General features: G+C 45.2%; 55 protein-coding genes, 14 tRNA genes, 2 rRNA genes and 1 other RNA gene (1 of these 72 only partly in view). 43 read left to right on the top strand and 29 right to left on the bottom strand.

The window, feature by feature from the left end; translation table 11 throughout:
* The 6 genes from lepB to rpoE all read right to left on the bottom strand — a co-directional run.
* A protein-coding gene (gene lepB / locus L3V27_RS17520) for a signal peptidase I (protein WP_005380933.1) crosses the window boundary here: on the bottom strand, nt 1-149 show its start. Its footprint begins 751 nt before the window's first position; the window shows 149 of its 900 coding nt (coding positions 1-149); the start codon lies at nt 147-149; the stop codon falls past the left edge of the window.
* 104 nt (nt 150-253) lie between these two features.
* A complete protein-coding gene (gene lepA, locus L3V27_RS17515; RefSeq protein WP_005393909.1) occupies nt 254-2,047 on the bottom strand; it encodes a translation elongation factor 4 in 1,794 nt (597 codons plus the stop codon).
* Nucleotides 2,048-2,205: 158 nt separating this feature from the next.
* A complete protein-coding gene (locus L3V27_RS17510; protein ID WP_237312404.1) occupies nt 2,206-2,676 on the bottom strand; it encodes a SoxR reducing system RseC family protein in 471 nt (156 codons plus the stop codon).
* Nucleotides 2,673-3,638 carry a sigma-E factor regulatory protein RseB gene (gene rseB, locus L3V27_RS17505; RefSeq protein ID WP_005393918.1) on the bottom strand — a complete coding sequence of 322 codons (966 nt, stop codon included), beginning with the start codon at nt 3,636-3,638 and terminating at the stop codon, nt 2,673-2,675. The genes L3V27_RS17510 and rseB overlap by 4 nt, the downstream gene beginning before the upstream one ends.
* The gene (locus tag L3V27_RS17500) at nt 3,635-4,261 is read right to left on the bottom strand and encodes a sigma-E factor negative regulatory protein (RefSeq protein WP_046875100.1); all 627 of its coding nucleotides are present in this window, start codon (nt 4,259-4,261) and stop codon (nt 3,635-3,637) included. Before L3V27_RS17500 ends, rseB begins: the two co-directional genes overlap by 4 nt.
* A gap of 26 nt (nt 4,262-4,287) precedes the next feature.
* Complete coding sequence (rpoE, locus tag L3V27_RS17495) at nt 4,288-4,866, bottom strand: RNA polymerase sigma factor RpoE (protein WP_005380946.1); 579 nt, start codon at nt 4,864-4,866, stop codon at nt 4,288-4,290.
* A gap of 553 nt (nt 4,867-5,419) precedes the next feature.
* On the opposite strand from rpoE, the gene nadB reads away from it, so the two are divergent.
* Nucleotides 5,420-7,033, top strand: coding sequence for an L-aspartate oxidase (gene nadB, locus L3V27_RS17490; RefSeq protein ID WP_041853018.1), 1,614 nt, complete (start codon nt 5,420-5,422; stop codon nt 7,031-7,033).
* A 22-nt stretch (nt 7,034-7,055) separates the two neighbouring features.
* Here nadB and L3V27_RS23435 read toward each other — a convergent pair whose 3' ends face one another.
* Both L3V27_RS23435 and L3V27_RS17485 read right to left on the bottom strand, forming a co-directional pair.
* A complete protein-coding gene (locus tag L3V27_RS23435) occupies nt 7,056-7,538 on the bottom strand; it encodes a protein YgfX (protein ID WP_317411432.1) in 483 nt (160 codons plus the stop codon).
* A complete protein-coding gene (locus L3V27_RS17485; RefSeq protein WP_005393925.1) occupies nt 7,486-7,746 on the bottom strand; it encodes a succinate dehydrogenase assembly factor 2 in 261 nt (86 codons plus the stop codon). Before L3V27_RS17485 ends, L3V27_RS23435 begins: the two co-directional genes overlap by 53 nt.
* Nucleotides 7,747-7,935: 189 nt before the next feature.
* On the opposite strand from L3V27_RS17485, the gene ygfZ reads away from it, so the two are divergent.
* From ygfZ to L3V27_RS17470, 3 genes are all read left to right on the top strand, one after another.
* A complete protein-coding gene (ygfZ, locus tag L3V27_RS17480) occupies nt 7,936-8,904 on the top strand; it encodes a tRNA-modifying protein YgfZ (RefSeq protein WP_237312402.1) in 969 nt (322 codons plus the stop codon).
* The gene (locus L3V27_RS17475; protein WP_031780369.1) at nt 8,897-9,370 is read left to right on the top strand and encodes a YbaK/EbsC family protein; all 474 of its coding nucleotides are present in this window, start codon (nt 8,897-8,899) and stop codon (nt 9,368-9,370) included. Before ygfZ ends, L3V27_RS17475 begins: the two co-directional genes overlap by 8 nt.
* Before the next feature lie 639 nt (nt 9,371-10,009).
* Nucleotides 10,010-10,216 (top strand): DUF1107 domain-containing protein, encoded by a 207-nt coding sequence (locus tag L3V27_RS17470; protein WP_005380970.1) that lies wholly within the window; start codon nt 10,010-10,012, stop codon nt 10,214-10,216.
* A 65-nt stretch (nt 10,217-10,281) separates the two neighbouring features.
* Here the strand turns inward: L3V27_RS17470 and L3V27_RS17465 are convergent, their stop codons facing one another.
* The 3 genes from L3V27_RS17465 to L3V27_RS17455 are packed head-to-tail and all read right to left on the bottom strand — an operon-like array spanning nt 10,282 to nt 13,302.
* Complete coding sequence (locus L3V27_RS17465; RefSeq protein WP_005393929.1) at nt 10,282-11,490, bottom strand: FAD-dependent 2-octaprenylphenol hydroxylase; 1,209 nt, start codon at nt 11,488-11,490, stop codon at nt 10,282-10,284.
* A 31-nt stretch (nt 11,491-11,521) separates the two neighbouring features.
* Complete coding sequence (ubiH, locus tag L3V27_RS17460; RefSeq protein ID WP_109169432.1) at nt 11,522-12,700, bottom strand: 2-octaprenyl-6-methoxyphenyl hydroxylase; 1,179 nt, start codon at nt 12,698-12,700, stop codon at nt 11,522-11,524.
* A gap of 23 nt (nt 12,701-12,723) precedes the next feature.
* On the bottom strand, nt 12,724-13,302 hold the full coding sequence (locus L3V27_RS17455; protein ID WP_005393931.1) for a YecA family protein: 579 nt from the start codon (nt 13,300-13,302) through the stop codon (nt 12,724-12,726).
* 249 nt (nt 13,303-13,551) lie between these two features.
* Between L3V27_RS17455 and L3V27_RS17450 the strand changes: the two genes are divergently transcribed.
* The 5 genes from L3V27_RS17450 to serA all read left to right on the top strand — a co-directional run bounded on the left by L3V27_RS17450 (nt 13,552) and on the right by serA (nt 16,874).
* Nucleotides 13,552-13,860, top strand: a complete 309-nt coding sequence (locus tag L3V27_RS17450; RefSeq protein WP_005393932.1) for a cell division protein ZapA — start codon at nt 13,552-13,554, stop codon at nt 13,858-13,860.
* A gap of 8 nt (nt 13,861-13,868) precedes the next feature.
* A non-coding RNA gene (gene ssrS, locus L3V27_RS17445) (6S RNA) lies at nt 13,869-14,053 on the top strand.
* 5 nt (nt 14,054-14,058) lie between these two features.
* Complete coding sequence (locus L3V27_RS17440) at nt 14,059-14,658, top strand: 5-formyltetrahydrofolate cyclo-ligase (protein WP_237312401.1); 600 nt, start codon at nt 14,059-14,061, stop codon at nt 14,656-14,658.
* A gap of 53 nt (nt 14,659-14,711) precedes the next feature.
* The gene (gene rpiA / locus L3V27_RS17435) at nt 14,712-15,368 is read left to right on the top strand and encodes a ribose-5-phosphate isomerase RpiA (RefSeq protein ID WP_005380982.1); all 657 of its coding nucleotides are present in this window, start codon (nt 14,712-14,714) and stop codon (nt 15,366-15,368) included.
* Nucleotides 15,369-15,641: 273 nt separating this feature from the next.
* Entirely contained in the window at nt 15,642-16,874 is a 1,233-nt protein-coding gene (gene serA / locus L3V27_RS17430; protein ID WP_005393937.1) for a phosphoglycerate dehydrogenase, read from the top strand.
* Nucleotides 16,875-16,934: 60 nt separating this feature from the next.
* Here serA and L3V27_RS17425 read toward each other — a convergent pair whose 3' ends face one another.
* The gene (locus L3V27_RS17425) at nt 16,935-17,627 is read right to left on the bottom strand and encodes an oxidative stress defense protein (protein ID WP_005393939.1); all 693 of its coding nucleotides are present in this window, start codon (nt 17,625-17,627) and stop codon (nt 16,935-16,937) included.
* 227 nt (nt 17,628-17,854) lie between these two features.
* Nucleotides 17,855-18,751 (bottom strand): LysR family transcriptional regulator ArgP, encoded by an 897-nt coding sequence (locus L3V27_RS17420; protein WP_046875104.1) that lies wholly within the window; start codon nt 18,749-18,751, stop codon nt 17,855-17,857.
* A gap of 146 nt (nt 18,752-18,897) precedes the next feature.
* On the opposite strand from L3V27_RS17420, the gene L3V27_RS17415 reads away from it, so the two are divergent.
* A complete protein-coding gene (locus tag L3V27_RS17415; RefSeq protein ID WP_065646102.1) occupies nt 18,898-19,527 on the top strand; it encodes a LysE/ArgO family amino acid transporter in 630 nt (209 codons plus the stop codon).
* A 19-nt stretch (nt 19,528-19,546) separates the two neighbouring features.
* Nucleotides 19,547-20,029 carry a YbaK/EbsC family protein gene (locus L3V27_RS17410; RefSeq protein ID WP_046875105.1) on the top strand — a complete coding sequence of 161 codons (483 nt, stop codon included), beginning with the start codon at nt 19,547-19,549 and terminating at the stop codon, nt 20,027-20,029.
* 46 nt (nt 20,030-20,075) lie between these two features.
* Here L3V27_RS17410 and mscS read toward each other — a convergent pair whose 3' ends face one another.
* The 5 genes from mscS to L3V27_RS17385 all read right to left on the bottom strand — a co-directional run bounded on the left by mscS (nt 20,076) and on the right by L3V27_RS17385 (nt 27,049).
* On the bottom strand, nt 20,076-20,942 hold the full coding sequence (gene mscS, locus L3V27_RS17405) for a small-conductance mechanosensitive channel MscS (protein WP_005393946.1): 867 nt from the start codon (nt 20,940-20,942) through the stop codon (nt 20,076-20,078).
* 434 nt (nt 20,943-21,376) lie between these two features.
* Nucleotides 21,377-22,453: a class II fructose-bisphosphate aldolase gene (gene fbaA / locus L3V27_RS17400; RefSeq protein WP_005393947.1), complete on the bottom strand. Its 1,077-nt coding sequence runs from the start codon at nt 22,451-22,453 to the stop codon at nt 21,377-21,379.
* 154 nt (nt 22,454-22,607) lie between these two features.
* The gene (locus L3V27_RS17395; RefSeq protein ID WP_005393948.1) at nt 22,608-23,768 is read right to left on the bottom strand and encodes a phosphoglycerate kinase; all 1,161 of its coding nucleotides are present in this window, start codon (nt 23,766-23,768) and stop codon (nt 22,608-22,610) included.
* Nucleotides 23,769-23,921: 153 nt separating this feature from the next.
* Nucleotides 23,922-24,959, bottom strand: a complete 1,038-nt coding sequence (gene epd / locus L3V27_RS17390; protein ID WP_104970964.1) for an erythrose-4-phosphate dehydrogenase — start codon at nt 24,957-24,959, stop codon at nt 23,922-23,924.
* Nucleotides 24,960-25,090: 131 nt separating this feature from the next.
* A complete protein-coding gene (locus L3V27_RS17385; RefSeq protein WP_237312400.1) occupies nt 25,091-27,049 on the bottom strand; it encodes a ligand-gated channel protein in 1,959 nt (652 codons plus the stop codon).
* A gap of 140 nt (nt 27,050-27,189) precedes the next feature.
* On the opposite strand from L3V27_RS17385, the gene L3V27_RS17380 reads away from it, so the two are divergent.
* The gene (locus tag L3V27_RS17380) at nt 27,190-28,083 is read left to right on the top strand and encodes a LysR family transcriptional regulator (RefSeq protein WP_006743086.1); all 894 of its coding nucleotides are present in this window, start codon (nt 27,190-27,192) and stop codon (nt 28,081-28,083) included.
* 93 nt (nt 28,084-28,176) lie between these two features.
* Here L3V27_RS17380 and tkt read toward each other — a convergent pair whose 3' ends face one another.
* Entirely contained in the window at nt 28,177-30,171 is a 1,995-nt protein-coding gene (gene tkt / locus L3V27_RS17375; RefSeq protein WP_005393956.1) for a transketolase, read from the bottom strand.
* A gap of 315 nt (nt 30,172-30,486) precedes the next feature.
* On the opposite strand from tkt, the gene metK reads away from it, so the two are divergent.
* From metK to ruvX, 8 genes are all read left to right on the top strand, one after another.
* Entirely contained in the window at nt 30,487-31,641 is a 1,155-nt protein-coding gene (gene metK, locus L3V27_RS17370; RefSeq protein ID WP_005381027.1) for a methionine adenosyltransferase, read from the top strand.
* A gap of 400 nt (nt 31,642-32,041) precedes the next feature.
* Complete coding sequence (locus tag L3V27_RS17365) at nt 32,042-32,839, top strand: DUF2189 domain-containing protein (RefSeq protein ID WP_005393959.1); 798 nt, start codon at nt 32,042-32,044, stop codon at nt 32,837-32,839.
* Nucleotides 32,840-32,907: 68 nt separating this feature from the next.
* Nucleotides 32,908-33,405, top strand: coding sequence for a SprT family zinc-dependent metalloprotease (locus tag L3V27_RS17360; RefSeq protein ID WP_237312399.1), 498 nt, complete (start codon nt 32,908-32,910; stop codon nt 33,403-33,405).
* 150 nt (nt 33,406-33,555) lie between these two features.
* Nucleotides 33,556-34,251 carry a deoxyribonuclease I gene (gene endA, locus L3V27_RS17355; RefSeq protein WP_047008832.1) on the top strand — a complete coding sequence of 232 codons (696 nt, stop codon included), beginning with the start codon at nt 33,556-33,558 and terminating at the stop codon, nt 34,249-34,251.
* Nucleotides 34,252-34,367: 116 nt separating this feature from the next.
* Nucleotides 34,368-35,099, top strand: a complete 732-nt coding sequence (gene rsmE, locus L3V27_RS17350) for a 16S rRNA (uracil(1498)-N(3))-methyltransferase (RefSeq protein ID WP_005393970.1) — start codon at nt 34,368-34,370, stop codon at nt 35,097-35,099.
* A 13-nt stretch (nt 35,100-35,112) separates the two neighbouring features.
* Complete coding sequence (gene gshB, locus L3V27_RS17345) at nt 35,113-36,063, top strand: glutathione synthase (protein WP_006743090.1); 951 nt, start codon at nt 35,113-35,115, stop codon at nt 36,061-36,063.
* A gap of 128 nt (nt 36,064-36,191) precedes the next feature.
* Nucleotides 36,192-36,755 carry a YqgE/AlgH family protein gene (locus L3V27_RS17340; protein ID WP_005393973.1) on the top strand — a complete coding sequence of 188 codons (564 nt, stop codon included), beginning with the start codon at nt 36,192-36,194 and terminating at the stop codon, nt 36,753-36,755.
* A gap of 34 nt (nt 36,756-36,789) precedes the next feature.
* Nucleotides 36,790-37,215 (top strand): Holliday junction resolvase RuvX, encoded by a 426-nt coding sequence (gene ruvX / locus L3V27_RS17335; protein ID WP_237312398.1) that lies wholly within the window; start codon nt 36,790-36,792, stop codon nt 37,213-37,215.
* A 61-nt stretch (nt 37,216-37,276) separates the two neighbouring features.
* Here the strand turns inward: ruvX and L3V27_RS17330 are convergent, their stop codons facing one another.
* Together L3V27_RS17330 and L3V27_RS17325 are read right to left on the bottom strand one after the other, a co-directional pair.
* Nucleotides 37,277-38,383, bottom strand: a complete 1,107-nt coding sequence (locus L3V27_RS17330; RefSeq protein WP_006743091.1) for a PilT/PilU family type 4a pilus ATPase — start codon at nt 38,381-38,383, stop codon at nt 37,277-37,279.
* A 20-nt stretch (nt 38,384-38,403) separates the two neighbouring features.
* Entirely contained in the window at nt 38,404-39,444 is a 1,041-nt protein-coding gene (locus tag L3V27_RS17325) for a type IV pilus twitching motility protein PilT (RefSeq protein ID WP_005381015.1), read from the bottom strand.
* A 28-nt stretch (nt 39,445-39,472) separates the two neighbouring features.
* On the opposite strand from L3V27_RS17325, the gene L3V27_RS17320 reads away from it, so the two are divergent.
* The 7 genes from L3V27_RS17320 to hemW all read left to right on the top strand — a co-directional run bounded on the left by L3V27_RS17320 (nt 39,473) and on the right by hemW (nt 44,527).
* Complete coding sequence (locus L3V27_RS17320) at nt 39,473-40,174, top strand: YggS family pyridoxal phosphate-dependent enzyme (RefSeq protein ID WP_237312397.1); 702 nt, start codon at nt 39,473-39,475, stop codon at nt 40,172-40,174.
* A 157-nt stretch (nt 40,175-40,331) separates the two neighbouring features.
* A complete protein-coding gene (gene proC, locus L3V27_RS17315; RefSeq protein ID WP_046875111.1) occupies nt 40,332-41,150 on the top strand; it encodes a pyrroline-5-carboxylate reductase in 819 nt (272 codons plus the stop codon).
* Nucleotides 41,151-41,202: 52 nt separating this feature from the next.
* Complete coding sequence (locus tag L3V27_RS17310; RefSeq protein ID WP_012841393.1) at nt 41,203-41,760, top strand: YggT family protein; 558 nt, start codon at nt 41,203-41,205, stop codon at nt 41,758-41,760.
* The gene (gene yggU / locus L3V27_RS17305) at nt 41,760-42,050 is read left to right on the top strand and encodes a DUF167 family protein YggU (protein ID WP_005393980.1); all 291 of its coding nucleotides are present in this window, start codon (nt 41,760-41,762) and stop codon (nt 42,048-42,050) included. Before L3V27_RS17310 ends, yggU begins: the two co-directional genes overlap by 1 nt.
* Nucleotides 42,051-42,177: 127 nt before the next feature.
* Entirely contained in the window at nt 42,178-42,609 is a 432-nt protein-coding gene (locus L3V27_RS17300; RefSeq protein ID WP_005393982.1) for a DUF4426 domain-containing protein, read from the top strand.
* 118 nt (nt 42,610-42,727) lie between these two features.
* Nucleotides 42,728-43,330 (top strand): XTP/dITP diphosphatase, encoded by a 603-nt coding sequence (locus L3V27_RS17295; protein WP_237312396.1) that lies wholly within the window; start codon nt 42,728-42,730, stop codon nt 43,328-43,330.
* An 18-nt stretch (nt 43,331-43,348) separates the two neighbouring features.
* Nucleotides 43,349-44,527, top strand: coding sequence for a radical SAM family heme chaperone HemW (hemW, locus tag L3V27_RS17290; RefSeq protein ID WP_104974791.1), 1,179 nt, complete (start codon nt 43,349-43,351; stop codon nt 44,525-44,527).
* 60 nt (nt 44,528-44,587) lie between these two features.
* Here hemW and glsB read toward each other — a convergent pair whose 3' ends face one another.
* The 3 genes from glsB to trmB form a co-directional block, all read right to left on the bottom strand.
* Entirely contained in the window at nt 44,588-45,508 is a 921-nt protein-coding gene (gene glsB / locus L3V27_RS17285) for a glutaminase B (RefSeq protein WP_005393987.1), read from the bottom strand.
* A gap of 99 nt (nt 45,509-45,607) precedes the next feature.
* Nucleotides 45,608-46,636: a DNA methylase gene (locus L3V27_RS17280; RefSeq protein WP_074191811.1), complete on the bottom strand. Its 1,029-nt coding sequence runs from the start codon at nt 46,634-46,636 to the stop codon at nt 45,608-45,610.
* A 17-nt stretch (nt 46,637-46,653) separates the two neighbouring features.
* Complete coding sequence (gene trmB, locus L3V27_RS17275; RefSeq protein WP_006743099.1) at nt 46,654-47,373, bottom strand: tRNA (guanosine(46)-N7)-methyltransferase TrmB; 720 nt, start codon at nt 47,371-47,373, stop codon at nt 46,654-46,656.
* Nucleotides 47,374-47,576: 203 nt separating this feature from the next.
* Between trmB and mutY the strand changes: the two genes are divergently transcribed.
* The 16 genes from mutY to L3V27_RS17195 all read left to right on the top strand — a co-directional run bounded on the left by mutY (nt 47,577) and on the right by L3V27_RS17195 (nt 53,754).
* A complete protein-coding gene (mutY, locus tag L3V27_RS17270) occupies nt 47,577-48,653 on the top strand; it encodes an A/G-specific adenine glycosylase (RefSeq protein WP_046875115.1) in 1,077 nt (358 codons plus the stop codon).
* 19 nt (nt 48,654-48,672) lie between these two features.
* Entirely contained in the window at nt 48,673-48,945 is a 273-nt protein-coding gene (locus L3V27_RS17265; protein WP_005381002.1) for an oxidative damage protection protein, read from the top strand.
* Nucleotides 48,946-49,023: 78 nt separating this feature from the next.
* Nucleotides 49,024-50,163, top strand: a complete 1,140-nt coding sequence (gene mltC, locus L3V27_RS17260) for a membrane-bound lytic murein transglycosylase MltC (protein ID WP_237312394.1) — start codon at nt 49,024-49,026, stop codon at nt 50,161-50,163.
* A 100-nt stretch (nt 50,164-50,263) separates the two neighbouring features.
* Nucleotides 50,264-50,339 (top strand) — tRNA-Phe (locus tag L3V27_RS17255).
* Nucleotides 50,340-50,405: 66 nt separating this feature from the next.
* Nucleotides 50,406-50,481: transfer RNA gene (locus L3V27_RS17250), tRNA-Thr, on the top strand.
* A 7-nt stretch (nt 50,482-50,488) separates the two neighbouring features.
* Nucleotides 50,489-50,564 (top strand) — tRNA-Phe (locus L3V27_RS17245).
* 54 nt (nt 50,565-50,618) lie between these two features.
* A tRNA-Asn gene (locus tag L3V27_RS17240) sits at nt 50,619-50,694 on the top strand.
* A gap of 70 nt (nt 50,695-50,764) precedes the next feature.
* Nucleotides 50,765-50,840 (top strand) — tRNA-Thr (locus L3V27_RS17235).
* A gap of 7 nt (nt 50,841-50,847) precedes the next feature.
* Nucleotides 50,848-50,923: transfer RNA gene (locus tag L3V27_RS17230), tRNA-Phe, on the top strand.
* Nucleotides 50,924-50,961: 38 nt separating this feature from the next.
* Nucleotides 50,962-51,037, top strand: a tRNA-Asn gene (locus L3V27_RS17225).
* Between the two features lie 348 nt (nt 51,038-51,385).
* A complete protein-coding gene (locus L3V27_RS17220) occupies nt 51,386-53,011 on the top strand; it encodes a methyl-accepting chemotaxis protein (protein WP_237312392.1) in 1,626 nt (541 codons plus the stop codon).
* Between the two features lie 233 nt (nt 53,012-53,244).
* Nucleotides 53,245-53,320: transfer RNA gene (locus tag L3V27_RS17215), tRNA-Phe, on the top strand.
* Between the two features lie 53 nt (nt 53,321-53,373).
* A tRNA-Thr gene (locus L3V27_RS17210) sits at nt 53,374-53,449 on the top strand.
* A gap of 22 nt (nt 53,450-53,471) precedes the next feature.
* Nucleotides 53,472-53,547: transfer RNA gene (locus L3V27_RS17205), tRNA-Asn, on the top strand.
* A gap of 40 nt (nt 53,548-53,587) precedes the next feature.
* Nucleotides 53,588-53,663: transfer RNA gene (locus L3V27_RS17200), tRNA-Thr, on the top strand.
* Nucleotides 53,664-53,678: 15 nt separating this feature from the next.
* A tRNA-Asn gene (locus tag L3V27_RS17195) sits at nt 53,679-53,754 on the top strand.
* Between the two features lie 283 nt (nt 53,755-54,037).
* Here the strand turns inward: L3V27_RS17195 and L3V27_RS17190 are convergent.
* The 5 genes from L3V27_RS17190 to rrf (L3V27_RS17170) all read right to left on the bottom strand — a co-directional run bounded on the left by L3V27_RS17190 (nt 54,038) and on the right by rrf (L3V27_RS17170) (nt 56,622).
* Nucleotides 54,038-55,474, bottom strand: coding sequence for an NAD-dependent succinate-semialdehyde dehydrogenase (locus tag L3V27_RS17190; RefSeq protein WP_237312390.1), 1,437 nt, complete (start codon nt 55,472-55,474; stop codon nt 54,038-54,040).
* 558 nt (nt 55,475-56,032) lie between these two features.
* Nucleotides 56,033-56,109: transfer RNA gene (locus L3V27_RS17185), tRNA-Asp, on the bottom strand.
* Nucleotides 56,110-56,155: 46 nt separating this feature from the next.
* A 5S ribosomal RNA gene (rrf, locus tag L3V27_RS17180) occupies nt 56,156-56,272 on the bottom strand.
* 56 nt (nt 56,273-56,328) lie between these two features.
* Nucleotides 56,329-56,404 (bottom strand) — tRNA-Thr (locus L3V27_RS17175).
* A 101-nt stretch (nt 56,405-56,505) separates the two neighbouring features.
* Nucleotides 56,506-56,622, bottom strand: a 5S ribosomal RNA gene (gene rrf / locus L3V27_RS17170).
* Nucleotides 56,623-56,625 lie beyond the last annotated feature (3 nt).

Here is a 56,625-nt window from a genome sequence, read left to right as displayed (position 1 = left end):
GTCACTGCATCCAAACCATTAGACGTCTGAGCTTGAATCTCAGCCAGTTTTTCCTGACGCTTTTTCGCGAAAACCAGCTTTTCCAGTAGCCAAACTACGCCAGTTACCAAAGTCGCAATAACCAACATCAGTGAGAATGTATTCGCCATTAAATTCCCTTATCTAAAAATACGAAAGTGAAAGAGCCGAAACCCTTTCACTTATTTTAATATCTAACGTCTTAAGACCGACAAGTGTGAGACAAAGTTCAACTTTAGTCTTTACCTACGTGAAGGATGGCTAGGAACGCTTCTTGAGGCAGCTCAACGTTACCGATCTGCTTCATGCGCTTCTTACCTTCTTTCTGTTTCTTCAGAAGTTTCTTCTTACGACTTACGTCACCGCCGTAACATTTCGCGATTACGTTCTTACGCAGCTGTTTTACAGTTGAACGTGCGATAATGTGGTTACCAATCGCTGCTTGGATTGCGATATCAAACATTTGGCGAGGGATAAATTCTTTCATCTTCTCTACCAGCTGACGACCGCGAGTCTGAGACTGGTCTTTGTGTGTGATCATCGCCAATGCATCAACGGTGTCACCGTTCAGAAGAACGTCTACACGCACCATGTTCGACGCTTCAAAGCGCTGGAAGTTGTAATCCAAAGACGCATAACCACGAGAGGTCGATTTCAGACGGTCGAAGAAATCCAGCACCACTTCGGCCATTGGAATATCGTAAGTCACGGCGACTTGGTTACCGTGGTAAACCATATCGACCTGAGTACCACGCTTTTCAACACACAGCGTGATGACGTTACCTAGATACTCTGAAGGTACCAGGATATTACAACGAGCGATCGGTTCACGAATTTCTTCAATATCATTGATCGCTGGTAGTTTGGCAGGACTATCAACGTACAGCAGTTCACCATCCGTTTTTTCAACTTCGTAAACTACGGTTGGCGCCGTGGTGATGAGATCTAAGTCGTATTCACGCTCTAGACGCTCTTGGATGATTTCCATGTGCAGCATGCCAAGGAAACCACAACGGAAACCAAAGCCAAGTGCCGCGGAGTTTTCTGGCTCGTAGAATAGCGATGCGTCGTTTAGGCTTAATTTGCCCAGCGCATCACGGAAGTTCTCGTAATCGTCAGAAGATACCGGGAACAGACCTGCGTAAACCTGAGGTTTTACTTTCTTAAAACCTGGTAGCGGTTTTTCACAGCCATTCTTAGCCATAGTCAGCGTATCACCAACTGGTGCACCAAGGATGTCTTTAATACCACAAACCACCCAACCTACTTCACCAGTACGAAGGATGTCGGTATCTACTTGTTTTGGTGTAAAAATACCAAGACGGTCTACACCCCAAACTTGACCCGTGCTCATCACTTTGATCTTGTCGTTCTTCTTCAGTTCGCCGTTTTTAATACGTACTAGAGAAACAACGCCAAGGTAGTTATCAAACCATGAGTCAATGATCAGCGCTTGTAGTGGCGCATCTGGATCACCTTCCGGTGCTGGAATCGCTGACACAATGTTCTCTAGAACGTCATCAACACCGATGCCTGTCTTCGCAGAACAGCGGGTTGCTTCCATTGCATCGATACCAACGATTTCTTCAATTTCTTCTGCCACGCGCTCAGGATCGGCTGCTGGTAGGTCAATCTTGTTCAAGATTGGCACAACCTCTAGATCCATTTCGATCGCGGTGTAACAGTTAGCCAGTGTTTGAGCCTCAACACCTTGACCCGCATCTACAACCAATAACGCACCTTCACAAGCCGCTAGAGAACGTGATACTTCATATGCAAAGTCAACGTGCCCCGGAGTATCGATGAAGTTCAGCTGATACGTTTCACCGTCTTTAGCGGTGTAGTTTAGCGTCACACTCTGAGATTTAATGGTGATACCACGCTCACGTTCAAGATCCATAGAATCCAGAACCTGTGCGGCCATTTCACGATCGGTTAACCCGCCACAAACTTGGATTAGACGGTCTGATAGGGTCGACTTACCATGGTCGATGTGGGCGATAATCGAAAAGTTACGAATGTGCTTCATAGATTTAGGGTGACTAACTCTTTACAAATAGGGACAGTAAGAAACGCCATCTACTGACGGCATTTCAATCAAGTTGGCAGATTCTACCGAATTTCGTTAACGGGCGCACGTAATTTAAAGTACATACCCAAATAACCTTTAGTGGAGGGGGACAACACTTACTGGATTGGCTCTCCAAGTACCCGAACGAGGGTAACTTGGCGCTTGGATTCATCCTCTAACGGACGAGAAACACGTTTTGCGATCCACATTCCACCAGCTGCAAATAGTACTGATGCCAATATGATGATACCTTCCCCGCCCGCGGTCAGCGGCGCTAATAGGAAGTGACCAAACATCGCACCGATAATCAAACCAAACAACGGCAGTAAATAAACCGCCATTGCTGATTTTATCAGGCTCGACTCAGGAAAGCCTATCTCGACGACTTGACCTATCTTCACTGATTTATCCGTGCGCAGGTTCCAAGATAAACTCTTGTTACCAATGGCTTTAGTCACAACGCCCGTTCCACAGCTTTTCTGTGAAGAGCAACTACTGCAACTGGTCTGCTGTTCGCAGCTTAAATCAATTTCGTATTGTTTACCGCGACGATGTACGTCTGTCACAGTAGCCAACGCGGTCATCATTGTTGTTTACTCTTTGTTACATTAAATGTGACAGATTGGGCGATACGTTGTGCTGTGGTCGGCGGAATGTCTCCTACAACGGAGATTTCATGTTGACCGCTCACAAAACTGTGTAGCGTTCTTCTGCCTTGGCGAACCAACTGCCCTTTTAACGAATGCTCATCTTTGTTTGCTACGTAAACAGAGAAGCTAAACAGACCATCAGAATACAGCTGGCTCTCCACCATTTGATTAGTAACGGCCATACGATAGCGGTTGAGCTCGTTCGGCTCGAAACCTTCAGGGATCCAACCTACCTGCCAATTACTGGTCCCAATATCGCCTTTTGGCATGGTGAGAACAGCTGGTAATTGAACATCTTGTAGGCCACTCATTAACTCTGCGATTTTTGGATTCACCGTGTAAGAAATAGTGCGATATTGTTCAAGCATCTCACCATCACGGTCCACAAGGTCAGCACGTAACGGCAATTTACTCTTTTCATCGATCCATAGTACGTATGAATAGCGCAGACCGTCTTTAGGGACGACACGCAGCACTTGTGTTGCTACACCTGCTTCACGAGCTCTACCCACTTTTACATAGTCGTAATACAAGTTTAGCTCATCGATATTGGTATTGAGCATAGGCATGGTCGGAGCGACCATTTTACCTGACTCGATGGTGAATGGTTCTAAACCCGTTTCGATATAGCTTACTTCTGTGCCGCGACGAATCACTTCGCGTACAGGGCCACTTAAATAGACAAGATGAGCATATTGATCGTCACCATGCGTCGCATGACGATACAGCAACGGCTCAATGCTGTTCTTTTTGATAAGGATATAAGAGAGTTCGTAACTTAAATTCTTACTCGCCTCGCTCATTTGATGCAATAAAGCCTCCGCTGGCTTATCACCAGCAAAGGCTTGAGAAGACATCATACTGAACAGAGCGCAAGCGCTGATCAGAAATTTTTTCATTCAATATCCGGATTCAGATTTGCATCTTGTTGAGATGCATCACTGTTAATTCGTAACTGCAATTCGTAGTCTCGCAGCATAGCATGAACACGCTTACGTTGCTCTTGCATATTTGCTTCACCTACAGAACGCTCAACAGACTCACGAGTTAAACTCACAGGCTCTGCGCTGCCAGCAAACGGAACTGTCTGCAACACAGGCAATTGGTCTGTTTGCGGCGACATTGAATCGCTACCACCGTACTGCTGTACACCTAAAATAACGACAAGCGATACACATGCAGCAACAGCAACTTGACCAAACTGTGTCAACCAACCTGGCAACTGACGTTTTGCTTTTTGCGGTTCTGGTTGCGACTCTTTTGGCGTATCAGCAATTGAGATAACATTTGCACCGTGCGAATCAAACGCACGATGTGCAGGTTCATCTTCTAACGCTAACGCCACGCTTTCAGCAATATTCCACTCAGGTTTTGCTGGCGCTTCGCCTCGCATCACATCACCAATCAGGTGATAGTTCTGCCAAGCATCACGGCTCTCTTGATCTTGCTCTAACTCTTGAATTAAAGCCTTATCGACCAATTCTCCATCCATGAGAGCTGAAAGTTTTTCTTTGTCAGCCATTATTTTCACCATAGTTATTACTTGTACTAGCGTTGCAAAAGAGGTCTGATTTTCTTTTCCACCGCCTCACGAGCACGGAAGATACGCGATCGTACCGTTCCTACCGGGCAATCCATCACTTCTGCAATTTCTTCATAACTCAAGCCATCGAGCTCTCGTAAAGTCATTGCGGTTTTTAAATCTTCAGGTAAAGCTTCGATTGCACTGAACACCACCCGTTGCAATTCTTTGGACAACGTTAAGTTCTCAGGGTTCGATATTTCTTTAAGTGCACTACCTGTTTCGTAAAATTCAGCATCTTCAGCATCGACATCTGTCGCTGGAGGTCTACGCCCTTGAGCAACAATGTGATTTTTCGCAGTATTCACTGCAATGCGATACAGCCACGTATAAAACGCACTCTCCCCACGAAAGCTGGGAATAGCTCGGTAAGCTTTAATAAACGCTTCTTGTGCTACATCTGGTACATCGCCAGGATTACTAACGTATCTGGAAATAAGATTACATACCTTGTTCTGGTACTTCGTTACCAGCAGGTTGAATGCTTGCTTATCGCCATTCTGAACTCGCTCAATCAATACTTGATCGGTCAGCTGCTCGTTCATTCGAGCGGATACTCCTATTTGTTATGCCCCTACTCTTCTCAGATATGGGTACTAATTATGCAAAACGTAGTATTGACACCACTGCTTACTTGAGCACTATTGTGACCCTAACGTGAATGAGAAAGTTCCATGGTTTCTCAAGTTTTTTGTCATTGTTTTTTCACAATGTGATGTCTATACCCAAATGACCACCGTTGCCTGACTTTAGTCTAAGTTTGACAAGCGAGCATCTTGAGGGGAATTGGGTATAATGAATGATCTCTGTCCCAGATTGTGCTGGGTCGAGCATGGAAAAGCAATGGCATTGACAAACTATTACTTTTCATTTGCATGGCTAATGGCTATCTGAACACCGCGTTACAAATATAACTTAGGAAGCATGCTCATGCTCTGCATGAAAAAGAAGAGTGGCTCAGTCACCGCAGTAACACGGATGTCGATAGGTCTCCCAACTTAGCCCTTAGCGACAGGTGTCGCGATAATGGAATGCACATGGTGTGCAAATAATACACAAGGTGACTTTGTTACCTTAGCTTGGGATTATAAAAGTTATATGAACACAAATCGTGAACATGAGTGTGATGTGTTAGTGGTAGGGAGTGGCGCGGCTGGTTTGTCGTTGGCTTTGCGCGTTGCTAACCACTGTAAAGTGATGGTGCTGAGTAAAGGGCCACGCAGCGAAGGGGCGACCTATTATGCCCAGGGTGGTATTGCTGCTGTATTTGATGAGTCAGACACCATTGAGTCACACGTTGAAGATACACAAATCGCCGGCGATGGTATTTGTGACGAAGATACTGTGAGGTTCATTGCTGAACATTCAAAAGAGTGCGTGCAGTGGTTGATCGACGGTGGTGTCCCATTTGATCGTGAAGAGGATGACTCTGACGATGAGCCTCGTTACCACTTAACTCGTGAAGGTGGCCATAGCCGTCGTCGTATTCTTCACGCGGCAGATGCAACAGGTATGGCGATGCAAACCTCTCTGCAAGATAACGCTCACAACCATCCAAACATTCATGTTCTCGAACGCCACAATGCGCTGGACTTAATCACCGAAGACAAAATTGGCGGTGATAAAAACAAAGTTATCGGTGCTTATATTTGGAACCGCAACGAAGAGCATGTCGAAACCGTGCGGGCCAAATTTGTGGTTCTCGCTACAGGTGGCGCTTCAAAAGTTTATCAATACACCTCTAACCCAGATGTGTCGTCTGGTGATGGTATTGCGATTGCTTGGCGTGCAGGGTGTCGTGTGGCAAATATGGAGTTTAACCAGTTCCACCCGACGTGTTTATACCACCCCGAGGCGCGTAACTTCTTGTTGACCGAAGCGTTACGTGGTGAAGGTGCTTACCTGCGTCGTCCAGATGGTTCTCGCTTTATGCCAGATTTCGATGAGCGTAAAGAGCTTGCTCCGCGTGACGTCGTGGCTCGTGCTATCGACTTCGAAATGAAGCGTTTGGGTGCCGACTGTATGTACCTCGACATTAGTCACAAACCTGCGGACTTTATTACTAAGCACTTCCCAACCATTTACTCACGTTTGATGGACTTGGGCATTGATATGACCAAAGAGCCAATCCCAATCGTACCTGCTGCGCACTACACTTGTGGCGGTGTCATGGTGGATAGAAATGGCTGCACCGATCTTAAAAACTTGTATGCGATTGGCGAAGTCAGCTATACAGGGCTGCATGGTGCTAACCGCATGGCATCAAATTCACTTCTCGAATGCGTGGTTTATGCTTGGTCTGCGGCGAAAGATATTCTAAAACATCACACTAACGTGGAGCTTCCTTCACAGGTGCCATGTTGGGATGAAAGTAAAGTGACCAACAGTGATGAAGAAGTGATCATTCAGCACAACTGGCACGAGCTTCGTCTGTTTATGTGGGACTACATGGGCATTGTACGAACTGACAAGCGTTTAGAACGCGCCTTGCGCCGTATCCAACTGTTGCAACAAGAAACGCATGAGTACTACAGCAATTTCCGTGTCTCGAACAACTTATTAGAACTGCGTAACCTTTTACAAGTAGCAGAGCTGATGGTTCGTTGTGCGATGCAGCGTAAAGAGAGTCGAGGTTTGCACTACACGCTTGATTATCCGAACCAACTGGAAAACAGCGGACCAACGATTTTGGTTCCAGCTAAACAGCTTTAATTCGACAAAATAAACTATTACATCAACAGGGAGCATTGGCTCCCTGTTTCATTTCCCACTGGCGTAATACCAAAGATAATTGACGGTAATGCTGATCGTCACAGCTATCACGCCAAATCGTGACGCTACGGCCAGACTCCAATCGAAATGTTATCTTGAATGGCAATATCGATGTATCGATTCGTTGTAACTGATCCTTTTCAGACTCAAGAGGCGCCGAACATTCACTATACTCAAGGGCCTCAAACCTAACTGAGCCATCGCAATGCACATACCAATAACCCTGACTTGTCGGTTTAACAAAGCCTTGGCTCAATAGTGCCTTAACAATCATTAATAACAAATAAATCGATAATACGAGAGGGATGCTAGAGAGGGTAACGGCCCAAGTCATCAGTAAGAAAAGTATTACATTGAGAACTCGGGCAGTCAGAGAGGGAGAAGCGGTAAAATTAACGAACTTTGCTGAGGTTATGGGCGACAATTTTATCAACCATTGCAGCATGACCTAAGTTTTCGCTGCGGCCATGCCCCATTATCCAAGTAAACAGATCAGGATCATCGCATTCAAGTAAAGAAACAAAGTCACGCTGCTCTTGTTCACTCAGAGTATCAAAGCACTCTTCAAAAAACGGCATAATTACTACGTCAAGCTCAAGCATGCCTCGACGACAAGCCCATTTAATACGCGCTTTTTCTTCCGGAGTGTACATTCACTATTCCTTCATAGATGTCTTGTTGTTAGTGCGGAGTGTAACAAGGGATGTGCTACGTCACTAGTGTGCGGGTCACAATACGATAGTGAAAGCAGACAAATGTTGATTCGTAAATCGCTCCCCTAGTATCTCAAGGTTATTTGGGTATAACATAGCGGAAAAATATCTTCAAAAGGCATTGTAATTATGGAATGGCAAACTCGTTTTTCAGCACTACCTCTCTCAACTCAAGACGCACTTCCAGAGTTATCTATCTCGCTGCTGGACAATTTCGGCATGATCACCATGGTCGGTGACGATAAAAAATCATACTTACAAGGTCAGGTTACCTGCGATGTCGTTTCTTTAGAACAAGACCAATCAACATTAGGCGCACATTGTGATGCGAAAGGTAAAGTGTGGAGTGTGTTCCGCCTTTTCCATCACCACGATGGCTACGGCATGATCCAACCAAAATCGGCGATTGACATAGAACTTAGCGAAATAAAAAAATACGCCATTTTCTCTAAAGTAACGATTGAAGCTTCTGATGAAGTTATCTTAGGTGTTGCCGGCGTAAAAGCCGACGAGCTTATTTCTTCAATGAGCAAAACGACTGGCAGCGTTCGCCCTGTTGAAGGCGGCACCGCGGTACAAGTTTCACAAAGCCGCTGGCTACTGATATTAAGTGCGTCAGCTGCGCAACAAGTCGTTGAAAATACAGATGCTGCCCTTACGACAAATGAGCTTTGGAATCGTTTCGACATTGAAGCTGGTTTACCATTTGTCTCTGCATCCGCGCAGAATGCTCACATTCCACAAGCACTCAACGTGCAAGCTTTAGGAGGCATTAGCTTCACAAAGGGCTGCTACACAGGACAAGAAACGGTAGCACGAGCTAAGTATCGCGGTACAAATAAACGTGCGATGTACATCGTAAAAGGGGCAACTTCTGCTCCATTTAGTGACGAGCCAATTGAGCTCGAACGCAGCGTGGGTGAAAACTGGCGTTCAGTGGGTGCTTTATTAAACCACTACCAGTTCAGCGACAATCAAGCGATTGGCCTGATCGTACTGCCCAATAATCTCGATGAAGACACTCGTCTTCGTTTGGTTGCTCAACCAGAATGTGAATGGACAATCGAATCACTGCCTTACAGCCTTGATGATGAGTAATACAATCAATACTCCTTTGATGCAATTTCTCACAGACCAACACATTCCGTTTCGTCTGTTACCGCATCAAAGACCAGCAACCACTATTGAGGATGCCGCGCAACAACGCGGCATTCGCCCTTCTCAAATGGTAAAAGCGATCTTGCTACGAGACATGGGTAATCAATATGCTCTCGCCTGTGCTCCTGGTGATCGTAGTGTCGATCCCAAAAAAGTGCGCTCGTTACTGCAATGCCGCCGGATGACTTGCGTTGATCAAGCCGACGTTGAGGCCATCACGGGTTACAAAATTGGTACTGTCACTCCACTATTACTCAAACGACACATGCCGATCGTGTTCGATCCTAGCTTACTAGAAGAACAGGAAGTCACGATCAGCAGTGGCGATCGTATGGCTGGACTGGCGCTTTCTATCCAAGATCTTATCCAATTGTGTCAGCCGACCGTAGCTGAGATCTGTCGTTAGTCGTCTAAAAATAATGTAATAGCACGTAGTTTTTCTATCACCACGTGATCTCGCTCATATCTATAAAAATAGACGATAGAATTTTTAATCACATATAAAACATAAATAGTCACAAAGATAAAACTCGTATATGCTGAATTTGTTGGTTAAGTTTCAAACAAGCACTTAACCAACATAAAGTGAATCAGCTGACTGAATGACAGTATTCATGCCGTCAGCTGTCCACTTTTGTGTAATGCATCTGTGACTATTCGCCCGCTGAAGCGGGCTTTTTTTTGTGCGGAACTTTTTTCTCTTCCTCTTTCTCTAACCGTTAGGACGTAAAGTTTGTTCTGTTGGATACCACCTCAATAGAAACAATTAGCAAACAATCATTTTCGTTCTATTCTTAATTCTGTAACAAAACTATTGCTTAATGCGTCACGTAAAAAGGAGTGTATTGTTGTAAGGGTTCCTTGAACGGTGATTTTTTGGGGTAATCCTCACGCTATTTAAGAGATGACACTGTCAAATTGTCTAAGACAACACAAATCTCTGACGCAACACCCTACATCTGTATTTAATACTATGGCTGTCACAATAATTTTCGCGTCCAAAACGTAGAATACCTAGGCTAGGTTAGATAAAAGGAAAGTAAATATGAGACTGTTTAAGCGCTATACACCAAGTATGATTGCTAAACATATAAGTCGTCTTTTTAAAGGAAGAATTTATATTTACGGGGTCGGTAGATTCGAGTTTGATAACGGCAAGTTAATACTGCCGGAGAAAGCAGAGCAACGCCATTTCCGAGCGGTCAAAGAGATCAACCAAGAAATAATGAAACTCCGATGCGCATATGCTTAGCAAAACGTTGATAAAACAAAGGCTGGATTAACCAGCCTTTTGTGTATTTGAAGTTCGCTTTACACCTACTGACGTGCCAGATCAGGCAGATGACCTTTTAGACCAAGCGCACGCTTCATGATCTCATCTTTCGCTCCCGGCAATTGACCCGCTAAACTCAAACCAATGCCACGAACCAGCTTCTTAGCAGGATTCTCTCCAGAGAACAGGTCTCGGAACCCTTGCATTGCAGCGATCATCTTTGCTGCTTCCGCTTTGCGCCAACGCTCATAACCTCTTAGGTTGCGTTTGCTGCCAATATCTTGGCCTTGCTTCCATAGCGCTAACACCTCTTGAGCGAGGCTGGCTGCATCTAATAGACCTAAATTTACCCCCTGGCCCGCTAGAGGATGAATGGTATGGGCCGCATCACCAACCAATGCGACTCGCTCCACAACAAAATCTCGCGCATAGCGCATTTTCAAAGGAAACGCGGCACGCTCTCCCACGACTTCACATAGACCAAGTCGTGTATCAAATTCGCTCGTCAATGCTTTGTTGAAATCATGCTCACTCATTGCCAATAGCTGCTCTGCACGATTTGGCTCAGTGGACCAAACAATAGAGCACATATCTGGTTGCGACATTGGCAAAAACGCCAATGGCCCTTGAGGAGTAAAAATCTGTCGTGCAATGCTATTGTGCGGAGCAGCGGTTTTAACATTCGCGACCAGAGCATGATGTCCATAATCCCAATGCGTTAACGGAATATCCATTTGATGACGAAGCCACGAGTTTGCCCCATCGGCTCCGACCACTAACTTAGCCGTCATGGCTTGACCATTGTCAAGCGTCAACCAACTTTCTTGTTCGCCCACCGCTAAGGTCGCGCAACGTGCAGGCATGAACATAGTGACGTTATCGAGCTTTTGGACTTGTTCGAGCAGTGCGAGTTGAATCACTCGATTCTCAACAATATGCCCTAAATCAGGTTGTGCCATGCTTTGTGCATTGAACTCAATACTAGCGAAGCTATCTTGCTCCCACACTTCCATACCGTAGTATGGTGAAGCGCGGCGTTGCTCTATCCCCTGCCAAGCGCCAAGCTTACGCAAGATAGTCTCACTAGAACGGCTCAACGCAGACACACGCACATCAGGTAACTCTTTCAACGACTCATCTGGCACCTTGCCTTCTATTACGGCGACACGCAGATCGCTGTCCTTGAACGCGGCAGCAAGTGCCAACCCAACCATCCCTCCGCCGATGATGGCGATATCTACACTTTGCATCATTGCTTTTTATTACCTAATTCAGTGCGGCCGTTCATCGTTTTACCAAACCAAGCGTATGGCGCAGTAGCGGCTGCTTAAAAATAGAAAGGTTATCCATCGCTGCTAAGGCCGTATTTCGCCCAATTCGCATCGCGGGTAAATCATTTGAAAAAATATGCACTAAGGCACTGGTTAGCCAGATCGTTTCGCTTCGGTCTGCCTCTCTACGCTGACTAAAGCGCATCAAGCCTTGATAAAGACCAACATCATCGCTTTGCTGCACGATTTCTTCTGCTAGCGAGACAACGTCGCGAATACCAAGATTAAAACCTTGTCCAGCTATCGGATGCAGCGTTTGCGCCGCATTCCCAACAATCGCAAAACGATGAGAGATATTTTGCTTTCGATGGCGAAGAAGCAATGGGTAACTCGCACGTCGTCCCACTTTTTTCATCGCGCCCAAACGCCAGCCAAAATCTTGTTGTAAACGTTGGAGAAATGCTTGGTCAGATAACTCAAGAACTGCTTGGGCTTCCTCAGGGTGCAGACACCAAACTAAGGACATTCTATTGTCACTCATTGGCAATAAAGCAACAGGGCCATTTTCAGTAAAACGTTCAAAGGCTCTACCTTGATGAGGTTCTTGAGTCACAATATTGGCAATGACAGCCACTTGTTCAAAATCTTGCTCAGAAAGCTCTAAACCAATTTTCTGACAGCAGGTTGAAACAGCACCATCGGCTGCCACCAACAGTTTTGCGTCAAGCTGCTCACCGCTTTTCAACGTAATATGGGTACAGTCTTGCTCGCGCTCGATATCGGTAACAGAGTCAGGGCAAAACAGCGTTATGGATGCGCTGCTATCTAATAATTCTTGATATACGCGACCAACATCGGCTAATTCGACAACATACCCTAGTGCTTCAACGCCAATCTCTTGCTTGGTGATTTCCGTCATCCCAGCATGAGAGCGGTCAGAAACGTGGATATGTTCAATGGGTGTGACAAACGGTTCTAATGAAGTCCAGAGCTGTAGTTGACGCAACAGATTGACAGTACCGTAAGACAATGCGATTGAGCGAGAGTCAAAACCAGGGTGCATATCTGACTGCGCTTTAAAAGGCTCAACGACGGCAATGCGGAGCTTTCCCTGAGACAAATGGTCAATCGCCAATGCTAACGTTGCACCAGCCATGGCACCACCAGCAATGACTACATCATATTGCTTCATGCTAACCTCTGGACCATCTACGATTAATGAATAGTAGGCTTTTTATCGCTACTTTCAGGGCGAACACCAAACTCAGCATGAATCGTTAGTACGCAAGCTTTGATGTGTTCAATCACTTGTTCTAGCAATTGCGCTTGTTCACCGAGGTCGTCATCTTCATCAATGCCTAATTTGGCAATCTCTTCTAGGTCAGCCAATGCTTCTTTAGCGTCATCTGACGCTTTATTTAGCGCAACACCTGCTAGACCTAACCCAGAAATAAAATGGTTTACGAAATCGGACACGCTGTCAGCCAACGTGAATAAGCCTTCTTCTCCCGGCTCATCTGGCAATAATAAAGACAGCTCCATCGACGTGCCCGTGAGTTCATTGACAGTAACGGTGAATACGCTTTGAGCAAACGCTAGCGCGGTAGAAGGCCACCCCATTCCATCATTGGTGTAGTCAAACAGAATAGGCTGCCAAGTTTGATCATTAATCGCCAATCCACCACTTAACATGCCGACAAATAAGCCATGTAATTCCGCAGGTGTTACTGCTAGGCTTGCAGATTGCAGTTCAGCAGCAATAGATTGGTATTCAGGAAGGGTGATTTCACTCATAACTTGGCTCATTCTTGCATAATAATGTATTGGTATATCCTACCATCAAGGTTAGTGGTCTGAAACGGCTATCAAATTCAATTTTGAACAGCATTTGCTCAATTTGCCCAATTCCTGTGTGATCTCGTCATCATTTCTCTTTCTGTGATGGGAAATGCTTGAATCTTAATAGCGGTTTTCCTATAGTTTGCTCCTCGGTAGTTGTATGAAGCAACACCTTAGATAGCGCGAATATAGAGTTTATTCATCATGAGCAATCAAGCGATCGACGTTGAAATATTAGGCAAAGTTACACGAGTGAATTGTCCGACAGGACAAGAAGAGTCTCTTGTTGCAGCGGCAAAAGATCTGGATCGCCGATTGAAAGAAATGAGCGAACGTACTAAGGTAACCAATGAAATCCAACTGCTGACCTTCGCTGCATTGAATATTTGTTATGAGTTGCACACCAAGTCATACGAATCAAACGGTCAACAGCAAGAAATTACTGAGCGAATGGAAAAGCTCACTGCGTCTCTTGAGAACGCACTAAGCAAAGTTACGCAAGGACAGCAGTAAATACAAAATTTACCCTGGGGTGTGCGTCAGCAGGATTTAAGTCCCTGAGCCGATAAGCAATACCTAAGGGTTAGTATTTGGTAACTATTGAGCAAGCTCGGCATGCACCGAGAAGCCTACGGTTGTCATTGCTGATCCGCCTTGAACCAGCTGGTTCAAGGGCCACAATCCTCAACGGCACCCTGGGGTATTCTCTCTATGTCAGACCTCTCTCAACAAGACTTCCGCAAACTGATTCGTGAAAAGCGCAACGCATTGTGTAGCGACACGCAATTCCAAGCGGGGATCGACCTTGTCACTCAGTTCTCTCAACTTCCTGAAATCCAGCAAGCACAGCATATTGCTATTTATCTTTCTGCTGACGGTGAACTTGATACCAAGCCGCTCATTGAGTGGTTGTGGCAACAGGGAAAATCGGTTTATCTACCTGTCATCCATCCGTTTGCCAAAGGTCAGTTACTGTTTCTTCTGTACGTAAGTGATGATCAATTGGTCTACAACAAATACGGCATCTTAGAGCCCAAACTGGACATCCGCCACCTCAAGCCCGTTCGTCAACTTGATATCATTTGTACACCTTTGGTTGGATTCGACAGCATCGGCCACCGCTTAGGCATGGGCGGAGGGTATTATGACCGTACCCTGTCTCATTGGTTTATAACCGGAGAAGGTGCCAAGCCTGTTGGTATCGCTCACGACTGCCAACATGTAGAACGCTTACCAATTGAAAGCTGGGACATTCCATTACCTAAGATCGTGACCCCAAGCCGAATATGGCAATGGGAAAGTGGCAAGTAAGCCGCTATAATCACGCCCGCAAACGTTAACGAACATCTATTCAGGAGATTGGCATGACTCAAGATGAAATGAAAAAAGCGGCTGGTTGGGCAGCACTAAAATATGTTGAGAAAGGCAGCATTGTCGGTGTTGGTACTGGCTCTACCGTGAATCACTTCATCGATGCACTAGGCACTATCAAAGACGATATTAAAGGTGCAGTGTCTAGCTCTGTCGCTTCAACTGAGCGCCTTAAAGAGCTTGGTATTGAAGTATACGAGTGTAACGACGTAATGAAGCTGGATGTGTATGTTGATGGCGCAGACGAAATTAACCCAGCACGTGAAATGATCAAAGGCGGCGGCGCGGCTCTGACTCGTGAGAAAATTGTCGCAGCAATCTCTGATAAGTTTGTATGTATTGTTGACGGCACCAAAGCAGTTGACGTACTAGGTCAGTTTCCACTACCTGTAGAAGTGATCCCAATGGCACGCTCTTACGTTGCGCGCGAGTTAGTAAAACTGGGTGGTGACCCGGCTTACCGTGAAGGCGTTGTGACTGACAACGGCAACGTAATTCTGGATGTACACAACATGCAGATTACTAACCCGAAAGAAATGGAAGACAAGATCAACGGTATCGCGGGTGTGGTGACTGTGGGTCTTTTTGCTCACCGTGGTGCTGACGTCGTAATCACAGGTACACCAGAAGGCGCAAAAATTGAAGAATAAATAACAGCTCAAATCGACCTATCTGGTTCACTTTTCTGTTATTTCATTACATACGGTGCTACAAGGCACCGTTTTTTATTCCTTTCTCTAAGAAAATTATCTCTTATTCCGTAATTTTCTTACCCAAAGCAATTTTTTTTTGTTACTTTATTGAACAGAAGACGCACAAGGAAACGTTTGTCCTCCTACAAAACTATCAATTATCCCCTTTTTAATAGTTTTGCCCAATGTGCGCCACATTAGCCCACCTTTCCATTTTAAGGACGAGAAAAAATGGCCAAAGTTTCACTGGAAAAAGAAAAGATTAAGATCCTCTTGTTAGAGGGACTCCACCCTTCTTCAGTTGAAGTTCTTCAAGCAGCTGGTTATACCAACATTGAGTACCATAAAGGTTCCCTTCCGGAAGAAGAATTGATTGAAGCGGTTAAAGACGTGCACTTCATCGGTATTCGCTCCCGTACGAACCTATCCGAAGAGGTAATCAATGCGGCGAATAAACTGGTTGCAATTGGCTGTTTTTGTATCGGTACTAACCAAGTAAACCTAGACGCAGCAGCAAAACGCGGCATTCCTGTGTTTAATGCACCGTTCTCTAACACACGCAGTGTGGCGGAGCTGGTACTTGGTCAAATCCTACTACTTCTGCGTGGCATTCCTGAAAAGAATGCGCTTGCACATCGCGGTATTTGGAAGAAAAGTGCTGACAACTCTTACGAAGCACGTGGCAAACGTCTTGGCATTATCGGATACGGCCACATTGGTACGCAGCTAGGTATTATTGCCGAAAACTTAGGTATGCGCGTTTACTACTACGACATCGAGAACAAATTGTCCCTTGGTAATGCGACGCAAGTACATACCATGAGTGAACTACTAAACAAGTGTGACGTAATTTCTCTGCACGTTCCTGAAACGCCAGAAACAAAAAATATGATGGGTGAAGCTGAGTTTGCTCGCATGAAGCCAGGCTCAATCTTTATTAATGCAGCACGCGGCACTGTCGTGGATATTCCAGCGCTTTGCCATAGTTTAGAAGCAGGTCATATTGCGGGCGCTGCGATTGATGTATTCCCGACAGAACCGAAAACGAATGCCGACCCGTTCGAATCTCCTTTACAGAAGTTCGATAATGTCATCCTCACTCCACACGTTGGTGGTTCAACGCAAGAAGCACAAGAGAACATCGGTGTTGAGGTCGCAGGAAAACTGGCGAAGTACTCTGACAACGGCTCTACGCTTTCAAGCGTAAACTTCCCAGAGGTGTCACTGCCAGAGCACGGTGGTGAATGCTCTCGCTTGCTTCACATCCATAAAAACCGTCCTGGTATTCTTACTCAGATCAACACCATCTTCGCGGAAGACGGTATTAACATTGCTGCACAGTACCTACAAACAGCCGCTGAAATCGGCTACGTAGTGATCGATGTGGAAACCGAGCGCTCAGAAGAAGCGCTAGCGAAACTGAAAAGTATTGAAGGCACTATCCGTGCTCGTATCCTTCACTAATTTGTGAAGCAGAAATAACAAAGGCAGGGAATACCCTGCCTTTTCTTTTTGCACCCAGTATTACTTCAGCTTGTAAATCACGTCAACTTGATCGCGAATAATCATGGTAGAATCCTGGTAGCTGTTTGCCCCTTCTTTACTGTCCATCGCCATCGAGCGCATTAGAACTGGCTGAACGTGCATCTGTCTGTAATTGATCTGCCAAACATCACCCAATTTTTTCTCAAAGCCAGTAGCCAGTGACGCTGCTTTTTCTCGCGCATCTTGGATAGCCGCCATGCGTGCCTTTTGCTGATACTCAGCCTGGTTGCTTACCTTAAGTTGAATATTATCAACCTGATTAATCCCTGCTTCTAACGCCATATCTAGGTACTGGTTTAGGTTTTTTAGATCCGTAACCGTCACATCAATGCTACGAGAAGCGCGATAACCAACGAGCTCTGCTTTACCAGATTTAGGGTAGTGGTATTGAGGCGCAAGGTATAAATTCGAGCTGGTAACATTGTCTTTTGATAAGCCAGCATCGGACAGATTTTTCAGAAATTGCTCAACGGTTTTGTCAACTGACTGCTTGGCCTGTTCAGCAGTCATTGTCGTGTCTACCACTTTTACAGAAAACGTCGCCATATCTGGTGTAGCAATAACTTCACCATAACCTGTCGTCGTTACGTGAGCAAATTCAGGCGAGTTCGCCAACACTGAAGCACTAGTAAGGCTGAGTGCAGAAGCCAGCAAAAATGAATACAGTCTCATTCAATAAATCCATCCATACAAAAATAAAGTACTTACTCTCAGCAGAAAGGCTCAAGATTCAGACAAAACTATCACTACTGAGAAAGTGTATGGTTTCATAATAGAAACTTCTGTCGATTATCCAAGCACTCAGAATGACTTCTAACACAACTTTGACTATGTAACATTGGCGTGATTTTTCAACGAAACACTCTGTCGACAATGAACCCATCGATGCAACAATGAACTTATTGAGGTAAGTGTCGCTGAGCATACCCGACTATCGCGTGTGAGATTTCTTGTAGAACCCCCGTTTCCAGTTGCCAATGATGCCAATAAATCCGATGGGACATTAAGAAACCGGGAGTAACATCAACCAACGCGCCACGCTCTAGCTCGTCGGTAATTTGCAAACGAGGGATTAAGCAATAGGCTACACCAGCTAACGCCACTTTTAGAAACGCTTCAGAGCTGCTGATGTTATGGTGAATGACGCTATCAGGGCTGACATTGAAATGCTCGGTAAGAAAGGTTTTATGTAGGTCATCATATTGATCATACGAAACGGCCGGCGCCTTGGCCAAAGTCTGGTTATTAACGCCTTGAGCAAAGTAACGCTGATAAAACTCCGGGCTCGCGACACAAACGTAATCAACACGTCCCAAGTAATCCGCTCTACAGCCAGGTATCGGCTGGGATTCTAAGCTGATCGCCCCCGTCACTTCGCCACTTTTTAGCTTTTCGATGGAACGAGATTCACCATAGATAGTGAGTTTGAGTTCAACCTGACGCTGCTTCATGACATCTTGCAGTGCAGGCAGTAGCCAAGTAGCAAGGCTATCAGCATTGGTCGCCAAAGAGAGTTGTACAGGTCGAGTACTGGTATCATTCTTGAGTTCGGGCAGAATTTCATGCTCGAGTAAGCGCACTCGACGATAAAGGCCTAATAACTTTTTACCAATCGGCGTTGGCTTGGGTGGTTGACTACGAACCAAAACGGGTTGTGCGAGAAACTTCTCTAATTGTTTAATACGTTGAGAAATCGCTGATTGCGAGACAAATAAATGTTCGGCTGCACGCTCAAAGCTCCCCTGATAAACCACGGCATCTAATGCCTCAATCCATTTATAGTCCAACCCTCTCATCCTACTCTTCCTCTCCTGATAAAACACCAACCCTTAAATTAGCTTGGCTAATATAATATTAAAATCATTAATTATACTTATTTAGATAAACTCTTTATCTTTCACTCTTCTGAGAATTTATTGGTTATTTTGAAGTGAGGTGAAGTGTGAGCTTGTGGGTTCTATTGCAAGGGTTTGGTTTAGGGGCATCAATGATCATTCCGATCGGCGCACAAAATGCGTATGTCTTAAATCAAGGCATAAAGCGCAATCATCACCTGACGACTGCCACTATTTGTAGCATCCTAGATATGATCTTCATTTCTCTAGGTATCTTTGGTGGTGGTGCGATTTTGTCTCAAAATGAAATCTTGCTAACATCGGTGACGCTTGGTGGTATTGCCTTCCTGAGTTTTTATGGATTACTGTCACTTAAGAGTGCGTTTAAGTCAGACAGTGACTCAGAATCAAAAGGTGAAGTCGTCGCTCGTGGTCGTCGAACGGTCATATTAGGTGCGTTAGCCGTCACAGTACTTAACCCACACTTGTACTTAGATACAGTCGTTATTCTGGGCTCTATTGGTGGGCAGTTTGAAGGCCATGACCGAATTGCTTTTGCACTAGGTACGATGATGGCTTCCTTTGTTTGGTTCTATACCTTGTCGATAGGAGCCGCAAAACTAGGCCCTACCCTATCAAAGCCAAGAGTGAAAAAAGGCATCGACATCGCGGTCGCAGTAATGATGTTCACGATAGCGTATATTTTAGCTAGTGAACTTATTGAAAAGTACTGGTAATCAACAGGACAACAAAGACATGGAGTCACTAAAGCGTATCTATGATATCAATAGAGAGCGACTCAACGCGCTCTCTATTCCTTTTAGGGAATGGCAGCATGAAGCCATCTTAGACTTTGACACGGATATAAGAGTTGCGTCCGAGCTTGGATGGACAGGCACGCACACCAAAAGCCTCTTCTTAAAACTTAAAGGACAAGGCTACGCAATTTATCTAACAGAAAAAGACTCTCGCCTCGATGCCAAACAAATAAAAGCCGTCACAGGTAAACGCCCATCAATTTGTGACGACGATGAAATGGTCGAAGTGTTAGGTTGTTTGCCTGGAGCGGTATGTCCGATTGGCTTACCTGAATATGTCACGCTCATTGTTGATACAACCCTGTATCAACACGAAGAGTTGCTCTACACGCCAGGATTGCCTGAATTCACCTTTGGCTTTGCAGGTAAACATCTAAAACGTCTATTGCTTGCCGGTAATCACATTCTTTATGAGATATAAAAAAGCGAGGCCAATTGGCCTCGCTTTCGAATATCTACCGCTTGTATTAAGCGTCGATTTTGTTCAGATGAACATCCATTTGTGGGAATGGAATTTCGATACCATTTTCATCCAATGCTTCTTTAATACCTTGCATTGCATCAAAGTATACGCCCCAGTAATCTGCAGTTTTCACCCATGGGCGAACCACAAAGTTTACTGAAGAGTCTGCCAGCGTAAGTACGCCGATTGTGATATCAGGATCTTTCAAGATACGCGGATCTTTTTCTAGCGTCTCGCGAATTACTTTCTTCGTTAGTTTAAGATCCGCTTTGTATGACACACCAATCACTAAGTCGACACGTCGTGTTGCATGACGAGAGTAGTTAGTAATTGCACCACCGATTACTGACGAGTTAGGCACAACAACCATCTTGTTGTCTGGTGTTTTTAGAACAGTTTGGAAGATTTGAATTGCTTCAACACTACCCGCTACACCGCCAATTTCTACGTAGTCGCCAGATTTGAATGGACGGAACGCAACAATGAGTACACCAGCTGCAAAGTTTGATAGTGAACCTTGTAGCGCAAGACCAACAGCAAGACCTGCCGCACCGATTACAGCCACAACTGAAGCGGTTTGAACGCCTAATCGACCAAGAGCGGCGATAAGTACGATTACAAATAGCAAGTAACGAACAAGACCGTGAATAAATTCAACGACAGCCTTATCCATGTTTTTCTTTTCTAGTACTTTAGAAACACTACCAGCGACTGCTTTAACGATAATATTACCGATAAACAGAATAAGCAGCGCAGAGATAATGTTCACACCGTACTGAACCAGTAGATCTGAGTTGTTTGTCAGCCAAGTTTCAGCCTGAGTTAGACCATCCGTTAAAGTGGTATCGATACCCACCGATTCACCTGCCATAATTCTTATCCTCAAAAATAAAGATATATAAATCCAATTGCCGTTAATTTATGAACCTTGTTTTTTAAAGGCTCTTTTCTAAAACAACATCCCTATTGCCCCACTGAACAGTGTCAGATTTTTGGCACAATATCCCAACTTTGACTTTTTTCAAAGTCAGAGTTTCGCAAAGATATGCAAAACAAGACTTTATCAGAGTTTTCTGATATTGGCTTGTTACAGGTTACGCAATGCACTCTTATTTCGCCACTCCTATGACTGATATTCCTATGCTTTTATTTAAAAACGTTAAAGGGGGAACATCCCACCAGAAAATACAACCTGACGCATAAAGATATCAATAGGAAAACAGGGAAAGAAACATAGGGGCAAAATGATAGACATAAAAAAACCCGCTCAAAAAGCGGGTTTTTAAGTAACTTAATCAGTAACGATTATAGTACGTCAACTGCGTTTAGGTCAGCAAATGCTTGCTCTAGACGAGCTACCATTGAAGCTTGACCAGCACGTAGCCATACGCGTGGATCGTAGTACTTCTTGTTTGGTGCATCTTCACCAGTTGGGTTACCGATTTGACCTTGTAGGTAATCGTGGTTTTCAGCTTCGAACTTACGGATACCATCCCAAGTTGCCCACTGTGTATCAGTATCGATGTTCATTTTGATAACACCGTAACCGATAGACTCACGGATTTCTTCTAGAGAAGAACCTGAACCACCGTGGAATACGAAGTTTAGAGAGTTCGCTGGAAGACCGAATTTCTCAGAAACGTGCGCTTGAGAATCACGTAGGATAGTTGGAGTTAGAACAACGTTACCTGGCTTGTACACGCCGTGTACGTTACCGAAAGATGCTGCGATAGTGAAACGGTGGCTGATTGCGCTTAGTTTCTCGTATGCGTATGCAACGTCTTCTGGAGAAGTGTATAGCTCAGACGCATCCATATCAGAGTTGTCAACGCCGTCTTCTTCACCACCAGTACAACCTAGTTCGATTTCTAGAGTCATGTTCATTTTAGCCATGCGCTCTAGGTACTTAGCAGAAATCTCGATGTTCTCTTCTAGAGACTCTTCAGAAAGGTCGATCATGTGAGAAGAGAATAGTGGCTTACCAGTTTGCGCGAAGTACTCTTCACCAGCGTCTAGTAGACCGTCGATCCAAGGAAGTAGTTTCTTAGCAGCGTGGTCAGTGTGTAGGATTACTGGTACACCGTAAGCTTCAGCTACAGCGTGAACGTATTTCGCACCAGCAACAGCACCTAGGATTTGAGCTTCTTGACCTTCAAGTTTTAGACCTTTACCAGCAAAGAAAGCAGCGCCACCGTTAGAGAATTGAACGATAACTGGAGCTTTAACTTTTGCAGCTGCTTCAAGTACTGCGTTTACAGAGTCAGTACCCACACAGTTTACTGCTGGAAGTGCAAAGCTGTTTTCTTTTGCAACTTCAAATACTTTCTGAACGTCATCGCCAGAGATAACACCTGGTTTTACGAAGTCGAAGATCTTAGACATGGATGTAATCCTATTTATCTGTCGTTTTTAAACAAAACTTGTTAAGTTGAAAATCTTGCAAACGTTTGCTCACAACTGAGGCTATTCTAGCAGAGTTCCTCACACGTTGCAGCAAACAAGAAAGCGGGAGAATCACTCCCCCGCTTTGCTTTAATTACTTAGCGCGTGCTTCTAGCATTTCTACTGCTGGAAGAACTTTACCTTCTACGAACTCAAGGAAAGCGCCACCACCTGTAGAGATGTAAGAAACGTCAGCTTTGATACCGAACTTGTCGATAGCTGCTAGCGTGTCACCACCACCTGCAACAGAGAAGCCTTCAGATGCTGCGATAGCTTCTGAGATACCTTTAGTACCTGCTTCGAAGTTCTTGAATTCGAATACGCCTACTGGACCGTTCCATAGGATAGTCTTCGCGTTCTTAAGGATTTCTGCTAGTTCAGCTGTTGAATCTGGGCCAAGGTCGAAGATCATGTCGTCGTCTTGTACTTCAGAAACGTGTTTAATTTCTGCTTCTGCGTTTTCGTCGAATGCTTTCGCACATGCAACGTCAGTTGCTACTGGAATTGCACACTCATCCATTAGCTTCTTAGCAGTGTCTACTAGATCCGCTTCGTATAGAGACTTACCAACGTTGTGGCCAGCAGCTGCGATAAATGTGTTAGCAATACCACCACCAACAACTAGTTGGTCAGCGATTTTAGATAGAGACTCAAGTACAGTTAGCTTAGTAGAAACTTTTGAACCACCTACGATAGCAACCATTGGACGAGCTGGGTTGTCCATTGCTTTACCTAGTGCTTCAAGCTCGTTTGCTAGAAGAGGGCCAGCACAAGCGATAGGTGCGTGCATACCAACACCATGAGTTGACGCTTGAGCGCGGTGAGCCGTACCGAATGCATCCATTACGAATACGTCACATAGTGCTGCGTATTTCTTAGATAGCTCTTCGTCGTTTTTCTTTTCACCTTTGTTAAAGCGAACGTTTTCTAGAACAACAAGTTCACCAGCGTTTAGCTCTAGGCCATCTAGGTAGTCTTTTGCTAGCTTAACTTCACAATCTAGTGCGTCGTTTAGGTAGTTAACAACTGGTTGTAGAGAGAACTCTTCAGCGTATTCACCTTCAGTTGGGCGACCTAGGTGAGACGTAACCATTACTTTAGCGCCTGCTTCTAGGCAGTGCTTAATAGTTGGAAGAGATGCGATGATACGTGCATCTGAAGTTACTTTACCGTCTTTTACTGGCACGTTTAGGTCAGCACGGATAAATACACGTTTACCTGCAAGATCCAGGTCAGTCATCTTGATTACAGACATGATGTGTCCTCTCAAATATTGATAATTAAAGTTTTTGAAAACTCGGCAACCCTGCCAAGCCTGTTAATTCTTCAAACTGGTTATAGATGATATGGAGATATCATGGATTTATTTCAAGGCTTGAAATAAAAATTCTCCATCACTTCTTCGTCATTACTGCTCCACTTGAGAAGAAGCTTGCATTGCTAAGGCAGTATCCAGCATCCGGTTAGCAAAGCCCCATTCGTTGTCGCACCAAACGAGCATTTTTACGAGTTGCCCGTTACTCACTCTAGTCTGGCTTCCATCAACAATCGCACTATGGGGGTCGTGGTTAAAGTCGATGGAAACGAGTGGCGATTCAGTATAGTCAACAATGTTACGTAATGTACACTGAGATGCGTTAACAATGGTTTGATTTACGTCATTAACTTTCACATTTGTATTAATTGTGACACTTAAATCCATTGCGGTGACGTTAACGGTTGGGACACGAACAGAAATTGCTTCGAATTTGTTGGAAAATTTCGGGAAGATTCTTTCAATCCCCTTATGCAACTTGGTGTCAACCGGAATAATAGATTGGCTCGCTGCGCGGGTACGGCGTAGATCGTTATGGTACGCATCGATTACTTGCTGATCGTTCATGGAAGAGTGAATCGTGGTTATGGTACCGGACTCAATACCGAAGGCTTCGTCTAACACTTTAATGATGGGAACGATACAGTTGGTGGTGCAAGAGCCATTGGAGACAACACGGTGTTCGTCTTTCAGAGTTCCGTGGTTCACACCATAGATAATCGTATTATCTATGTCGTTTGCGCCCGGGTGTGAAAACAGCACTTTCTTCGCGCCAGCTTCTATATGCGCTTGCCCATCGGCTTGTGAACCAAACACGCCAGTGCAATCCAAGACAATATCGACTTCTAAATCACGCCAAGGAAGTAGTTCGAGTTCAGAGAGGTGAAGAATGCGAATAGAGTCATATTCGCCGCTGTCATGATGAACATGCAAGTGTTCTTGGTCGTGGGAGATTTTTTTACCGAAGCGACCATGACTAGTGTCATATTGCAGTAGGTGCGCCATCGCTTCTGGCTGCGCTAATTCGTTAACCGCCACAACCTTGATCTGCTGATGTTTTCCGCTTTCATATACGGCTCGCAGAACATTACGACCTATACGTCCAAATCCATTGATCGCAACCTTTAGCATTTATCCTTCGCCCTACCAAAAATTTCGTGTCACAGATACTACCTGATCAGGCTCAAAAACGCACCTGTTGAATCATAGTAAAGCAGGATTAAAAAAGGCCGAGACAATGCTCGGCCTTATTACAACAATAATTAAAATGCGACGTCTAAACCTAACCAGTAGCGACGACCATCTTCGACATATCCGTATTCTTCGTAACTGATTTCCTCATCCAGCAAGTTATAGATCGCGCCTTTAATACGAGTATTATCGGTTAACTGGTATGTCACACCAGCGTCCACAAAGGTATAAGCAGGCTCTACGATACTGTTTCTTGATGGGCCAGTAACCTGATCCATTTCTTTACCTCGGTAAGTGACTTTCGCCCAGCTTTCTAGATCTGTTGTTGTTTGCCAAGTTACATCCACATTAAACAAATGCTTTGGTAACTGCTGCAGCGGCATGCCTTTGTATTCACCTGTTTTTTGCTCTGAGTCGGTAAATGTGTAGCTCGAGCTGAGGTAAATGGTTTCCGTTAATGGCGATGCTAAGGTCGCTTCAATACCTTGTGTGACCGCTTCGTCCACGTTAATGCGGTAAGTTGGATCTGCACCCCATTGGTTTGGTCCATCTGTACAGATGGTATCTGGACAAACAACACGTGTGATCTTGTCTTTGAACTCATTATGGAACGCAGTCAAAGAGACATCTAAACCAGAGTCACCTTGATACAAGACACTGATTTCTTTGTTTAGCGACGTTTCAGGATCAAGGTCTGGGTTACCGTAGATATTACCGCCGCCACTGACTTGCGCCCAACCAGGAGTAATTTCACGTAATTGCGGAGAACGGAAACCTGTTGCCACGCCACCTTTCACAGTCCAAGATGGGTCAACTCGCCATACACCATAGACACGCGGACTAAAGTGCGCACCATAGTTTTCGTCATGATCTAGACGACCACCAAGCGTAACGCTAAACGGATCGGCGATTCTCCACTCATCTTCAATGAAAACAGCCCACTGCGTATTCGATGTTTCGGTCTTCGATGACGCTTTGTTGGAGGTAAAATCCTCAAGCTCTGCATGAGTGGCGTCCACACCAGTCGTCAGCGTATGGTTTCCAATTCCAGTCACTAAGCTCGACTTGAATGTGGTGTTGGTGATCGTCATCTCGCGAGATTTGTTTTCGCTCTCTTCACGTTGTAAGTAAGTATCTGAGATGCCAACCGAGTCCCAGTCGCCATTGTGACTTAGCGTTACATAATTACGACGATATTCGTTGAGTGAATCCTCACAACCTCTTCGGCAACCCGTCATTGGTACGGAAAGGCCAACGTTACCGCGACGACTTTGTGCCGATGTGCCACCCTCTAGTTGCACAGAATGGCGGTCATTAATCTGGTAGGTCAGTTTTGAAGAGATACTTTGCATATCTTTATCTTCATAACCGTATTCAATATCGTCTTCTTCTCTTGCGGTATACTGACCGTATACTTGGAGAGATAGATTTTCGGCTAGCGGCCCATTGACGAAGAAATTCGCGCTCTGCTCTCCGCCCGAGCGACTGTTTTCTTGCAGAACCGTGCCTAGCTGAACATTACCTGTCCACTCCATCGCGTCTTTTCGCGTGATCACGTTAATTACACCACCAATCGCATCAGAGCCATAAAGCGTCGACATTGGACCACGGATAACTTCAATTCGCTCAATCGCTTGAAGAGGGGGTAACCAGCCTTGTTCGATACCAGGGCCGTCACTATTTGGGCGAGTTTCACGTGTGCTTTGACGTTTACCATCGACCAGTATCAAAGTGTATTTAGAACCCATACCACGGATACTGATATCGGTAGTGTCACCACCACCTGTTACGACGACACCAGGCACACTTTTTAGTGCATCAGTTACATCGCGGTAATAACGAGAGTCCAACTCCTCACGTGAAATCACACTAATACTTGCAGGCGCGTCCGCTTGAGATTGCTCATAACTTGATGCAGTTACAACCACTGTTTCCATTTTAGAAACCGCATCATTGGCAAACACATGAGGGACACTGACGAAGGCTAAAATACCAGTTGCAGTAATAACCGGCAGTCTAAGAGTAGACATCTACATCTCCATAATTGATAATGATTATTATTTTCGAAAGTGAATTATTCACAAATAGAATGAGATGCATAGTAAGAGTTATGGAACGGTTCTTCCCATTTATGGAACCCGTGCATAACGCAGTAAGGAGTTAATGAAATATGCACGACTTAGCATCAATTCGAGCCTTTGATGCGCTCAATCAGCATAAGAGTTTGACCGCCGCTGCAAAGGCCCTTAACCAGCCTAAATCAACGCTGAGTCGTCGCTTAGCACAATTAGAAGAAGATTTCGGTCAGGCTCTAACCGCAAGACAAGGTAACCGATTAGTTCTGACAAGAGCGGGAGAAATTTTTGCCCACTACAGTCGCCAGATTCTTGAGCTCAGTGAAGAGAGTTATGACGCGCTTCAAGGTTTAACAAACCAAGTTTCAGGGCCGCTGCATATTGTTTGTCACACAGCATTAGTTAGAAGTTGGCTAGGTGGTGTGCTCAACGGTTTTCTTGCCGATAATCCTGACGTTAGGGTTCAGCTTACCAGTGACTTTTCTGAAGCGCACCATGACCCAGATTTGTTCATCTGGCTCGGTGAGCGTAAAGATCTCGATTGGCGCAAAGAGGTATTAGGCTCATTTCGTTACACGCCCTTTGCCTCTCCAGCTTATCTTGAACAACACGGTTCGATCCTGCACCCCAAAGAGCTTGAAGCGCATCCGTGGATCGATTTTGGCTCGGTACAAGAAAATGGATTGATGCTCACACACCCTCAACACGGTGAGTTCTTTTTAGAGCCATTTGTGAGTCGCTTATACAGCGACAACATCGCAATGCAGATCGACAGCATCGCGAATGGTCATGGTATTGGACTGCTGCCAACTTGGACAGCAAGCGGCTACGAGAAACATCATCCGGGTCGAATCACACCTTGCTTAGAAGGTTGGCTTTCAGAGCCCATCTCCATTAACTGCTATACGCCTGCAGGAAGACCACCACTGCGCTTATCCGTACTTTTAGACTGTATTCACCAAAGCATTCCACAAGGTTGGAAAACCTGACAAAAAACAAAAAAGGCCATCGCAATGATGGCCTTTCCAACTTTAGTATCTAACAGTCGTCCTTTACGTTCGACTATTGAGACAATCTAGCAATTACGCTAGCAATTCTTTTGCTGTGTTCACTACGTTTTCAGTCGTGAAGCCAAACATCTCGAATAGCTGACCAGCAGGTGCAGATTCACCGAATGTTGTCATACCGATGATGCGACCGTCGAAGCCAACGTACTTGTACCAGAAATCAGCAATGCCCGCTTCAATAGCGATACGTGCCGTTACGTCTGATGGCAGTACAGCTTCACGGTAAGCGGCGTCTTGTTTGTCGAATGCATCTGTTGATGGCATTGAAACAACGCGTACTTTCTTACCTTCTGCCGTTAGTTGAGTCGCAGCTTCTACTGCTAGCTCAACTTCAGAACCTGTTGCGATAAGGATTAGCTCTGGCTTGCCTTCGCAATCTTTCAGGATGTATGCACCTTTCGCGATGTTCGCTACTTGCTCAGCTGTACGATCTTGTTGCGCTAAGTTTTGACGAGAGAAGATAAGTGCTGTTGGTGCATCTTTACGTTCAATCGCTAGTTTCCATGCTACGGCAGACTCAACCTGGTCACATGGACGCCATGTGCTCATGTTTGGCGTTACGCGTAGAGATGCCATTTGCTCAACAGGTTGGTGAGTTGGGCCATCTTCGCCAAGACCGATCGAATCGTGCGTGTACACTTGGATGTTCTGAATTTTCATCAGCGCAGCCATACGCATTGCGTTACGAGCGTATTCCATGAACATTAGGAATGTTGCGCCGTAAGGAACGAAACCACCGTGCAATGCGATACCGTTGATGATAGCGGTCATACCGAATTCACGTACACCGTAGTGGATGTAGTTGCCAGAGAAGTCATCCGTTTCTAGAGACTTAGAACCAGACCACATGGTTAGGTTAGAAGGCGCTAGGTCAGCAGAACCACCCATAAACTCAGGAAGCATTTGACCAAACGCTTCTAGTGCATTTTGCGATGCTTTACGTGATGCAATGTTCGCTGGGTTTGCTTGAAGATCAGCAATGATTTGGTTCGCTTTTTCTTCCCATTCCGCTGGAAGTTCGCCGTTTAGACGACGTTTAAGCTCTGCTGCTTCTGCAGGGTAAGCTGCTGCGTATGCTTCAAACTTTTCATTCCAAGCCGCTTCTTTCGCTGCACCTGCTTCTTTTGCGTCCCACTCAGCGTAAACATCTGCAGGGATTTCAAATGGACCGTACTCCCAACCTAGGTATTCGCGAGCCGCTTGAATCTCATCGTGACCTAATGGCGCACCGTGACAGTCGTGCGAACCAGACTTGTTAGGAGAACCGAAACCGATAATTGTTTTAGTACAGATTAGAGTCGGACGAGGATCCGCTTTAGCCGCTTCAATCGCTGCGTTGATTGCTTCAGGATCGTGACCGTCTACCGCTGGGATTACGTGCCAGCCGTAAGCTTCGAAACGCTTAGGTGTATCGTCAGAGAACCAACCTTCAACGTGACCGTCGATAGAGATACCGTTGTCATCCCAAAACGCGATCAGTTTGCCTAGACCTAATGTCCCAGCAAGAGAACATGCTTCATGCGAGATGCCTTCCATTAGACAGCCGTCACCCATGAACACATACGTAAAGTGGTCAACGATGTCGTGACCTTCTTTGTTGAACTGTGCCGCTAGTGCTTTCTCTGCGATAGCCATACCAACAGCATTAGTGATGCCTTGGCCAAGAGGACCCGTTGTTGTCTCGATACCAGGCGCGTAGCCGTACTCTGGGTGACCTGGGGTTTTTGAGTGCAATTGACGGAAGTTTTTCAGATCATCAATAGATAGCTCATAACCGCTTAAGTGCAGTAGAGAGTAAATAAGCATTGAGCCGTGACCGTTTGATAGCACGAAGCGGTCGCGGTCGGCCCACTCTGGGTTTGATGGGTTGTGGTTTAGGTGAGAGCGCCAAAGAACTTCAGCGATATCAGCCATACCCATTGGTGCGCCTGGGTGGCCTGAGTTAGCTTGTTGAACACCATCCATGCTTAGAGCACGAATTGCATTGGCAAGATGTTTACGAGACGACATGTCTGCTCCTGAGTACATTAAGCGAAACGAAAAGTAGGTCATAATTCTCTCAAAGCCCTGTTAGGTGTGCAAACGTTTTCCAGTCCAAAACCTCACAAATATTGCACCTTTCGCGCCAAATCGTTCGAAGTTCTTAAAATTATCAATAAATCAGGCAAACGTTTGGTTATAACAAAAACCAAAAAAGAGCTTGTAATTCGAGCAATCAAATTTAGAATAGACGTCTAGATGTAGATACACCTACAAAAATTAGTATTAATTTGCGCTGGAGAGTTTATCATTCCCCAGTTTTAAACCAGATATAGTGGAGCTAACATGGCTAAGCACCTGTTTACTTCTGAGTCAGTATCAGAAGGTCATCCAGATAAAATTGCAGACCAGATTTCTGATGCGGTTCTTGACGCGATTCTAGAGCAAGATCCAAAGGCTCGTGTTGCATGTGAGACTTACGTTAAAACCGGTATGGTAATGGTGGGTGGTGAAATCACGACTTCAGCATGGGTAGACATCGAAGAGTTAACTCGTGAAACCGTTCGTGAAATTGGCTACGTACATTCAGATATGGGCTTTGACGCAGATTCTTGTGCGGTACTAAACACAATCGGTAAACAGTCGCCAGATATCAACCAAGGTGTTGATAAAGCTGACCCTAAAGAACAAGGTGCAGGCGACCAAGGCATCATGTTTGGTTACGCTTGTAACGAAACTGAAGTACTAATGCCAGCGCCAATTACTTACTCTCACCGTCTTGTTCAAAAGCAAGCAGAAGTTCGTAAAAACGGCACACTACCTTGGTTGCGCCCTGATGCAAAATCTCAGGTAACATTCCAATACGATCAAGGTAACATCGTTGGTATCGACGCGGTTGTTCTTTCAACTCAACACTGTGATTCAATCTCAACTTCAGACCTGCGTGAAGCGGTAATGGAAGAGATCATTAAGCCAGTGCTACCTTCTGAGTGGATCAACAAAGAAACAAACTTCTTCATCAACCCAACTGGTCGCTTTGTAATCGGTGGTCCTATGGGTGACTGTGGTCTAACAGGTCGTAAGATCATCGTAGATACTTACGGCGGCGCAGCTCGTCACGGTGGCGGTGCGTTCTCTGGTAAAGATCCATCAAAAGTTGACCGTAGTGCAGCATACGCAGCACGTTACGTAGCGAAAAACATCGTAGCGGCTGGCATGGCTGACCGTTGTGAGATCCAACTTTCTTACGCAATCGGTGTTGCGGATCCAACGTCTATCATGGTGGAAACGTTCGGTACTGAGAAAGTATCTCACGACATCATCATTGAAGCAGTTCGTCAATTCTTCGACCTACGTCCATACGGCCTACAAGAAATGCTTAACCTTCTTCAACCTATCTACAAGAAGACAGCGGCTTACGGTCACTTCGGTCGTGAAGAATTCCCGTGGGAAGCGACAGACAAAGCTGCACTTCTACGCGATTTCGCTGGCATCAAATAATCAAGCCAAGCAAGAATCAATCAAGCCCTCGCCTATGGCGGGGGCTTTTTATTTTCAGCAACGTTTATCCAGCCATTTCGACTAATACCGCCCCGCCTCACGAAGTAGTCGTGTTTTTCCCTCACTTTTATACCGAATAAATTTTCAGCAATTATTTGTAAATTATCCCATCTCCGCCAATAGTTAAAATATTGTTAATTCCAATTTAAATAGAGACGTCGGATGCTGGCGATGTGGCAGCAACACTTAATAAAGACACGAGTCAGGCATCTTTATGGCCGATACCAAACTAAGCCAATGCTCAGATGTAAACTTGAAAAAGTCGCTTCAAGTTTGACTGAACAAAAACCGCTGTCAGTTGGTATAAGCGGATAATGTGGGAATAAATCAAGGAGGAGTTATGCCTCGAACTGTTAATCCATCGGACTTCCACAACAAGCGAAAGGAAGTGCCAGATAACGAATACGCCAGAACCATACCGTGTAATACGGTCAATCTTTCTGCACCTTTTCATTGGCTCGCATTAGGTCTGCATGATTTCGTGCGAATGCCCCTCATCAGTGCTTTCTATGGCATCTGTTTTATGGCGGCTGCGATAGGCATTGTTTTGCTCGTACAGTGGCAAGGCACACACTTGGTCGTCATGCCCAGTTTGATTGTTTACATGTTAATCGGTCCATTTCTCGCGCTCGGCTTGTATGATGCCAGTTGGGAGAGAGAGCGCGGACACAAAGCAAGCTTGTTCCATTCAATGAAAGCGATCGGTCGTAACTCAACATCTCAATGGGCATTCGCCGTGTTACTCGCTGTGTGTATGATATTTTGGATGCGCATTGCCGCTCTACTTCATGCGCTTTACCCTTCTGTTCAAGGGGCATCTTTAAGTGAGTTCCTCCCCTTCCTTGTCATCGGCTCTCTAGTTGGCTTTGTTTTGGCTTGTGTGGTGTTTAGCATTTCAGCCTTTTCTATTCCGCTCATGATGGAGCGTCGCGTAGACATGATGACCGCTGTATTTACTAGCTTTAATGCGGTGAAATCCAACATTCCAGCGATGATTGTTTGGGCGGCGATCATCTGCGGCGGTATTCTTATCGGCTTTGCAACGTACGGGATCGGAATGTTGTTTACCATGCCAATTCTAGGCTACGGTACATGGCACGCTTACCATGCCACCATCAAGAAAAAACACACTCCGTAATTAACTGATGCTATGATCTGGCCCTCGCGAATGCGGGGGCTTTTTTATTTGATTTATCGAGGTGAGTTGTGGATATAGAACTAAGCTATAAAGCCAAACAAGTGATGGCGGACTGCATCGCGATGGCAGAGCAAGCTTTCAAACGTTCTTTCCCTATTCCAACGATCACCTTCAACGTCCGCGGGAAAGCGGCAGGAAAAGCCTACCTTCAATTGAATCAAGTGCGCCTAAATCCCATTTTATTTCGTGAAAACACCCAAGCATTCTTAGATGAAGTTATTCCTCATGAGGTAGCGCACCTGATTACTTATCAGGTTTACGGGCGAGTTAGGCCTCATGGCAAAGAATGGAAAGGCGTCATGGAAGCCGTATTTAACGTACCAGCCAAAACCACTCACAGCTTTGAAGTAAAATCCGTTCAAGGTAAAACCTTTGAGTATCGTTGTGGTTGTATGGCCTACCCTCTATCGATTCGCCGTCATAATAAAGTGCTGCGCAAAGAGGCGACGTACTCTTGTCAAAAATGCCGCCAACCACTTAACTTCACGGGCGTTCAATTATCGTAATCTATATCTCATAGTGTTACTTGCGTTCCCAAAATAAAGATCGAGTTTATCAAAACCTTCCCCTCGCCACTTATTGTTAACTTACTCATCACTAAAGCTATTTTATGCGTGTTATCATGAATAAAGTCATACTTTATAAAGACTTTAATCATGAAATACCTATTCTCTTTGTTACTTATCGCGCTTTCTAGCACTGCGGTTGCCGCGCCACCAAGCTCATTCTCTGCCGCCAAACGTGAGGCGGTAAAAATTTATCAAGACCATCCAACGAGCTTTTACTGTGGCTGCAACATTCAATGGCAAGGCAAAAAAGGCTCCCCAGATTTAGCCTCTTGCGGTTACCAAGTCCGTAAACAGGAAAAGCGGGCCGCACGAATCGAATGGGAGCATGTGGTACCTGCGTGGCAATTTGGCCACCAGCGTCAATGCTGGCAAGATGGCGGACGTAAAAACTGCAAGAAAAAAGACAAAACCTTTCGCTTGATGGAAGCAGACCTGCACAACCTAACCCCTGCTATTGGTGAAGTAAACGGTGACCGTTCGAACTACAACTTTAGCCAATGGAACGGTATCGATGGCGTGAGTTATGGTCGCTGTGAGATGCAAGTGAACTTTAAGCAGCGTAAAGTCATGCCACCAGACCGTGCTCGAGGTTCGATTGCTCGTACCTACCTATACATGAGCAAAGAGTACGGCTTTAAATTATCAAAGCAGCAAACGCAGTTGATGAGTGCTTGGAACAAAACCTACCCAGTCGATAAATGGGAATGTGAGCGTGACGAGCGCATTGCCAAAGTACAAGGCAATCATAACCCATTTGTTCAAAAAGCCTGTCGCGCACTCTAGTGCTCCTCTACCTTGAAGCGTTTCAATAACTGATATTGAAACGCTTCTTGCCCCTTGTTTTTTCGGTTTAAAGCATCCATGTTAGGGTTTAAGTTTATTCTCTTGCTGGAAATCTCATGCGTATCCCTCGAATTTATCATCCAGAAACCATTCATCAACTTGGCTCACTTGCTTTAAGTGACGACGCAGCAGGTCATATCGGCCGTGTTCTGCGCATGAAAGAAGGCCAAGACGTTCTCCTATTTGACGGCAGCGGCGCAGAATTCCCAGCGGTTATCAGTGAAGTCAGCAAAAAGACGGTTTTGGTTAACATTACTGAGCGTGTAGAAAACAGTATTGAATCCCCTTTAGACCTGCACCTTGGTCAAGTTATTTCACGTGGCGATAAGATGGAGTTCACTATCCAAAAGTCAGTGGAACTTGGTGTCAATACCATCACACCTCTGATTTCCGAGCGTTGTGGCGTCAAGCTTGACCAAAAGCGCTTTGAGAAAAAACTCGCGCAATGGCAAAAAATCGCCATCAGTGCCTGTGAGCAGTGTGGACGCAATGTCGTTCCAGAAATTCGTCCAATTATGAGCTTGGAAGAGTGGTGTAAAGAAGAGTACGATGGCTTAAAGCTCAATCTTCATCCTCGTGCTAACTACTCAATCAACACACTGCCAACACCTGTTGAGAAAGTGCGCCTACTGATCGGCCCTGAAGGCGGTTTATCGTCTGAAGAAATCGAGATGACTCGAGAATATCAATTTGAAGAAACGCTACTCGGCCCTCGCGTTCTGCGCACCGAAACAGCGGCTCTGACAGCAATTACAGCCTTACAAGTTCGTTTCGGCGATCTTGGTTAAACGGAGAAAAATAATGATCAAACTCGGCATTGTGATGGACCCAATTTCGTCCATTAACATCAAAAAAGACTCTAGCTTTGCCATGATGCTTGAAGCGCAACGACGCGGCTATGAAATCCACTACATGGAAATGAATGATCTGCATCTCGATCAAGGCGTTGCTATTGCAGATACTAAAGTGGTGGAACTAAAAGAAGATCCAAACGGTTGGTACGAGTTCAAATCAGAGCAAACGATCGAACTGTCTGAGCTAGACGCTGTACTAATGCGTAAAGATCCTCCGTTTGACACAGAATACATCTACGCGACTTACATCCTTGAGCGTGCAGAAGAACAAGGTGCACTGATCGTTAACAAACCTCAAAGTCTACGTGATTGTAATGAAAAACTGTTTACAGCGTGGTTCCCTGAGCTGACACCAACGACAATCGTGACGCGAAAAGCAGAGAAAATTAAAGAGTTTCGTGAAAAACATGGTGATGTCATCCTAAAACCGCTTGATGGTATGGGCGGCGCATCTATCTTCCGCGTAAAAGAAAACGACCCTAACGTCTCTGTAATCATCGAGACACTTACCAACCACGGTCAAAACTACGCAATGGCGCAAACCTTCGTGCCAGATATCAGCAACGGTGACAAACGTATCTTAGTCGTAGATGGTGAACCAATGCCTTACTGTCTAGCTCGTATTCCTGCAAAAGGTGAAACGCGCGGTAACCTTGCAGCTGGTGGCACAGGTGAGGCTCGACCACTAAGCGAGACCGATATTAAGATTGCTCAAACTGTGGCTCCTACACTGAAAGAAAAAGGCCTTATCTTTGTTGGCCTTGACGTAATTGGCGATAAGCTAACGGAAATCAACGTCACCAGCCCAACCTGTATTCGCGAAATTGAAGCGGCTTTTGACATCTCAATCACTGGCAAACTGATGGATGCGATTGAGCGTCGAGTAAAAGGCGAATAACTCAAACTGTATTACAGTTAATAGAGAGCGTAGTACATTAACTTAAGCAAACTCATGCACATACCTAGATGGTAAACTGTATGATGTTTGCTTAAGGGCATTTACGAGAGTTAAGGGTCAATATGAGTATGAATCTCACAAATCACTTTTTAGTTGCCATGCCTGGGATGAAAGATCCGTACTTTCAAAACAGCGTGATCTACGTTTGTGAGCACAACGAAGACGGCGCTATGGGGTTGATGATCAATGCTCCTGTTGATATCACCGTCGGCAACATGCTCAAGCAGGTGGAAGTTCAGCCAGTACACCCGCGCCTATTTGAAGCCAGCCTAGATAGACCAGTCTACAATGGCGGCCCAATCTCGGAAGATCGTGGTTTTATTCTGCATAAACCTAAAGATTACTACGAGTCCAGCGTCCAAATGACTGATGATCTCGCTGTAACCACTTCACGTGATATTCTTTCGGTGTTAGGAACAGAAGCAGAACCAAGTGATTACTTAGTGGCACTTGGCTACTCAGGTTGGAGTGCAGGCCAATTAGAAAATGAGCTGGTCGAAAACTCTTGGCTCACCATTGAAGCGACGCCTGAAATTATCTTTAATACACCAATCAACGAGCGTTGGAAGAAAGCGGTCGAAAAGCTGGGCATCGACCCAAGTCATCTTTCAGCAGACTCTGGACATGCTTAGTCCGAAATACAGTTACATTAGATAGAGACACCTTATGTCACGCACAATTATGGCTTTTGACTTTGGAACCAAAAGCATTGGTAGCGCTATTGGCCAAGAAATTACTGGTACGGCTTCCCCATTAAAAGCCTTTAAAGCCAATGACGGTATTCCAAATTGGGACGATATCGAAAAGCAAATCAAAGAGTGGCAGCCAGATTTGCTAGTGGTCGGTTTACCAACTGATCTTCATGGCAAAGACCTTGGGACCATAACCCCTCGTGCACGAAAATTTGCTAAGCGTCTGCAAGGCCGATACGGCTTACCTGTTGAACTGCATGATGAGCGATTATCTACAGCAGAAGCTCGTGCGGAGTTGTTCAGCATGGGCGGCTACAAAGCCCTATCGAAAGGGAATGTGGACTGCCAGTCAGCGGTGGTGATTCTAGAAAGCTGGTTTGAAGCCCTCTGGGGTGAATAAAACACAATACTCAAAACAAGAAAAGGTTGGCAAGTGCCAACCTTTTTTCGTCTAAACACGCTTAATCCATATCGATCTTAACGTTAGCAAGACTGCCCGTAGAGAATGCTTCGCCACGCTGTGTTTTCAACATCAAGCGCAAATCATTCGCCGAATCGGCACTGTGCAGCGCGTCCTCTTCGCTGATCTTACCTTGCATCACCAACTTATAAAGAGATTGATCGAACGTCAGCATACCAAACTCATTTGAGCGAGCCATGGTTGACTTCAACTCATGCAAATCTCCGCGACGGATCAAATCCGACACACGTGGGCTATTTAGCAAGATCTCAAACACACCATGACGCCCCTGCCCATTTTTATCTCGGATCAGCTGCTGACCAACCACGCCTTTTAGGTTCATCGACAAGTCGAACAAGAATTGTTCTTTTTGATCTTTCGGTACCAAGTGAAGAATGCGCTCTAAAGCTTGGTTGGCATTGTTGGCGTGCAACGTTGCCATACACAAATGGCCCGTTTCGGCGAAGGTCATCGCGTATTCCATTGTTTCACGGCTACGGATCTCGCCAATCAAAATCATATCTGGCGCTTGACGCAGCGAGTTTTTAAGCGCAACTTCATAGCTTTCCGTATCTAACCCGACTTCGCGTTGAGTCACGATACAGCGCTTATGCTCATGCACGAATTCGATCGGATCTTCGACCGTCAAAATGTGCCCCGTCTTGTTGCTGTTTCGATAGCCCGTCATTGCCGCCATTGTGGTGGACTTACCTGACCCAGTAGCACCAACCACCAGCACCAAACCACGCTTGGCTATCGCTAAATCTTGCAACACTAACGGTAACTTTAATTGCTCAAAGGTGGGAATATTGGTTTCAATACGACGAATCACCGCACCCGGTAATTCCCGTTGAAAAAAAGCACTAACACGGAAGCGGCCACAATCTCTCACAATGGCAAAATTCGATTCACGACTTTTACGAAATTCCTGACGCCGATCTGGCTCCATAGCACTGTCGAGTAATGCCGCCACATCACTCTCGGTGAGTTTTTCACCTTGAGGTCGCAATTCGCCATCCACGCGAAACAAAATTGGCGCACCAACCGTGATGTACAGATCCGACGCTTTCAGCGCCAGCATACCTTCGAGAAATTTATTTAGATCCATCTTCCGTGTTCACCTACGTATTACGAGAATTGCTGCACTTCTAACCCGATCTTACTATCGACCTCTTCACGAGCGACCATACCTTGTGCCATTAACTGACGAGCATTTTGCTCCATGGTTTGCATGCCGTGAGCCGCACCAGTTTGAATGATCGAATACATCTGCGCGACTTTGTCTTCGCGGATCAAGTTACGAATCGCAGGCGTTGCCATCATGATTTCATGGCATGCAATACGGCCACCACCATTACGTTTCAATAACTTTTGCGCGATAACCGAACGAAGAGATTCAGAAAGCATCGAGCGCACCATGTCTTTATCACTGCCAGGGAACACATCGATAATACGGTCAATGGTTTTTGCCGCTGAGCTAGTGTGTAACGTGCCGAACACTAAGTGCCCCGTTTCCGCCGCCGTTAACGCAAGGCTGATGGTTTCTTTGTCACGCATCTCACCAACCAGAATGACATCCGGGTCTTCACGCAATGCGCTGCGCAGTGCGTTTTGAAAACTATGCGTATCACGGTGTACTTCACGCTGGTTGATCAAACATTTATTGTTGTTGTGAACAAATTCAATCGGATCTTCAATTGTGAGTACGTGCTTGTTGTGATTACGATTAATGTAGTCAACAATGGCTGCTAAGGTCGTCGATTTACCAGAACCTGTTGGGCCAGTAACCAGAACTAAGCCTTTTTCAGCGTTCGCAATTTTTTTGAAGATCTCGGGAGCTTCCAGCTCTTCCAAAGTTGGAATGCTACTTGGAATGGTACGGAATACTGCCGCACAGCCACGAGATTGGTTGAAAGCGTTGACACGGAAACGACCAACGTTATGCAACTCAAAAGAGAAGTCGACTTCGAGTTTTTCTTCGAACTCACTGCGTTGGGCATCGTTCATGATTTCGAAAACCAAACGATGCACTTCTTGGTGTGTAAACGCTGGAATGCCTAGTTTTCTCACATCCCCATCAATACGAACCATTGGTGGGACACCTGCAGAAAGATGTAGATCTGAGGCATTATGTTTTACACTAAAATCCAGTAACTCAGTGATATCCATTTAAAATCCTTAAGTCTAAAGTACAGCTATGAGTAGTATTCAACAAAATATTGAACATATCACCTCTCAAATTCGATATGACGAACAAAAATGTGGTCGAACTCCAGAGTCAGTGCAACTTCTAGCGGTAAGCAAAACTAAACCTGTCGAGGCAATTCTCGAAGCCTACCAAGCGGGACAAAGCGCCTTTGGTGAAAACTACGTCCAAGAGGGCGTCAGTAAAGTTCAGCACTTTGCCGAGCATTATCCAGATAATCGAATCGAATGGCACTTCATTGGCCCGATTCAGTCGAATAAATCGCGACTTGTTGCCGAACATTTCGATTGGGTTCACACCATCGATCGAACCAAGATTGCTCAACGCCTGAATGATCAACGTCCAAGCGAACTTAAACCGCTACAAGTTCTGATTCAGGTTAACACCAGTGGTGAAGCATCTAAGTCTGGTGTCACCGAGGCGGAAGTATTCGAGCTGGCGGAGTTGATTTCTCGCCTACCCAACCTCACTTTAAGAGGGTTGATGTCGATTCCTGCCAACGTGTCTGACTACGAATCACAACTTCATGAGTTTCAGAAGTTGGCCACATTGAAGCAAACACTCGAAGCTCAGTTCCCAGAAATCGATACATTATCAATGGGAATGAGTGGTGATATGACCGCTGCAATCGAAGCTGGTAGTACAATGGTTCGTATTGGAACCGCTATTTTCGGCGCGCGAGACTACAGCTAAATCAACAAAACGCTCACTAGCGACATAAATTCGTCGTTAAATTAAAGAGTAAATCGCGTAATCATCTTACTCGCCAATAGGAGCAGTAAGTAACAGCGGCGCCATTATACACCTGAGCGCACAACAAACTCTAAATATCATGATGGAAATCAGACAAATGGAACATAAAAAAATCGCCTTCATTGGTGCTGGCAACATGGTGAGAGCCATTGTTTCTGGCTTGGTTGCTAACGGATACCCAGCGCAAAACATTACCGCGACAGCTCCTTCAGAGGCTCGCCGTCTTCCGCTAGAACAAGATTTTGGCATCCGTACCACCAGCGATAACATCCAAGCGGCGACAGAAGCGGATGTGGTGGTATTGTCTGTGAAACCGCAAATGATGGCGGATGTTTGTAAACCACTGCAAGCGATCGATTTCACTAATAAACTGGTGATTTCTATTGCCGCTGGCATCAACTGTTCACGATTGGATGGTATGCTAGACACCAAATTGAACTTGGTTCGTGTTATGCCAAATACGCCATCACAACTTGGGTTGGGCATGAGTGGTTTATTCGCACCAGCCCATGTAACTGAGCAAGACAAAGCTTTTGCCGCAGAGTTAATGGAAGCGGTCGGTAAAGTATGTTGGGTTGACCAAGAGTCTGGTATCAATAATGTGATTGCAGCAGCGGGCAGTGCTCCGGCATACTTCTTCCTGTTTATGGAAGCGATGCAAGCAGAAGCGATTGCTCAAGGCTTTGATAAAGACACCGCTCGACTATTGGTTCAACAAGCTGCATTGGGCGCGGCCAGTATGGTGGTTAGCAACCCAGAAACTGAGCTATCTACCCTGCGTGAGAACGTGACATCGAAAGGTGGGACAACGGCAGAAGCACTGCGTACATTCAACGAACATCAACTTTCAGATATTGTTGCTAAAGCCATGCAAGCTGCTGTGGCTCGCGCGGAAGAAATGGAAAAACTGTTTTAATTATTTGGATGAACTCCGTTTAGTATCATCCATCACTTGTTAAGGGTACCTTATGAATTCAATGAGTTTTCTCATCTCAACCCTATTTGACCTGTACATCATGGTCGTAATTTTGCGAATTTGGTTGCAAGCTGCACGCGCAGACTTCTACAACCCATTCTCGCAATTCATAGTAAAAGCGACTCAGCCAGTCATTGGTCCACTGCGCCGCATTATCCCTTCCGTGGGGAATATTGACCTAGCAACCGTGTTGTTTGCCTACGTGTTGTGTGTGCTTAAATTTGTCGTTCTGATCCTGATAGCTTCGAACGGTTCCGTCTCTTTCAGCGCTGATTTCTTGTTCTTGGGCTTGTTATCATTAATCAAAGCCGCTGGAGGTCTGCTGTTCTGGGTACTATTGATCCGTGCAATTTTGAGCTGGGTAAGCCAAGGTCGCAGCCCTATCGAGTACGTATTCCATCAATTAACCGAGCCAATGTGCGCACCAATCCGTCGTATTATTCCGGCTATTGGTGGTCTTGATTTGAGCGTACTAGTGCTGTTTATCGGCTTGCAGTTCGCGAACTTCTTGATGGGTGATATCATTGGTCCAATTTGGTTCCAGTTATAATGTCAGCCGCAGTTTGGCAAGATGGCGAGGACATCATCCTAAAGCTCTATATTCAACCTAAAGCAAGCCGCGATAAAATTGTTGGCTTGCATGGTGAAGAGCTCAAAATCGCCATTACTGCTCCACCTGTCGATGGCAAAGCTAATGCGCACCTAACTAAGTTCTTAGCCAAGCAGTTTAAAATCGCTAAGGGTTTGGTTCACATAGAAAAAGGTGAATTAGGACGGCACAAACAAATTCGGATAGAATCACCTACCCAGATACCGACAGAAATTAAAGCCATCTTATGATGGCTTTTTATTTACAATTTTGTACCACACTTACTAGTACCAATGACTGAGTTCGCATTTTTACCCCGTGACCAAGGTAAAATTGCGGCTATGGTTGTTTTATAACAAGTGCTTTGAGGAAGTAACAATGAGCAAATGGATTACCGCATTACTGATCAGCCTATTGTCGTTACCAAGCTTCGCCGATCAGTTTAAAAATATGAAAGATATCGAAGTACACTATGTCGCGTTTAACTCGACATTCTTAACACCGAAAGTCGCACGTAGCTACGATATCAAGCGTAATGGATACCTCGCTGTGGTTAATATTAGCGTGCTAGATAGAGCTTCATTGGGTAAACCTGCATTAGAAGCAAAAATTGCTGGACGCGCGAAAAACCTCATCGGCCAAACTCAGACCTTGTCCTTTCGTGAAGTCAAAGAAGGCAATGCGATATACTATTTAGCCGAACTACCAATTACCCACGAAGAAACTTTTACTTTCGATATTGACGTAAAAGCTGGAAACAAAGGCTCAGGTAAGCTTAAATTCACCCAGAAGTTTTATGTTGAAGAGTAATTGGGTTGTGATGATCCAAAAGCTTTTGGATCTAAGCAGGCTAAAAACCACTTATTAGTTAAAGAATATCTAGAGGAGAACGATTTGTTCTCCTCTATCACTATTAAAAGAGATTCCCATGAAAAAAATTGTGCTAGCAACCGGTAACCAAGGCAAAGTTCGTGAAATGGCAGATTTATTGTCTGACTTCGGTTTTGAAGTATTAGCGCAAAGTGAATTCAATGTATCGGAAGTAGCAGAAACGGGTACAACCTTCATTGAAAACGCGATCATCAAAGCTCGCCATGCCGCACAAGAAACAGGGCTTCCTGCGATTGCAGATGACTCTGGCTTAGAAGTCGATTTCTTAAAAGGCGCTCCGGGCATTTACTCTGCACGTTACGCAGGCGAGAACGCATCTGATCAAGAGAATCTAGAAAAATTGCTAGCGGCAATGGAAGGCGTACCAGAAGCAGAACGTACAGCACGTTTCCACTGCGTATTAGTCCTCATGCGCCACGAGAACGACCCAACACCTATCGTCTGCCACGGAAAATGGGAAGGCCGCATTCTAACTGAAGCACACGGTGAAAATGGCTTTGGCTACGACCCAATCTTCTTTGTTCCTGAAAGCAACTGTGCGTCAGCCGAACTTGAACCTGCACGTAAAAAACAACTGTCTCACCGCGGTAAAGCGCTCAAGTCGTTGTTTGCTCAACTGTCTGAGCAAGTGTCTCAGTAATCACGAGCGAATTAGACCATGTTAACGCCCCCAGCACTCAGCTTGTATGTACACATCCCTTGGTGTGTACAAAAGTGCCCGTATTGCGACTTTAACTCTCACGCGCTCAAAACCGAGATTCCAGAAGAAGAGTACATCAGTGCTCTTCTAGAAGATTTAGATACTGACATTCAGAAATACCGCCTTAACGAAGTGCCACGTCCACTGCATTCAATCTTCATTGGTGGTGGTACGCCGAGTTTGATTTCGGCAGAAGGCATCGAGCGTCTACTTAAGGGCATTGAAGCGCGTATTCCGTTTAAGCCAGAAATTGAGATCACCATGGAAGCTAACCCAGGCACCATCGAAGCAGAGCGTTTTGTTGGCTACCGCAAAGCTGGTGTAACGCGTATCTCTATCGGCGTGCAAAGCTTTGAGCAACAGAAGCTTGAGCGTTTGGGGCGCATTCACGGCCAAGACGAAGCCGTCAATGCTGCTAAGCTGGCGCACCAAATCGGTTTGAACAGCTTTAACCTCGATCTCATGCACGGCTTACCAGATCAAAGCATCGAACAAGCCTTGGCAGATTTGGACAAAGCTATTGAGTTGGCACCGCCGCACCTGTCTTGGTATCAGCTGACCATCGAACCAAACACCATGTTCTACTACAAGCCACCAACGCTACCTGACGATGATGACTTGTGGGATATTTTCGAGCTCGGACACCAAAAACTTTCAGCCGCGGGTTATGTGCAATATGAAATCTCGGGTTACAGCAAGCCGGGCTATCAGTGTCAGCACAACCTCAACTACTGGCGCTTTGGCGATTACCTTGGTATTGGTTGTGGCTCTCATGGCAAACTCAGTTTTACCGACGGGCGTATTATTCGAACGACAAAGGTAAAACACCCGCGTGGCTATTTAGCGGCTTATCAAAATATGGTCAAACCTTATCTGCATACAGAACATGTCGTCGCGGATGAAGACCGTCCATTCGAGTTCTTTATGAACCGATTCCGCTTAATGGAAGCATGCCCGAAGCAAGATTACGTGGACACCACAGGCTTGCCGCTCAGTACGATTCAAGAAACTATTGATTGGGCGTTAGAAATGGGCTACTTGAGTGAAACCGCCACTCATTGGCAAATTACTGAAAAAGGGAAACTCTTCCTTAATGACTTGCTCGAAGCCTTTATGGCCGAAGAAAGCGAAGAGTAACGCAGCCCAAAAACAAAAAAGCCTCTCAATTGAGAGGCTTTTTATATAGAACATTCAACATTAGAAAATCGAACGGCCAATTCGCTCCGATAGCAATTCAAGCGCCTTAGTACCAGCAAGGGAGTTACCTGAAGGGTCAAGCTCTGGAGACCATACTGCAATGGTCATTTCGCCAGGTACTACCGCGATAATGCCACCACCGACACCAGACTTACCAGGCATGCCAACACGATAAGCAAATTCGCCCGCGCCATCATACAGGCCACACGTTGCTAACAGTGCATTAAGTTGTTTGGTTTGCACGGGAGAAACAACGGGCTTACCCGTTTGTACCGATGTGCCCTTATTTGCCAAATAGCTAAACGTTTTAGCCAAGTCGACACAGCTCATCTTCAGTGCACAAGCGTGGAAGTAGTTTTGCAGCACTGGAATTACTTCATTTTCGAAGTTACCAAACGAGCGCATGAGATATGCAATCGCCGCATTCCGATCACCATGCATCATTTCGGATGCCGCGACGACTTTGTCATACACAATATGAGTATCACCAGAAAGCTGACGTACAAATTCCAATAGGCGCTGACGAGGTGCAGATAAGCGAGTTTGCAACAGATCCGCCACAACTATCGCTCCAGCATTAATAAAAGGATTGCGAGGAATACCTTGCTCCATTTCTAGCTGGATTAGCGAATTAAATGCCTGCCCCGAAGGCTCTTTTCCCACTCGAGACCAAATTTCTTCTTGCTTGTACAAGCACATCGCTAACGTCAAGCTCAATGCTTTTGAAATAGATTGGATAGAGAAAGGCTCATCGGCATCGCCCGCCTTAATAACCTCACCTTCGTTGGTGTATACCGCAATACCTAACTTGTTGCTGGGTACTTTTGCCAGAGCAGGAATGTAATCAGCCACTTTGCCTTGGCCGATTAAAGGGCGCACTTCCGCCAAAATATCTGTCAAAATTTCCACTGTCGGTTTCATTCTCTACCTTCTATTTACAAGAGAACTCGTTGAGCTCAGAGGTAAAAAAAAGCCAACGTGTCGTTGGCTTTTCCATAGGGTTCGTTCGACTCAAGTCGATTATGGTTTTACTGCCACAATAATATTGCGGTTGATAGATTGATCAACACGGTGAAGATAACCGATGTAAGGCTCTTCTGAAAGTACCTTCCAACCTTGCTCTTCAAATAATGCCGCGACGTCTTTCCATTTCAATGTAAATTCATTGAAAGACAACACCACTGAACCTTGTTTTTTCAGTACCACTTTCCATGCAGGCAGAGCCTCTTTTAAAAGCTCTAGTGGGCTCCGGTTCAGTTTGCTGTCCTTGGCATTTTTGCTGCCGTGCTGCACACCATAAGGCAGATCAGACACCATCACATCAACTGAGTTCTTTTTCACGACTTGATCAGCGATACGTGTATCAGCCGAATACAGCTTCATAAACTGAAGATTGCCTTGGTTGTAATCTTCTTTATTTGCTGCAGCTTCAACCACGAAACCATCCGCCACTTTCTTGCCACCCGCAGTGCGCTTTTCTTTGCTCACTTTGTGCTTAAAGCGACCATTCTTCATGAACTTAACGATAAAGGTCTGGATCTCTTGCACCCACTTGGCATTGATCTCTACCCCCACCACGTTCAAACCATGGATCAAGCCTTCAAACAAGGTTGTACCTTTACCACACATTGGATCCATTAAGGTCAGCTGCTCACTTCCCGTATTGGACGCACTAATGCCGATATTCACCATCAAGCGAGTAAACTGCTCGTTTGTTTTCCCGGTATAACGCAGAATCTGACTCATGCTTTCCGGGAAAGTATTGAACGCTGGCGCTTGAATTGGTCGAAGTAAACCATCTTCGCGCACTTCAAATAGTGCATAGTAAATCGAAGAGGCTGCGATTCTTCGCGTCTGCTCATCGCTTAGAGCTTCCTGACAAGAAAACACCAACGCTGCAGGTAAGCCAACCTCTTTACTACCAATTTCTGTCACATCCACGCCTTGTGAAGCTAAAATTGCTTTTAGCTCTGAACAGGCAATGGTCATTGCGCTATCAAAGTAAATTCGGTTATGACCCGGATTCGCTAATATCGCGTAATGGTACATCCCATGAACTCCTCTAGTTACGCGATACGCTTATATTTGATATCCCACACACCGTGACCAAGACGGTGACCACGAGCTTCAAACTTCGTTAAAGGACGGTCGTCTGGACGAGGAACGAAATCACCATCTTTAGCAATGTTTTCGAAACCTGGCGCTTGGTTCATAACTTCAATCATGTGCTCTGCGTAGTTTTCCCAGTCTGTCGCCATGTGGAAAATACCTTCATTAGGGATCAGCTTCTCACGAACCATTTCAGCAAAACCTAATTGAACGATGCGACGCTTGTGGTGACGTTTCTTGTGCCAAGGGTCTGGGAAGAACAACTGCAGTGTCGATAGGCTGCCGTTTGGAATCATATGCTCAAACACTTCCACTGCGTCATGGCACATCACACGCAGGTTAGTAACTCCCGCCTCACGCGCATCCGCAAGACAAGCACCAACACCTGGGCTGTGTACTTCGATACCAATGAAGTTCTTCTCTGGTGCATTCTTTGCCATTTCAACCAATGAAGCACCCATACCAAAACCGATCTCTAGTACAACGGGGTTGTCGTTACCAAACACTTCTTTCCAATCGAGAAGTTCAGCTTTGAAGTCAATACCCATCGTTGGCCAGCATTCATTCATCGCGCTCTCTTGACCTTTAGTCAAACGCCCTTCACGGCGCACAAAGCTGCGGATTTTGCGGATCAGCTTTCCGTCTTCGTTGTATTCGTTAGTGGTTACTTCACTCATTGATTTTGCCTGCACATTGATTAATCAAAGCGGGGATTATCCAAAGAATTTACTGAGGTGCAAGTATTTGTTGAGCTCTTGGCCTATGGCAGCCCAAAAGCAATAGCACACCTCTTTATATCCCTACTGTTTATCCGTTGTACTTCTTGCCCATTATGTGGTGCAATTTTGCACCTAACCAATAATAGAATACAGAGCAAGTCGTGACACCTTTCGCCAGTGCCATCCTAGAATGGTATGACGCATATGGAAGAAAAGATCTTCCGTGGCAACAAAATAAGACCGCATACAGTGTCTGGTTGTCTGAAATCATGCTTCAGCAAACTCAGGTCACTACGGTTATTCCGTATTACCAACGTTTCTTGGAGCGTTTTCCAACCGTTATCGATCTTGCCAATGCTGAGCAAGATGAAGTCCTGCACCTTTGGACTGGCTTAGGGTATTACGCCCGAGCCCGTAACCTTCACAAAGCAGCACAAGAGGTCGCCTCTACATACAATGGTGAGTTTCCTCTTGATATAGAGAAAATGAACGCCTTACCGGGGATTGGCCGCTCTACCGCAGCCGCCGTTTTATCGTCTGTGTATAAACAACCACATGCGATTCTTGATGGCAACGTGAAGCGCACCCTATCCCGCTGTTTCGCAGTCGAAGGATGGCCAGGACAAAAAAAGGTTGAAAACCAGCTGTGGGAAATTGCCGAAACGCATACCCCACAAACGGACGTAGATAAGTATAACCAGGCAATGATGGACATGGGCGCAATGGTCTGCACACGCAGCAAACCCAAATGTAGCCTCTGCCCTGTTGCGGATCTGTGTGTGGCAAAACAACAAGGCAATGTGCTCGACTACCCGGGTAAAAAACCGAAAAAAGACAAGCCAATCAAGCAAACTCGTTTTGTAATGCTTCACCACAACACCGAAAATGGTCATGAAGTGTGGTTAGAACAAAGACCACAAACAGGCATTTGGGGTGGCTTATTTTGCTTCCCACAAACCGAACATGTGGATGTAGAAAGCGACATTGAATTGCTACTGGATCAACGTGGCATTCAAGCCAGCAATATCAAGCAGCAGCAAACACTGATTACCTTTCGCCATACCTTTAGCCATTACCACCTCGATATCACGCCAATTTTGATTGATTTATCAAAGCAACCGGACGTGATAATGGAAGGCAACAAAGGTCTTTGGTATAACTTATCTAAACCTGAAGAAGTCGGTTTAGCCGCGCCAGTAAAACTATTGCTGGAAGCGCTACCCCACGAACTTCGTTAATTGAATACAAGGAGTCATTATGAGCCGCACTGTATTTTGTGCTCGACTAAAAAAAGAAGGCGAAGGTCTAGACTTTCAACTTTACCCTGGTGAACTAGGTAAACGTATTTTCGACAACATCTCGAAAGAAGCGTGGGCTCAGTGGCAACACAAACAAACCATGTTGATCAACGAAAAGAAACTCAACATGATGGATCCAGAGCACCGAAAACTGATCGAAACAGAAATGGTAAACTTCCTCTTTGAAGGAAAAGACGTTCATATCGAAGGTTACACACCGCCGAGCGAATAAAGTCGCTTGAGTTAAAACAATGACATCACAACCACTTGTGGTGTCATTTTTCTATTACCTTCAATAGCCCTGATACTTATGAAAAAAATTGTCTTTATTGCTGCCGCACTTTTAATGGCTGGCTGTAGCCGTGAATTCGTCGAAAAGATTTATGACGTCAACTACGAGCCCACAAACCGTTTTGCCAATAACTTAGCTGAGCTACCTGGACAATTTGAAAAAGATACCGCCGCGTTAGATGCCCTGATCAATAGTTTCTCTGGTAATATTCAAAAGCGCTGGGGTAAAAAAGAAATTAAGTACGCAGGCAAAAGTAATTACGTCAAATATATCGATAACTACCTTAGCCGTGCCGAGGTCGACTTTCGCAAAGGCGTGATCACGATTGAAACCGTATCACCTACCGAGCCCCAAAAGCACCTCAAAGAGGCGATTGTCACTACCTTACTCACGCCAGACGATCCAGCTCACGTCGACTTGTTCTCCTCAAAAGGAATCACGTTAGAAGGGCAACCATTTCTGTATAAACAAGTTGTCGATCAAGACAATAAGCCAATTCAGTGGTCTTGGCGGGCAAACCGATTTGCGGAGTATCTCATCGCAAACAAGATCAAGACCAAAAACGTAGATTTCAAGAAAGCGTATTACGTCGAAATCCCCATGGTTGAAGACCATTTTTCAACACGCAGCTACCAATACGCCGATATCGTGCGCCGAGCTTCCAAGAAATACGATATTCCAGAAGATTTGATATACGCCATTATTAAAACCGAGAGCAGCTTCAACCCGTACGCAGTAAGTTGGGCAAATGCGTATGGCTTAATGCAAGTTGTACCTAAAACCGCCGGTCGAGACGTATTCAAGCTCGTGAAAAAGCGCTCAGGCCAGCCAAGCCCGGAATATTTGTTTAATCCAGAAAACAACATCGATACCGGTACTGCGTATTTCTACATCTTAAAAAATCGTTATTTAAGAGAAGTCCATCACCCAACCTCTCTCGAGTACAGTATGATTTCCGCTTACAATGGTGGTACTGGAGGTGTTTTAAACACATTCCATCGCAGCGATCGCAAACGCGCAATGCAAGATCTTAATTCGTTGCAACCCAACCAAGTTTATTGGGCACTAACTAAGAAACACCCGAACGCAGAAGCACGTCGTTACCTAGAAAAAGTTACAAATTTCAAAAAGGAATTTAACTCAAAGCAAACTTTGTAGTGACAGTTGAATAAAAAGCGTTCGAACAAGCACTTTTTTGAAATTATTTAAAAAAAGTGGTTGACGCAAAGCGGGAAAATCCGTTTAATAGCGCCCCGTCGCCCGGATAGCTCAGTCGGTAGAGCAGAGGATTGAAAATCCTCGTGTCGGTGGTTCGATTCCGCCTCCGGGCACCACAATTTGATTTGTTGGTGTCTTAACGAAATGTTATAACACGGACAAAAGCACAAAGAATAAAGTGTGCCGACTTAGCTCAGTAGGTAGAGCAACTGACTTGTAATCAGTAGGTCACCAGTTCGATTCCGGTAGTCGGCACCATTCTTTTGCCTCGATAGCTCAGTCGGTAGAGCAGAGGATTGAAAATCCTCGTGTCGGTGGTTCGATTCCGCCTCGAGGCACCATATTTGGTGCGCTTGCTTAATTTAAACCATTGGCAAGACACAAAACAGAATAGTTCCTCCTTAGCTCAGTTGGTAGAGCGACGGACTGTTAATCCGCAGGTCACTGGTTCGAGTCCAGTAGGAGGAGCCAACTTCAAGAATTTCATATAAATGAGATTCTTAAAACGAAGAGTTCATCTCTTCTAAAAAGAATAAAGTGTGCCGACTTAGCTCAGTAGGTAGAGCAACTGACTTGTAATCAGTAGGTCACCAGTTCGATTCCGGTAGTCGGCACCATTCTTTTGCCTCGATAGCTCAGTCGGTAGAGCAGAGGATTGAAAATCCTCGTGTCGGTGGTTCGATTCCGCCTCGAGGCACCATTATTTGGTGTCATTGCTAAACACGATACACGAATAATTCCTCCTTAGCTCAGTTGGTAGAGCGACGGACTGTTAATCCGCAGGTCACTGGTTCGAGTCCAGTAGGAGGAGCCATTTTTAAAAAGCCGCATCTTTTGATGCGGCTTTTTGGCGTCTGCCCTACGTTCATTTCATTCCCCCAGTTTCTCTGTTTCTCTGTTTCTCTGTTTCTCTGTTTCTCTGTTTCTCTGTTTCTCTGTTTCTCTGTTTCTCTGTTTCTCTGTTTCTCTGTTTCTAGCATCGCAAAATATTAAGCCCAGTCTCTAAAAAACACTTATTTTACGCTAAAAATTTAATCCTCATCATAATTTCAATACGCACTAGTATGCGCTCATATTCATCTTCACTAAGATGCCCGAGTTATTACATTTCTTCTTTTAACTATGCCTTGCATAGTGATGACACTTTATTTGTGAGCCAAATATGAAACTAAAAACTCAAGCCTATTTATTATCTGCGATCATATTGCTAGCACTCCTAGCACTGACCGCAACGGGCTTATGGACACTTCGCGTCGCAAGTAACCTTGATAACAAAGCTCGGGTTACTGAGCTATTCAAAAGTGCGTACAGCATTCTTACCGAAGTAGAAAAAATGGCTATCGAAGGCAAAATGCCAGAGGACGAAGCGAAATCATTAGCCACTCGCCTACTCCGTAATAATATCTACAAAGACAACGAATACGTTTATGTCGCAGATGAGAACATGATTTTTGTTGCAGCTCCGCTTGACCCTCAATTACATGGAACAAGCTTTCACGACTTTCGTGATGGAGATGGCAACAGCGTCGGCCAACTTATCTTAGATGTTTTGGGGCGCAAAACAGGTCAAATCGTCGAATATACTTGGAGTCAAAAGCAGGCCGACGGAAGCATTGAAGAAAAACACTCTATTGCCGAGAAAACACCACATTGGGGCTGGGTTGTAGGTACAGGGATCGGCTTTAATGAGGTGAATGCTCGCTTCTGGGCTACCGCTCAATGGCAGCTTGTACTGTGTTTAGTTATCGCGGGGAGTATTCTCGGTGGCCTGATAATCTCGATTCGCAAGATGCTCAATCTACTCGGTGGAGAGCCAAACGATGTGCGCAAAGCCGTTCAAGCTGTCGCACAAGGCGACATTCAGACCAGTTTTGATACAGTGGCGCCGAGAGGAAGTATCTATCGTGCGGTGCAAGATATGAGTCAATCACTAGCCACCATGGTGACAAACCTTGAGAAATCCATGCACGCACTGCGCGCTGAGTTATCTGCCGTAGAATCTCGCTCAAATACGATTGCCGATCTCACCGTATCCCAGCAGCAGTCAACAGCAATGATTGCCACTGCGATGACTGAAATGGCATCTTCAGCCAACCATGTTGCCAACTCGGCAAGTGATACAGCAAACAACACAGACGAAGCCGATAAACAAAGTCAGCATACTCAGAAGCTGATTCACGGCACTGTTGAAAACATTCAAGGTTTAGCTTCTCAATTAAATACTGCAAGTAAAGCGGTCGCCGATCTAGATCAGGATGTAAATAGTATAGTGAAAGTGCTCGATGTAATTGGCGATATTGCAGAGCAAACAAACTTACTCGCACTCAATGCAGCCATTGAAGCAGCACGTGCCGGAGAGCAAGGTCGAGGCTTTGCCGTTGTTGCCGACGAGGTGCGTAACCTGGCAGGCCGAACACAAGACAGCACTAAAGAGATTCAGCATATGATCTCCAACCTGCAAGAAGGTTCCCGTAACGCTATTCACACAATGGAAGTGTGTGCAGAAACCAGTGAGGGTACAGTAACAGAGTCTAAGAATGCCTCTGAAGCTCTGCAGCAAATTGTAACGGCGTTAGAATCTATCACCGCAATGAGTCAGCAGATCGCGACCGCAGCAGCCGAACAAACTCAGGTTAGCGATGATATTGCGCTGCGCGTCAATCTTATCGAGGAAAGCGGAAGCCAGCTCAACTCTGTGGTAACGGCGAGTCAATCAAGCACTCAAAGTTTAGCTTCGCTGGCGGATGAGCTAGAAGGTTGGGTAAACAAGTTCTCTGTAAAGCACTAGGTTAAAGTCAATTGTTTAGTATAAAGCACGTTTTCAAGCGTGCTTTTTTTGTTTTTATCCATTTACTCTACTTTCAAACTCCTATCTTTCCATTAAAGAAAGCTTAGTTGATGGTGGATTTGTATCAAAAATGCATAAAAACAGCCCACTCCGAGCACATTTTCATCAAACGATATTTTATTTTAATTTTATGGTTGACCTAAGAGCCGAAAAACCGTTTAATACACCTCGTCGCCCGGATAGCTCAGTCGGTAGAGCAGAGGATTGAAAATCCTCGTGTCGGTGGTTCGATTCCGCCTCCGGGCACCACAATTTATTAATTGTTGGTGCTTAGCACGAACAATAGTTAAAGAATATAGTGTGCCGACTTAGCTCAGTAGGTAGAGCAACTGACTTGTAATCAGTAGGTCACCAGTTCGATTCCGGTAGTCGGCACCATTTATTCTTTTAAAAAGACAATTCCTCCTTAGCTCAGTTGGTAGAGCGACGGACTGTTAATCCGCAGGTCACTGGTTCGAGTCCAGTAGGAGGAGCCATTTTTCAGTTAGTAAGTCGATTACTTATTAACGAAAATGTGCCGACTTAGCTCAGTAGGTAGAGCAACTGACTTGTAATCAGTAGGTCACCAGTTCGATTCCGGTAGTCGGCACCACTTATTAAAATTTGTTCCTCCTTAGCTCAGTTGGTAGAGCGACGGACTGTTAATCCGCAGGTCACTGGTTCGAGTCCAGTAGGAGGAGCCATATTAGAAAAAGCCGTATCTCTTGATACGGCTTTTTTGCATTGGTTTAAAGTCAAACTCTTTTCCACTCATGTCACTCAGGAAAGAAAATCAGAGTTTAGATCATTACCTTGAAGGCATCGCTTAACTTAGAGTGGAATATCTGCTCACCAACAACTCTGCTTTCTATCGATAGTCCCACCATAAGCAATGTTCACCAATAAATAATAATCATAGTGGGTGGCACACATCTCCCAGATCAAAAAAGCCAGGTAAAACCCAGCTTTTTGCTTAAATCAACCAACTCAGCTTAAACCACCGAGACAAATATACTTTGTCTCCAAATATTCATCGAGCCCTTGTTTCGCACCTTCTCGGCCAACTCCTGACTCTTTCACTCCACCAAACGGGGCCACCTCAGTAGAAATAATCCCCTCATTGACACCAACCATGCCGTATTCCAGACCTTCACTGAAAGCAACAATACGCTTGAAGTTATTCGTGTAGAAGTAACAAGCCAAACCATACTCTGTGTCATTCGCCATTCCTAGAACTTGCTCATCATTCTCAAAGGTAATAATAGGTAATACAGGCCCGAATAGCTCTTGCTGAACAATCGACATATGTTGCTTGACGCTATCCAAAAGAACGGGCTCCATAAAGCGCCCAGGGCGTCTCTGCGGAGAGTTGGCAATAGAAGCCCCTTCTTGTACAGCTTGATCGATCACCGCCTCTAGGCGATGTTTAGAAGCCATCGTAATAACAGGGCCTAATGTGACACCTTTCTCTAAACCATTACCAAGCTGTAATTTGCTTAACTTCGACAATACTTTTTCAATAAAAACTTGTTTTACACCTTCATGAACATACAGCCGATTGGTACAAACACATGTTTGCCCTGCATTACGAAACTTCGAAGCGACAAGCCCTTCCGCAGCCGCATCTAAATCTGCATCTTCAAAAACAATAAAAGGTGCATTACCACCTAACTCCATCGAAACCGCTTTGACAGAGTCACTGGCTTGTTTCATCAAAATCTTCCCGACTCGCGTAGAGCCCGTAAAAGAAACTTTCTTAATCCTAGGATCAGTACTTAGTACTAGGCCAAACTCAGCTGCCTGCTCTGATACCACCACAGGAAGCAGTTCTTTTGGGATTCCTGCCTGATAAGCTAATTCAACAACAGCAATTGCAGTAAGAGGGGTAAGCTCAGAGGGTTTAATCAGCATACCACAGCCTGCCGCCAGGGCTGGTGCTGCTTTTCTTGTAATCATCGCAATAGGGAAGTTCCACGGCGTAATTGCAGCGCATACCCCTACAGGCTGGCGAATAGCAGACAGACGTCGATCTGTCGTGGGGGCTGGTATAACTTCGCCATAAGCACGTTTGGCTTCTTCTGAAAACCACTCGACAAAAGAGGCGCCATACATCACCTCCCCTTTACTCTCGGTTAATGGTTTTCCCTGCTCTAAGGTAATAATTGTGGCAATGTCTTCTGTATTATCAAGGAGTAATTGATACCACTTTTTCAAGCGACGAGAGCGCTCTTTAGCACTTAACTTTGCCCAGCGAATTTGCTCGGTTTTACACTTACCAATAATGTCATCTAATTCCTCAAGAGCACTGGGCTTTAGTCGAACTAACTCTTGCTCAGTTGCAGGGTTGATGACCACAATTCCCTCTTCGGAAGACCATTGTTTAAATACGGATTTCAAGGTTTCATTTTTTATTTGTTGCATCATCAAACTTACTCCTACGAGAACTCCTCTTAGGTTAATCTTTACTAGCAAGATCAGCAAAGAAAACAAAGTTTTCTAAAAGACATGAATGTTCGAATGACTTTATTCTCTTAACAGTCTAGACGCTCATTCTCTTCCAATGACTAAATCAGACTAGCGGTAACAAACTCCAGCAATCCATTCTCCTAGGGACTATCCAGAACACTAGAACGATGAATATGTGCGAAGTAGCAGTAGAAAACTCTTATTAGAGAGGAGCGTTAACGAAATACGCAGTGACAAGGATACAAACTACGAGCTAGCTCATGCGGATTCATCGGTCTCCAGCATTTACTATAGGCTCGAATCTGTAGAGAAATGGGCAAGATTACATTCAACTAGAATTGTGCAACTCGGTTACAGAGAAAGCTGGCACTACAGATACCAAAAGTCTTAGTCTTTCAAAAGTGGCAGCGGATCCGGGCTACGAGTAGGCCTTCTGCGGGAGTCATTCGAACGAAGGGAGAAATATACTTGCATTAACGAAAAAGCCCCAGTCTTTCGACTGGGGCTTAATATAAATGGCGGAGTGGACGGGACTCGAACCCGCGACCCCCGGCGTGACAGGCCGGTATTCTAACCAACTGAACTACCACTCCGCAGTGGTATCACTCGCTTGTAATCAGCAAGTGTCCAAAATTTAAAGCCTGGCGATGTCCTACTCTCACATGGGGAACCCCCACACTACCATCGGCGCTATTTCGTTTCACTTCTGAGTTCGGCATGGAAATCAGGTGGGTCCAAAACGCTATGGTCGCCAAGCAAATTCTTTACGTTTTGTTTTAGGCTTTAATTTAAAGTCTAAAACAAACAATAAATGGTGCTGATACCCAGAATCGAACTGGGGACCTCATCCTTACCAAGGATGCGCTCTACCGACTGAGCCATATCAGCACATTATTTGTGTCCGTAAGGACTAAAAAAGCCCGCTTTTACAAACGGGCTCTCTTAACTTTTGTCTTCACCTTTTAAAAAAGGAGAACACTAAATTTAAAGCCTGGCGATGTCCTACTCTCACATGGGGAAGCCCCACACTACCATCGGCGCTATTTCGTTTCACTTCTGAGTTCGGCATGGAAGTCAGGTGGGTCCAAAACGCTATGGTCGCCAAGCAA

Source organism: Vibrio sp. J2-3(2022) (assembly GCF_021725735.1).
Classification (GTDB): Bacteria; Pseudomonadota; Gammaproteobacteria; order Enterobacterales; family Vibrionaceae; genus Vibrio; species Vibrio diabolicus.
This window is presented reverse-complemented; position numbering and strand designations above follow the sequence as displayed.

What these genes read in the sequence shown, in the direction of transcription:
- L3V27_RS17190 (WP_237312390.1), bottom strand. Translation starts at nt 55,474, where the DNA reads ATGATGCAACAAATAAAAAATGAAACCTTGAAATCCGTATTTAAACAA.
- glsB (WP_005393987.1), bottom strand. Translation starts at nt 45,508, where the DNA reads ATGAAACCGACAGTGGAAATTTTGACAGATATTTTGGCGGAAGTGCGC.
- L3V27_RS17380 (WP_006743086.1), top strand. Translation starts at nt 27,190, where the DNA reads ATGCACGACTTAGCATCAATTCGAGCCTTTGATGCGCTCAATCAGCAT.
- L3V27_RS17330 (WP_006743091.1), bottom strand. Translation starts at nt 38,383, where the DNA reads ATGGATCTAAATAAATTTCTCGAAGGTATGCTGGCGCTGAAAGCGTCG.
- serA (WP_005393937.1), top strand. Translation starts at nt 15,642, where the DNA reads ATGGCCAAAGTTTCACTGGAAAAAGAAAAGATTAAGATCCTCTTGTTA.
- rpiA (WP_005380982.1), top strand. Translation starts at nt 14,712, where the DNA reads ATGACTCAAGATGAAATGAAAAAAGCGGCTGGTTGGGCAGCACTAAAA.
- fbaA (WP_005393947.1), bottom strand. Translation starts at nt 22,453, where the DNA reads ATGTCTAAGATCTTCGACTTCGTAAAACCAGGTGTTATCTCTGGCGAT.
- L3V27_RS17320 (WP_237312397.1), top strand. Translation starts at nt 39,473, where the DNA reads ATGAGTAGTATTCAACAAAATATTGAACATATCACCTCTCAAATTCGA.
- lepA (WP_005393909.1), bottom strand. Translation starts at nt 2,047, where the DNA reads ATGAAGCACATTCGTAACTTTTCGATTATCGCCCACATCGACCATGGT.
- L3V27_RS17425 (WP_005393939.1), bottom strand. Translation starts at nt 17,627, where the DNA reads ATGAGACTGTATTCATTTTTGCTGGCTTCTGCACTCAGCCTTACTAGT.
- L3V27_RS17395 (WP_005393948.1), bottom strand. Translation starts at nt 23,768, where the DNA reads ATGTCTGTAATCAAGATGACTGACCTGGATCTTGCAGGTAAACGTGTA.
- L3V27_RS17455 (WP_005393931.1), bottom strand. Translation starts at nt 13,302, where the DNA reads ATGAGTGAAATCACCCTTCCTGAATACCAATCTATTGCTGCTGAACTG.
- L3V27_RS17220 (WP_237312392.1), top strand. Translation starts at nt 51,386, where the DNA reads ATGAAACTAAAAACTCAAGCCTATTTATTATCTGCGATCATATTGCTA.
- L3V27_RS17465 (WP_005393929.1), bottom strand. Translation starts at nt 11,490, where the DNA reads ATGATGCAAAGTGTAGATATCGCCATCATCGGCGGAGGGATGGTTGGG.
- mscS (WP_005393946.1), bottom strand. Translation starts at nt 20,942, where the DNA reads ATGGCAGGTGAATCGGTGGGTATCGATACCACTTTAACGGATGGTCTA.
- L3V27_RS17300 (WP_005393982.1), top strand. Translation starts at nt 42,178, where the DNA reads ATGAGCAAATGGATTACCGCATTACTGATCAGCCTATTGTCGTTACCA.
- hemW (WP_104974791.1), top strand. Translation starts at nt 43,349, where the DNA reads ATGTTAACGCCCCCAGCACTCAGCTTGTATGTACACATCCCTTGGTGT.
- L3V27_RS17470 (WP_005380970.1), top strand. Translation starts at nt 10,010, where the DNA reads ATGAGACTGTTTAAGCGCTATACACCAAGTATGATTGCTAAACATATA.
- L3V27_RS17295 (WP_237312396.1), top strand. Translation starts at nt 42,728, where the DNA reads ATGAAAAAAATTGTGCTAGCAACCGGTAACCAAGGCAAAGTTCGTGAA.
- L3V27_RS23435 (WP_317411432.1), bottom strand. Translation starts at nt 7,538, where the DNA reads ATGCTGCAATGGTTGATAAAATTGTCGCCCATAACCTCAGCAAAGTTC.
- L3V27_RS17280 (WP_074191811.1), bottom strand. Translation starts at nt 46,636, where the DNA reads ATGTACCATTACGCGATATTAGCGAATCCGGGTCATAACCGAATTTAC.
- ruvX (WP_237312398.1), top strand. Translation starts at nt 36,790, where the DNA reads ATGTCACGCACAATTATGGCTTTTGACTTTGGAACCAAAAGCATTGGT.
- L3V27_RS17365 (WP_005393959.1), top strand. Translation starts at nt 32,042, where the DNA reads ATGCCTCGAACTGTTAATCCATCGGACTTCCACAACAAGCGAAAGGAA.
- L3V27_RS17420 (WP_046875104.1), bottom strand. Translation starts at nt 18,751, where the DNA reads ATGAGAGGGTTGGACTATAAATGGATTGAGGCATTAGATGCCGTGGTT.
- gshB (WP_006743090.1), top strand. Translation starts at nt 35,113, where the DNA reads ATGATCAAACTCGGCATTGTGATGGACCCAATTTCGTCCATTAACATC.
- L3V27_RS17340 (WP_005393973.1), top strand. Translation starts at nt 36,192, where the DNA reads ATGAATCTCACAAATCACTTTTTAGTTGCCATGCCTGGGATGAAAGAT.
- L3V27_RS17325 (WP_005381015.1), bottom strand. Translation starts at nt 39,444, where the DNA reads ATGGATATCACTGAGTTACTGGATTTTAGTGTAAAACATAATGCCTCA.
- metK (WP_005381027.1), top strand. Translation starts at nt 30,487, where the DNA reads ATGGCTAAGCACCTGTTTACTTCTGAGTCAGTATCAGAAGGTCATCCA.
- rsmE (WP_005393970.1), top strand. Translation starts at nt 34,368, where the DNA reads ATGCGTATCCCTCGAATTTATCATCCAGAAACCATTCATCAACTTGGC.
- ygfZ (WP_237312402.1), top strand. Translation starts at nt 7,936, where the DNA reads ATGGAATGGCAAACTCGTTTTTCAGCACTACCTCTCTCAACTCAAGAC.
- L3V27_RS17410 (WP_046875105.1), top strand. Translation starts at nt 19,547, where the DNA reads ATGGAGTCACTAAAGCGTATCTATGATATCAATAGAGAGCGACTCAAC.
- L3V27_RS17440 (WP_237312401.1), top strand. Translation starts at nt 14,059, where the DNA reads ATGTCAGACCTCTCTCAACAAGACTTCCGCAAACTGATTCGTGAAAAG.
- epd (WP_104970964.1), bottom strand. Translation starts at nt 24,959, where the DNA reads ATGCTAAAGGTTGCGATCAATGGATTTGGACGTATAGGTCGTAATGTT.
- nadB (WP_041853018.1), top strand. Translation starts at nt 5,420, where the DNA reads ATGAACACAAATCGTGAACATGAGTGTGATGTGTTAGTGGTAGGGAGT.
- L3V27_RS17485 (WP_005393925.1), bottom strand. Translation starts at nt 7,746, where the DNA reads ATGTACACTCCGGAAGAAAAAGCGCGTATTAAATGGGCTTGTCGTCGA.
- L3V27_RS17510 (WP_237312404.1), bottom strand. Translation starts at nt 2,676, where the DNA reads ATGATGACCGCGTTGGCTACTGTGACAGACGTACATCGTCGCGGTAAA.
- proC (WP_046875111.1), top strand. Translation starts at nt 40,332, where the DNA reads ATGGAACATAAAAAAATCGCCTTCATTGGTGCTGGCAACATGGTGAGA.
- tkt (WP_005393956.1), bottom strand. Translation starts at nt 30,171, where the DNA reads ATGTCGTCTCGTAAACATCTTGCCAATGCAATTCGTGCTCTAAGCATG.
- L3V27_RS17475 (WP_031780369.1), top strand. Translation starts at nt 8,897, where the DNA reads ATGAGTAATACAATCAATACTCCTTTGATGCAATTTCTCACAGACCAA.
- L3V27_RS17310 (WP_012841393.1), top strand. Translation starts at nt 41,203, where the DNA reads ATGAATTCAATGAGTTTTCTCATCTCAACCCTATTTGACCTGTACATC.
- ubiH (WP_109169432.1), bottom strand. Translation starts at nt 12,700, where the DNA reads ATGAAGCAATATGATGTAGTCATTGCTGGTGGTGCCATGGCTGGTGCA.
- L3V27_RS17385 (WP_237312400.1), bottom strand. Translation starts at nt 27,049, where the DNA reads ATGTCTACTCTTAGACTGCCGGTTATTACTGCAACTGGTATTTTAGCC.
- endA (WP_047008832.1), top strand. Translation starts at nt 33,556, where the DNA reads ATGAAATACCTATTCTCTTTGTTACTTATCGCGCTTTCTAGCACTGCG.
- L3V27_RS17500 (WP_046875100.1), bottom strand. Translation starts at nt 4,261, where the DNA reads ATGGCTGACAAAGAAAAACTTTCAGCTCTCATGGATGGAGAATTGGTC.
- L3V27_RS17265 (WP_005381002.1), top strand. Translation starts at nt 48,673, where the DNA reads ATGAGCCGCACTGTATTTTGTGCTCGACTAAAAAAAGAAGGCGAAGGT.
- rseB (WP_005393918.1), bottom strand. Translation starts at nt 3,638, where the DNA reads ATGAAAAAATTTCTGATCAGCGCTTGCGCTCTGTTCAGTATGATGTCT.
- trmB (WP_006743099.1), bottom strand. Translation starts at nt 47,373, where the DNA reads ATGAGTGAAGTAACCACTAACGAATACAACGAAGACGGAAAGCTGATC.
- yggU (WP_005393980.1), top strand. Translation starts at nt 41,760, where the DNA reads ATGTCAGCCGCAGTTTGGCAAGATGGCGAGGACATCATCCTAAAGCTC.
- rpoE (WP_005380946.1), bottom strand. Translation starts at nt 4,866, where the DNA reads ATGAACGAGCAGCTGACCGATCAAGTATTGATTGAGCGAGTTCAGAAT.
- L3V27_RS17450 (WP_005393932.1), top strand. Translation starts at nt 13,552, where the DNA reads ATGAGCAATCAAGCGATCGACGTTGAAATATTAGGCAAAGTTACACGA.
- mltC (WP_237312394.1), top strand. Translation starts at nt 49,024, where the DNA reads ATGAAAAAAATTGTCTTTATTGCTGCCGCACTTTTAATGGCTGGCTGT.